We start from the raw sequence: 48321 nt of genomic DNA on the forward strand, positions 1-48321 counted from the left end.
CCCGCCGCCGATCGCGCCGTCGAACGTCGGTCATTCCCCCCCGGAACCGCTGCCGGGCGCGCCGGCCTCGAACGAACCCGCCGCGGCCGCCACGGCCGAATCGACCGTGATCCCGACGATCGAGTCCCGCCTCGCCCCGCCGAACCGTGAACCGGTGGAGCCGCCGGTTGATCAGACCTATGGTCAGCACCCCCCGGAGCCCCCGCGCACTGCTCCCCGGCCGACCTACCCGCCTCGCCGGCCGGTGCGGCCGGTGGCCGACGACGACGAGCTGGACGTGCCGGACTTCCTCAAGTAGCCGGTGCCAGGCAGACTTCCGGCATGCCGGTTCTCGTCACCTCGCGCTCGGGTGGGGTCAGCGACCCGCCGTTCGAGGGACTCAATCTGGGCGACCACGTCGGGGATGCCGACGAGGCCGTCGCCGTCAACCGACGCCGGCTCGTCGACCGGTTGCGGATGCCGGTCCAGTACATGCGGCAGGTGCATGGGAGGCAGGTCGCCGTGTTGCGCCGGCACGGGCCGCCTCCGCAGGCGGACGCGCTGGTGACCGATGTCCCCGGCCTCGCGCTCGCCGTGATGGTCGCCGACTGCGCACCGGTGCTGTTCGAGGCCCCCGCGGTGGTGGGAGTGGCGCACGCCGGCCGGGTTGGGATGGCCAATGGCGTGATACATGCCACTCTCGGGGCCCTCGAGCGGCTCGGCGCCGCCCGGGACGAGCTCCGTGTCACCATCGGTCCATGTATCTGTGCCGGCTGTTACGAGGTGTCGGAGGATCTTCGTTGCGAGGTGGAGACCCAGGTGCCGGGGAGTGCGGCCACCACCCGCGTCGGCACCGCGGCGATCGATCTGCGTGCCGGTATCCGTTGTCAACTCGCCGTCGCCGGTATGACTGATATAACAATTTCTGCTCGATGTACCACCGAGGATCCGGAGCTCTACTCCTACCGCCGGGAGGGTCGGACGGGACGCTTCGCCGGTCTGGCCTGGTTCCGGCCGACGCCATGATCCACCGGCCCGGCCCGATCGAGCTCGATCCGGCACGCCTGGACCGGTTGACGCAGCGGCTGGCCGAGGTTCGGGCTCGGATCGCGGGGGCGGCCCGGGCCGCGGGCCGTGATCCGGACCACCTCACCCTCATTGCGGTCAGTAAAACCTACCCACCCCAGGATGTTGTGATGATGCACACGCTCGGGGTGCGGCACTTCGCCGAGAACCGGGAGCAGGAGGCCGGGCCGAAGGTGGGTTTCGTCACCCGGCTGATCGGCGGGGAACGGAACGTCCCGACCAAGGGGACCGGTGACGGCCCGTCCTCCGGTTCCGACGATCCGATCTGGCATTTCGTGGGACAACTGCAGCGCAACAAGGCCAGATCCGTTCTTCGTTGGGCGGATTGGGTGCAGTCGGTGGATCGGGTGAGCCTGGTGCCGGTGCTCTCCCGACTGGCGATGGAACGCGGCCGCCCGCTGTCGGTCTGTCTCCAGGTCTCGTTGGACTTCCCTGGTGCTTCCGATGGGAAGATCGGTGCGTCGATCGCCGGCTCGAGGCGCGGAGGGGTCGATCCGGCCGGCCTTTCCGTCCTGGCCGATCTTGTTGAGGAGGCGCCGGGACTGGCTCTGCGAGGCGTGATGGCTGTCGCCCTCCGGGGAGGGAAGCCACGACCTGCATTCGCGCGACTGCGTGAGATGGCGGAACGCCTGAAGGTGGGGCATCCCCAGGCCACCGTCATCAGCGCCGGCATGTCGGGAGATCTTGAGGACGCGGTGGTCGAAGGCGCGACACACCTTCGGATCGGCACCGCTTTGTTCGGTGAACGGCCTGGTGTCCCTTAGAGTCGCGCCCATGGGGCTCGGGCGCAGGGCGATGGTCTACCTCGGTCTGGCCGAGGAGGATGAGGACTATCTCGACGACGACTATGACGACGGTCGTGACGATCGGCGTGCTATGCACGAACCGGTTCCGATGGACCGTACGGTCCATCGGATAGACGCACGTGAGGAGCCGGTCGCCATGCCGCGACGTCCACCGGTCGAACCGTTGCGTCCCGCCGGTCCCGTGCCGATGCGCAGGGTGGCCGCGGTGGAGGAGCCGCACCCCTACCGGATCACCACGCTTCAGCCACGCAGCTACAATGAGGCGCGTCAGATCGGCGAGGAGTTCAGGGACGGGACACCCGTTATCATGAACCTCACTGACATGGACGATGCCGACGCCAAGCGGCTGGTCGACTTCGCCGCGGGTCTGATCTTCGGCCTGCGGGGCGACCTCGAGAAGGTGACCAACAAGGTCTTCCTGCTCTCGCCGCACAATGTCGAGGTCACCGAGACGGACAAGCGACGCATCCGCGAGGGTGGGTTCTACAACCAGTCATAGCCAGGGAATGTGATCACGTTCCCCCCGTTCCTCAGGAGAGAGCGCCATCAGCACAGTAGGTAGCTTGATCTTTTGGGTGCTGACGGTCTATCTGTTGCTCCTGATAACGCGATGGATCATCGATCTGGTTCTTGCCCTCAGCCGATCGTTCCGCCCGACCGGCCCCCTGGTACTGGTCTTCGAGATTGTGTACACGGCAACTGATCCTCCGTTACGATTCATCCGGCGATTTCTTCCGCCGTTGCGAGTGGGTAGCGTTGCGCTTGACCTCGGGTTCCTGCTGCTCTTCCTGGTGATCATCGTGCTTCGAAGCTATGCGCAGAGGCTGTGACGGGGTTGTTGTGCACACCGCGAGCGCGGGCGCGGCAGATTGCCCGCAGACCGCCCTCTCTTCGGGGAGCGGCGATGCCGCACGAGGAGGCGACGTGGCTCTGACACCACAGGATGTTCAGAACAAGGTCTTCAGCCCGACGAGGTTTCGCACGGGCTACAACGAGGATGAGGTCGACACCTTCCTCGACGAGGTCGAGGCGGAGCTGACGCGGCTGCTGGACGAGAACAGCGACCTGCGCCGGCAGCTCGACGAGGCCCGGCGTTCCGGCGGTGGTGGTCCGGGCGTGCCCGCGCAGATCCTCGAGGAGAACCAGGGCCTGCGCCGCCAGCTCGACGAGGCGCGTCGCCAGATCGCCCAGGCGCAGGCCCAGGCCGCCCGGGAACGGGGCCAGCAGCCGCAGCCCACCGGGCCGCAGGGGCCGCAGCAGGGCGGCGCCCCCACAACGGTGATCTCAGCGGTGGGTACCTCCGGACCGCCCGCCCGGGCCGGCGGTAACCCGCAGGTGGAGGCCGACATCGAGCAGCGGGTCACCCGTACCCTCGTGCTGGCCCAGCGCACGGCGGACGAGGCGCTGCGCGAGGCGCGCGCGGAGTCTGAACGCGCCCGCCGCGAGGCGAGGGCGGACGCGGACCGCATCATTGGTGAGGCCCGGGCGCACGTGGCCGAGCAGCTCGGCGGCTTGGAGGACGACAAGCGTCGCCTCGAGGGCCAGGTCGAGCAGCTTCGGGCGTTCGAGCGGGAGTACCGTACTCGGCTGCGGGCCTACCTGGAGATGCAGCTGCGGGACCTGGACGGCATGCCGACTCAGCCGGCCGTCGGTGCCGGCGGGCCACCGCGACCGGGCCTCAACCCGGGTGGTGGACCCACGCCGCCCGCGGTGGGCATGGGGCCCAGTGGCGCCCCGCAGAACCCCGCCCACCAGCCGACCTTCCCGCCCGGTCCGCCCCTGCCCGCCGGCGCCGCCATGGCCCGCGACAACGGTCACGGCCGGCCGGACGTGGACGCCACCCGGCGGGACGCCCCGGGAATGCAGGAGTTCTGATCATCCGCTGCGCGGCCCTCGGCGAGTCTGGCGTGGCCCTCGGCACCGGCGCGGACGGGGCCGGAGCCGACGGGCGGTCTCGTGATGGGGTGATCGAGAGATGCTGACGCTTTGTGGAGCAGTTCTTGCTTTGTGTACGGTTCTTGCGGTGGTCGGTATCCTTGCCGGCAGCGGTTTCGTCTACGCGTCCCTGATCTTGACGCTGGTCGCCGCGGCGCTGCTCCCAGCGGGAGCAGTACGCCGGGCCTCTCGCTGACCTCGGGCCTCGGTCTCAGCCGCCGGTCGTCTCGTGCCGGGTGAGCGTGAACGCCAGGCCCAGCTCCTCGGCCGCCGAGCGGGCTTCCGCCTCCCGCGGCTGCGCCGCAGGCAGCTCCGTGCGGGCCACCTCGGTGAAGGAGACCGCCAGCACCTCCTCGGCCACCGTCTGACCGTGGGTACGCAGCGCGAGTGCGGTCTCCTCGCGCGTCGCCGCCCAGGAGACGTCCACCCGGTCGGTGATCTCCAGCCCTGCCGCCTTGCGCGTGTCCTGGAGCACCCGGACGACGTCGCGGGCGAGCCCGGCGCGGGCGAGCTCCGGGGAGATCTCCAGGTCGAGGGCGACGGAGAGCCCGGACTCGGCGGTGACCGCCCAGCCCTGCCGCGGCGTCTCTGTGATGATCAGCTCGTCCCCGGACAGCTCGGCCTCCTCCCCGTCGACGGTGACGGTGAGCCGTCCGTTGACGGGAGGACCGGCGGCCGCGATGGCCGCGGCGACCGCCTTGGTGTTCCTGCCGAAGCGCCGCCCCAGGGCCCGGAAGTTCGGCTTCACCGAGATGTCGACGACCTCCGAGGTCGCCGGCTCCACCGTGGTCACGTTGAGCTCCTCGGTGATCTGCGCGATCAGCTCGGGGGAGAGCTCGTCGAAGGCACTCGCGCCGATGACCGCCCGCGGCAACGGCTGGCGGGTGCGCATCCCGCTGGCGGCCCGGGCGGCACGGCCGAGTTCCACGATCCGCCGGACGAGATCCATCTGCTCCGAGAGCTCCGGCGTGTGCAGCCCCCCGGGGAGCTCGGGCCAGGCGGCAAGGTGCACCGAGTCGGGGGTCTGCGGGGAGGCGTCGGCGAACAGCCGTGACCACAGCCAGTCGGTGAGGAACGGTGTGAACGGCGCCATCACTCGGGTCAGTGCATCCAGGCAGGTGTGCAGGGTGTCCAGGGCATCGGCGTCGCCGGCCCAGAACCGGCGGCGGGACCGGCGGACGTACCAGTTGGACAGGTCGTCGACGAACCGGGCGATCCGCCGCCCGGCCCGCAGCGAATCGAAGTTCTCCAGCGCCTCGTCCACCTCGGCGACGGTGGCCGCGAGCTCGGACAGCGCCCAGCGGTCCAGCACGTGCCGCCGGGCCGGCGGTGTCGCGCCCGCGCCTGGGCTCGCGCCCGGCCGCCAGCCGGCCGCCCCGGCATAGAGGGCGAAGAACGACGCGGTGTTCCAGTAGGTGAGCAGGACCTTGCGGACGATGTCCTCGATCGCCTCGTGACTCATCCGGCGGTCCGCCCACGGCGAGCCGCCGGCGAGCATCAGCCAGCGGACCGCGTCCGCGCCGTGCCGCTCGAACAGCTCGAAGGGATCGAGCACGTTGCCGAGATGCTTGCTCATCTTGCGGCCGTCGGCGTCCAGGAGCAGGCCGAGGCAGAGCACCGTCTCATAGGAGGAGCGGCCGAACACCAGCGTGCCGACCGCCATCATCGTGTAGAACCAGCCGCGGGTCTGGTCGATCGCCTCGCAGATGTACTGCGCCGGGTACTGCCGGGTGAACTCCTCGAGGTTGTGGTGCGGGGCACCCCACTGGGCGAACGGCATCGCGCCGCTGTCGTACCAGACGTCGATCACCTCAGGCACCCGGTGCGAGACGCCGCCGCAGGTCGGGCAGGTCCCGGTGACCTCATCGACGAACGGGCGGTGCGGGTCGAGGTCGGCCAGGTTCCGCCCGGCGAGCTCGGAGAGCTCGGCGAGTGACCCGACGCACACCAGGTGGGTGGGGTCGCCGTCGCAGCGCCAGACCGGCAACGGTGTCCCCCAGTATCGGTTGCGGGACAGCGCCCAGTCGACGTTGCCGCGCAGCCACTCGCCGTACCGACCAGTCCTGATTCGCTCGGGGTGCCAGGTCGTCCGCTCGTTCTGCGCCAGCAGCTCGTCGCGGATGGCGGTGGTCCGGATGTACCAGGACGGCAGCGGATAGTAGATCAACGGTGTGTGGCAGCGCCAGCAGTGCGGGTAGCTGTGCGTATACGTCGACGCCCGCCACAGCCGGCCCCGTGCGCGCAGGTCGGCAGTCAGCGGCGCGTCGGCATCCTTGAAGAACATCCCGCCGACCAAGGGGACGTCGGCGAGGAAGCGGCCGCCCGTCCCGATCGGGTTCACCACCGGCAGCTCGCTCGCCCGGCAGACCGCCAGGTCCTCCGCGCCGAACGCCGGCGCCTGGTGGACCAGGCCCGTGCCGTCCGTGGTCGTCACGTAGTCGGCGAGCACGACCGAGTGCGGGACGCCGGTGCCGGCCGCGAACCGCTCCGCCGCCAGCAGTTCGAACGGGCGGGTGTAGCGGGCACCGGCCAGCTCCGCCCCGCGGAACCGCTCGACGATCTCGGCGTCCTCGCCGAGGGCCGCGGTGACCAGTGGTTCGGCGACGACGAACAACTCCCCATCCCCCGCGCGGGCCAGGACGTACTCCATCTCCGGGTGAACGGCCACCGCCGTGTTCGACACCAGTGTCCACGGGGTCGTCGTCCAGACCAGCAGCTGCGCGCCCTGCCCGGCGAGGCCGAGGGCGTCGGCGACGAGCGGGAAACGGACGTAGACCGAGGGGTCGTCGACGTCCGAGTAGCCCTGGGACACCTCGTGGTCACTAAGCGGGGTCTCGTCGCGCGGGCAGTACGGGGTGACCCGGAAGTCCTCGACCAGCAGGCCCTGGTCGAAGATCTGCTTGAGCGACCACCAGACGCTCTCGACGTAGCTGGTGTCCATGGTGCGGTAGGCGCCCTCGAGGTCGACCCAGTAGCCCATCCGCTCGGTCATCGCGGAGAAGTCCGCGACATGGCGCAGCACCGACTCGCGGCACCGGGCGTTGAACTCGGCGATGCCGAACGCCTCGATGTCGTTTTTGCTGGTGAAGCCGAGCTCCTTCTCGACCGCGAGCTCGACGGGCAGCCCGTGGCAGTCCCAGCCGGCCCGCCGGGGAACGTGGTAGCCCTTCATCGTCCGGTAGCGGGGGAACAGGTCCTTGAAGACCCTGGCCTCCACGTGATGCGCCCCCGGCCTGCCGTTGGCGGTGGGCGGGCCCTCGTAGAAAACCCACAGCGGGCGGTCCGCGGTGGCCTCCAACGAACGGTGGAACACCTTGGTGTCGCGCCAGCGGGCCAACGTCTCCCGCTCCAGGGCGGGCAGGTCCACCTGGGCGGGCAGCGGAGCGAAGGTGGGATGCCGCAGGGGGGTGCTCATCGTGGGGACCCGGTCTCCATAGTCGTGATCTCCGTCGGGCTGGCTCTCCAACGGAGGGACGACGCCTCACCGGCCCCGGGCGTGACCATCCGGCCGATGCGCCGGCCGCCTGTCCTGCCCGGACCGGGGGTACCGCGGTACCACCCTCCTTGCACACCCGCTCGGCCGGATCGGGCCGAGGGATGGCCCCTCGTTGTCCTCGCGGTGGCCGGATCTACTGGGGACCCGATGGTCGACCGGATCCCGTTCTTCCGGCGACTCAGGGGTGATCTTCGCGACGCGCTGGCCACCGGGCTTCCACCGACCCCGGCTCGCTCGGGCTGCGCCCGCCGCTACTCGTCCCCGTCCACGCCGTACCGCTGCCCATGAGCGTAGCTCAACGGGACGAGTGGTCCCGTCCCCGGCTCGGCCCTTCGCCGCGCGGCCGGTTCATCGTCTGGACCCGGGGTCGTAGAGTGGTCCGGTAGGAGAGATGCCGACCATCGGGAGCGGTGTGTCCGAAGATCCCGCCGATCACGCAGCGGCCGCGCCGGGGGGCGTCGCCCCGGGCGCGGGGCCCGTCGCGTCGGCGATGCCCACGAAGCCCTCGGCCCCGCCCGGGGGGTCGGCGCCGGTACCGCGCGGGCGGGACGAGGCTCGCCCGACCGCCGGTTCCCGCCGGGCGGTGGCCACGCTGACGGTCGCGGCGGCGATCGTCCTGCTGTCGGACATCATCACCAAGCACGTCGCGGTGGCCACCCTGTCCGACCGGGGGCCTGTCGAGGTCATCCCCGGCCTGCTCGACCTGGAGCTCACCCGCAACTCCGGAGCGGCCTTCAGCCTCGCGGGCGGCGCGACGGCGCTGCTCAGCCTGGTCGCCCTGGCCGTGGTCGCGGTGGTGGTGTTCACCGCCCGCCGGCTGCGGTCGGTGGGGTGGGCTCTCGTGCTCGGCGCCCTACTCGGCGGGGCGCTGGGCAACCTCGCCGACCGCATCTTCCGCGCGCCGGGTCCCCTGCGCGGTCACGTCGTGGACTTCGTTCACCTCCACTACTGGCCCATCTTCAACGTGGCCGACTCCGCGATCGTCTGCGGCGGCGTGCTCGCGGTCATCCTGTCCCTGCGCGGCGTGGGTCTGGACGGCACGCGCTACGCCGAGCATCAGCCCGTCGGCGGGGGCAGTGACCATCACGGGCGGTGACCTGCGGTCCCTACCGGTCCCGGACGGGCTCGACGGCGTCCGTCTCGACGCGGCGATCGCGAGGATGTTCGGGCTGTCGCGGACCGTGGCCGCCGCGCTCGTCGACGACGGCCAGGCGAGCCTTGACGGGAAGGTCCGGGGCCGGTCCGACCGGGTCAGCGGCGGTGCCTGGTTGGAGGTCCGGCTGCCCGCCCCGCCGCGTCCGGTGGCGGTGGAACCCACGCCGGTCGAGGGTCTCGGCATCCTCTACGACGACGACGACATCATCGTCGTGGACAAGCCGGTCGGGGTCGCCGCCCATCCGGCGCCCGGCTTCACCGGACCGACCGTGATCGGGGCGTTGGCGGCCGCGGGATACCGCATCTCCACCTCGGGCGCGGCCGAGCGTCAGGGGGTGGTGCACCGTCTCGACGTCGGTACCACCGGGGTGATGGCGGTCGCCAAGAGCGAGCGTGCGTACACCCTGCTGAAACGGGCGTTCCGTGACCGTGCGGTGGACAAACGCTACCGGGCCGTGGTGCAGGGCCATCCCGATCCGCTGCGGGGCACCGTGGACGCCCCGATCGACCGGCATCCGCGCCGGCCGGGGCTGTTCGCCGTCGTCGCGGACGGCAAGCCGAGTATCACCCACTACGATCTCCAGGAGGCGTTCCGGGCCGCCTCCCTGCTGTCCGTGCGGTTGGAGACCGGGCGCACCCACCAGATCCGGGTGCACATGTCCGCCCTGCGGCACCCGTGCGTCGGGGACCTCGCCTACGGGGCCGACCCCACGCTCGCCGAGCGGCTCGGCCTGACCCGCCAGTGGCTGCACGCGGCGCAGCTGTCCTTCGATCATCCCGGTCACGGCGGACGGGTCGAGTTCACCAGCCCGGACCCGGCTGACCTGGCCGAGGCGGTGGAACGACTGCGGGACCAGCCATGACGGAGCCGGTGACGTTCGGGGAGGCGACCTCGGCGCCGGTGCCCGCTCCCGCGGCACCTGGGGGAGCGGTGCCGGCCCAGGCCCCCGCCGGCCGGGGGTGGCCCACCGTGTGTCCACCGGTCCACGAGCTGGGGGCGCTGCTCGATCGGGTCGACGCCCGCACGCTGCCGGCGATCTCTCGCGCGATCGCGATCGTCCGGGCGCGGATGGTGGGCCTGGCGGCGCGGGAGATCGGTCGGGTCCGCCGGACCCGGGACCGGGCCCGTCCCTCGCCTGCCGGCTCCGACGACGATGACGGTCCGCCGGCCCTGCTCGACGTGGCAGGAGTCACGCCCGGCGGGGTGGTGGAATGGGGCGTCCGGATGCTTGTCCTCGGACTCGTCGTGTTGATCGTGGTGAGCGCGACGGCCGCGATCCTGCAGGGCGTCGATCATGCTCCGTCGTCCGGACGGTCCTCCCCGGCGACCGGGGAGGCGCCGACGTCCGCGAACCAGCCGGCGGCGCCCGACCAGCCGGCGGCGTCCGTGTTGCCCGTGGTGACGATCGGCCCCGGGCCGAACGATCCGGTCGCCGACTACCTCGGCGCCAGCCGGCAGAACCTCGCGTCGCTGACCTCGGCCGCCCCCGGCGCCGATCTTTACGCCGTGGCCAGTCTCACCGCGCCCCGCACCCCCGCCGACCTGCTCGAGGTGTTCGGCGACTTCCGGACCGTGCAGGTGTTCTTCACCGCCGGTATCGGGGGTGAACAGGAGCAGGCCCTCGTGCGCGATCCGGTGGCCGACGTCCGGGCCGCCTTCGGGTCGGCGGCGGCCCAGGCGGACGCCCGAGCCGCTGCCGACACGCAGGTCGGCGACACTGCCGCCGCCGACCGCGAGCGGCGAGCGGCGAGCGATCTGCGGGCCGGGTGTGGATGTCTGTTCGCCGCGGTGGTCCGCGCCCCGGCCGGCCGGCTCTCGCAGCTCGAGACCGATCCTCGGGTGCGGGTGGTGGACCCGGCCCCACCGGGAAGCGGGCCGCCGGGTATGAGATTCATCCCACTGTCCCCGGACCGTCGCTGACCCGGTCGAGACCGTCCGCATGATCGGACGGTGTGCCGGGCACGGGTGGCGGACGGTGACCGTTCTGGCGTGGCACCCGACCCCTGCGCCATCGTCGACCGGGACAGGAGAAGATGAGGGAGGAGACCGGCTTCGTCACCTGGGGTTGCGACCGGCCGGGGAGTTCACGGATCATGATGAGGAGACCCAGGTTGAAGCTGGCGAAAGGCACCCGGGAGGTCTTCGACGCGGAGAGCCTGCTCGAGGAGTACCTGGGGCCGCGCAAGCGAGGTCTGCGCTACGCCTACCCGTACTACGACGGCCTGGTCACCAATAGTGATCCGGATCTGCTGTGCACCGGGGATCTCCTGGCCCCGTGCCTGCTCGGCGTGCACGTGGACGTGGATCGGATGCACACGCTCACCGCACTGATGCCGTTGCTACAGCGGGCGTTGGACAGGCTTCCTCCCGGCATCGAGCTCATCGAGGCCGACGAGGTCACCCTCGATCTGGTCGCTGCGCTCTACGACCCCCTCGACGACCCGGACGTCTCCGACCGGGACGTCAAGGGCTCCCTCATCGCCAAGGTGCTGCACCGCAAGCGGCCCGCCCTGGTCCCGTTGTTCGACTCCAAGGTGAGGATCTTCTACCAGCACGAGGACTGCGTCCCGCCGTCGCCGCGGGACGGGCGGTCCTGGCGGCAGTACATGGGCCTGCTCATCCGCGCGATGCAGTACGACCTGCGGGAGAACGCCGAGGAGTTCCGCCGGCTCGGGGCGCTGGTACCCGTCGCGGGTCCCCCGATCACCCCGCTGCGGATGCTCGATGTCGTGGTGTGGATGAGCAGCGCGGTGTGATCAGCGCCAGTCGCCGGCCCGGGACCATCGACCGGATCCGACTGCGACAATGGTCGATGTGTTGAGCTACGCGGTCCGCGGGCTCACCCGGCGGCACGGGACGGGTGAGCATGCCGTTCTCGCCAATGATCGGATCGATCTCGACGTCCGGCAGGGCGAGGTATTCGGGGTGCTCGGGCCGAACGGCGCCGGGAAGACCACGCTGGTCCGCCAGTTGATGGGTCTGCTGCGGCCGGACGCGGGCACGATTACCCTTTTTGGCCGCGACGTGCTGGCCGCCCGCGGTCTGCCGGCCCGGCTCGCCGCCTACCTGGGTCAGGATGATCTCGCGCTGGCCGAGCTGCCGGTCGCCACGGCCGTGGCGACCACCGCCCGCATGCGCGGCGTCCCCCGCTCCGCCGTGCGGGCGGTCCGTGACGCCGTGCTCGGCGAGCTTGGTCTGGAGGCGGTGGCGCATCGCCCGCTGTCGAAGCTGTCCGGTGGGCAACGCCGGCTGGCGTGTGTCGCCACCACCCTGGTGGGGGACCGGCCGATGCTCGTCCTCGACGAGCCAACCACCGGCCTCGACCCCGTCGCCCGGCGGGCCGTGTGGTCGGCGCTGCAACGTCGCCGGGACACCGTCGGTGTCACCGTCGTGCTGATCACGCACAACGTCCTCGAGGCGGAGTCGGTGCTCGACCGGGTCGCCGTCCTGGACACCGGGCGGGTGATCGCCTGCGACACTCCGGGCCAGCTCAAGGCATCGTTGTCCGGTGACGTCCGGCTCGACCTCGCGTGGCGCCACGACCCGCCCGCGGACGATCCCACCGTCGCGACGTTGGCCGCGCTCGCCGTGGTCAACGGACGGCGGTGGACCATCCGGTTGGCTCCGGCCGCGGCCCGTGACGCCCTCGGCCGGTTGACCGCCGGCCCGGCGTTCGCCGCGCTGGACGATTTCAGTCTCGCCACTCCCTCGCTGGAGGACGTGTACCTCACCCTCGGCGGCGGGTCGCGGGACCTGGAGCGCGCATGATCGTGATTTTCCGGTGACCGTCGTTCCGGACGCGCTCGGGGCATCCGGTGGCGGGGCATCCGGGGTGCCGGCGCCATCGGTCGTGGATGGCCGCCTGCTTCCCGCCACGCGGCCGGCGCCGGCCTCCGCCCCGCCGAGCAGCGCCCCGCTGGGCCCGCCGCAGCTGCCGCCGTTGACGTCGTTCCGCACCGCGTTCGGTGCGGTCTACCGCGGGCAGCTCGCCCGCTCCAAGGTGGGACGGATCCCGCTGCTGTTCGTCGCGTCGTTCCAGTCGGTCGGGATCCTCGTGCTGCTGCGCGGGATTCTCGACGTCGGCGACACCACGGCCGCCGGGCAGGTCGTGGCGGGTTCCACGGTGCTCGTGGTCGCCTTCGTCGCGTTGAACCTGCTGGCCCAGCGGTTCGGGGCGCTGCGGGCGTCCGGTGCCCTGGACTACTACCTCACGTTGCCGGTGCCCGGCGTCGCGGTGGTGCTGGGCACGGCGGCCTCATATGCGACCTTCGCGGCGCCCGGCACCGTCGTCACCGCGGTGCTGGGGGCGCTGCTCTACGGGCTGCCGCTGTCTGGCCTGTGGCTGCTGCTGCCTGTCGTGGCCCTCGCCGGGATCTGCCTGTCCGGGCTCGGGGCGGCGGTCGGCCTGCTCGCTCCTCGGTCGGAGCTCGCGACCGTCGCCGGCCAGCTCGGAATGAGCATCGTGCTGTTTTTCGGTGTGATCCCCTCCGGCCGGCTGCCCGAGGTCGGCCGCTGGGCGCGGGACGCGTTGCCCAGCAGCTACGCGGTGGACGCCCTCGCGGCCGCCTTCCAACCCGGCGTCGACTGGGCGAAGGTGGTCCTCGACCTCGGGATCTGCGCCGCCGTCGGGGTGGTGGCGCTGTCTGTCGCGGCGGTGGCGCTGCGCCGTGTCGGCACATCCTGAGGGCGTCATAGTTAGCAGGACCAGCGTAGTAGCAGGACCACTGCGGGGCCGCCCGGCGCGGTAGGGTCAACGGCCTGCGGCCGGTCGGCGACGATGCGCTGGTAGGCCGGGGACGCTGGTAGGCCGGGGACGAGGAGACAGACAGCCAGTGGCAGGAAGCGCGTCATGACGGAGCGGTCGTCGGACATCCGCGGAGTCGAGCCGGCCGCGCTGTCCGTCCCACCCGGGGACAGGCCGCACCACCCTGGTCAGCCGACCCTCGATCCGGCGATTGCCGTCCCCGCGGCCGGTGAGCCGGCGCCGCCCGGGCGGAGCCTGGGCCGGGCGTTCGGTGCTCGTCCGGCAGCCGTCGCTGGCCTGATCTGCGCGGCGGCGATGGCGCTCGCCGGCTTCCCGCTCGGCCTGCTCTGGGCCGCGACCGCGCCGCACCTGGATCTCGCCGCGGCGTTGGGCGGGCATGAATCGGCGTTCACAGTCCAGAGCGACATCGACGTCCGGTTCGCCCAGATCTGCGCGGTCGCCGGTGTGATCGGCGGTGCCGTGGCGTGCTGGCGGGTCCGGGACGCGGGATGGCCGGTCCCGGTCGGGCTCGCCGCGGGCGGCATCGGCGGCTCGCTGATCGCCGGCTGGATCGGCCACCTGCGGCGCTCGCCCCAGCTGCTGCACGCGCTGCCGAAGGACGCCTCTCCGCTGCTCACCGATCTGGTGGACATGAAGGTCCGCGCGGGCGGGCTCTACTTCGTCATGCCGGTGACCGCCCTGGTCATGCTCCTCGTCGGGCTGTGGGTGACCTCGCGGGCCCGGTCGGACGCCGCCGAGGACAGGCGGGGTCCGACCGCGCCCGGCTACGGGGCTGGGGCTGGGGACTGAGCGTCGATCCCCCGGACGGGGCGAACGTCCCACGGTTCGGCCCGGGGCCAGTTCGGGTAACGGTCAGTTCGGGCTGGGATCGACTCGGCGCAACTCGCTCGATCCGATAGTGGTGATCTTTTCCAGGAGGCCGATCTCCCGGCGGAGCAGCGCCCGTTCGGCCCGCAGTCGGCTGGCCGCGTCCGGCGCGGCGAGCAGCCCCTGACATTCGGTGACGTCGGTGACGGCGGCGGCGGCGATCACGTACGAAAGGGCGATCGGGTCGTCGGGGAGGTCCGGCAGCGAGATCTGCACGGTGCCGGTGGCGGCGAGCCGGTCGGCGTAGGTTCGGAGCAGACGCTGGACCGCCGGAACGGTGCCGTCGGTGTCGCCGACGTCCTCCGGCAGGTAATCGACGTCCCCGACGAGGTAGGGCTCGCTGTGCCGGTCCACCGTGCGGATCCGGAACCGGTCACCGCCCACCGTGATGAGCGAGAACCGCCCGTCGGAGTGCTCCTGGACGCGCCGCAGCACGGCGGTGCAGCCCACGTCGTGGATCGCCGGCAGGGCCGGACCCACCTCCCGGCCTCGCCGGATGGCGATCACTCCGAACCGTCGGACCTGGTCAGCGGGCTGCTCGAGCAGTTCCCGCACCAAGATTCGGTACCGTTCCTCGAAGATCTCCAGGGGTAGGACCAGCCCGGGGAGCAGGACCGTCCCGAGCGGGAACAGAGGAAGCCGCTCGCTCAACTGCGGTGCCTTCTTCCTGCCCTGCCCTCTCCGGCCCCGGACGGGACCGGAAGCGGCCGGTGGCGGTCGGGCGAGGACCGCCCGGGGCGGGTCCACGACCAGGAGTCGGACGTTTGTCCCAACCCTGTCCCCCGGTAGCCACGGTGTCCATCCAGAAAGGACTGTGATTCTCACCGGGCGCGGGTTCGGGCGGTGGGCTGGGAGCCCGGACGGTGGGCCGCCGGTGCCTGGGGGCCTTCCATCCGGGTTCGTTCGCGGGAGAATGGCCCGGTGTGGGAAACCGAGCCGGAGCTGCTGGTCGTCTTCCACCGGCCGGACCGGGGCTTCTCGACCGGCACGGGTGCCGATCCACTGGCCGAACTGGCCGTCCTCGGCACCGTGACCTCGGCCCTGCGCCCCCGGCTGGCTCTCGTGGCGCTGCCCCCCTCGCGGGCGCCGGAGGTGGCTGCCCTGCCCGGGGTGTGCGGGGTCTTCGTCGATCAGGTTCCCCCGGCGCTGCGGGAGTCCCTCACCGCCGCCGAGAGCCTGTTCGTCGACGGCTGGCTGGCGCGGAGGGGTGCCAAGCACCGCGATCCCGCGGGTGGTGAGCCCTGGGACACGCCGGGGTACCTCCCGCCTGACCGGCCACCCGGGGCGCCGCCGGCCGGATGACCCCGCGCGGCGGCTCAGAACACGCGCGGCGGCTCAGAACACGCGCCGGGGGACCGACCATCTCGCACCGGGGCCCGACGAACGCCAGACCATGTGGAGCCGGTCGCCGACGCGGGCGAGCACCTCCAGATGCCCGTCGAAGTTGCTCTGGATCATCGAGACGGCGTCCACCCGGCCCAGCTCCGGCGCGAACGGCCGCGGTCCGCTCCAGACCGGGGATGGCGCGCCGTTGTTCCGGTAGAAGTGGATGAGTCCCCGGCCCGCGGCGGGGACGACCACCTCGAAGTTGCGGGAGCCGTCGGGGAAGGCGCTCTGGATGAGCACCGGATTGCCCGTCACGCCCTCGGCGAAGACGGGGCCGGTGCGCCAGACCGCCCTGTTATCGCGGGTGAGGTGCACGAGCCGGTTGCCGACCCGGGCGACCGCTTCCAACATCCCGTTGCCGCCGCCCAGGGTGCCGTGGATGAGGCTGACGGCGTCGACGCGCCCGAGGTTCGCGCCGAACAGCTTCGGAGTGCTCCACGGAAATCCGTGGATGTCATGGTTGCGCCACAGGTGCAGGATGCCGACGTCCGCGGCGGGCACGAGTAGTTCGAAGTTGCCCTTGCTGCCCAGCCGGCTCTGCACCAGCGACGGAACGCCCCCCACGCCCTGGGCGAGGCGGGTCGGCGGGTGCCAGGCGAAGGCACCGGTGGAGTCCCGCCACAGGAAGTACAGCGCCGAGCCGGCCCGGACGGCGACCTCGAGGGGTCCCGGCCTGGCCAGGGTGCTCTGGATCATGGTGACGGCATCGATCCGGCCGAGCTCCTGGGCCGTCTGCCACGGGGCCATCCAGGGGAAGCCGGCCGCGTCGTTGTCCCGCCAGACGTGGGTCAGCCCGGCGAAGGCCGAGGGGACGACGGCGTCGAAGTTGCCGATCCGGCCGAGCCCCCTGGTCTGGACGAGCGCCGGGTTGCCGCTCACTCCGTGGCCCCAGCCGAGGTGGCTGGGGGTGTAGCGGCACAGTGCGAAACTGTTCGAGCGCATCACAGGCAGTCGACGGGCGCGGGCGCGCAGGCGTCGCAGTTGCCGTTTGGGGCGTGGAACGCCCCCCACCGACCGCCGCAGTCGCACTGGGCGCCCGCGTACTCGTCCGGAGCGCCGAAGATGTGGCCGGTCTCGTGGGTGAAGACCCGGTCGATATTGTCCGGTCCCCAGCCGTCGTTGTCGCAGGACATCACGAGCCGGGAACCACCCACCGAGGAGTACGCGAAGTATCCCAGCGGATACTTGGTGAAGAACGCGCAGTAGGCGGACCGGGTGCCGAGCCGGGCCCGGAGCGCGTCGACGTAGTCGTAGACGCCGTCGAAGCTGGCCGCGTGGCCGAGCCGGCTCATGGTGGGGTCACGCCACAGCGCCTCGAGGTCGGGCGCGTTCGGGTCCGCTGGGACGGGCAGCCGCACGATCTGGATGTCGTAGTGGAAGGTCAGGTCGGCCGCCGGGTTCGTGGTCGCGTACCAGGACAACCCGTTCTGCACCTCGGCCACGATCTTGGTGCGTTCCGCGGCGGTCAGTTGCAGTGCGGTGGTCGGCCCTTCCACGAGGATCAGCCCGACGGCCACCGATCCCTCCAGCGTCGCGCTGGTGGGGGAGGGCGCCTGGGTGGTCTGCGCGGCGGTCCGGGTGTCCGCGGGCGCGGCGGTCGGGCTCTGGGCCTCGGCCCGCCCGTTCGCCTGGGCATGCGGTGTCGTCTGGGCATGCGGGGACGGCCGGTCCGGATCAGGCGAGCTGCCCCGGGGCGGCGGGATGTCGGTGCAGGGCCGGTCCATGTCCCACGGCCGGCCGTCGCGGGGACGTTCCTGCTTGAGATGCCGGTAGGCGGCGCTGGCCCGCAGACGGAAGGCGTCTAGCCCGAGCGTCTCGGCGCGGCTCAGACCGGGCGACACCCCGGTGGTCGACACGACGCTGCCGTCCGCGGGGGGGGGAAGGACCGTCGCTGCCAGCCGGGCGGCGGCGCGTTCCGCCGTCGCCGTCGCCGTGGAGATGTCCCGAGGCTGGCCCAGCACGTGGACCCTGCCGTAGCGGTGCAGCGGCTGTCGTTCGTTGGCCAGGGTGGGATCGGTTGGCGAGCCGTCGCTCTCGGCGGTCTGGTCGACCCCGTCATCCGAGGATGCGCCGGTGGCTGCGATCGCCGCGAACGCCGCACGGAGTGCTCGGCCCGTCTCCCCTCCGGCCGAGATGATGAGCGCGTGTTCGTCGGCCGGTACGTCCCCCGCCATACTTGATCATTTTCCTTTCGGTGGGGATGGCTGTGCGGAGTTGTATCGTGTTGCGGCTTTGCTGCGCCGGCTTTTGCGAAAACAAGCGCGCAGAGTGCCGATCTGGTACCTTTGCCTGCTTTGTCCGAAGGGATTGCGCCAACATAGCCGGCGGCGGGCGTCCATCGGCCGGACAGTGGCGCCACGGATCCACCGACTGGGCGGCGCCCAGTCGGGCAGCCGCCCGCGTGGCTCGGTGGCTCAGCGGCTCAGCGCCGGTCCGGAGCGAACGGTGCCTGCGCCGATGGCACGTCGGGCCACATGGCCCCGACGGCGGGCCGTTCCGGCACGCCCATGGCCTCGGCCACCTTGCGCATGATGGCTTCCACCAGCCGGACAGCCTGCGGGGTCGCGAGGTTCAGCACGATCTCGGCATCCCCCGCCACCTGGAATCGCACTGAAACGTCCGCCATGACGACTGCCCTTTCCTCGCGGCTCGCCAGCACATTGCGGGCGTGTTGCCACCGGTGACGTTACGGGGCTGGGGCGACCGCCCGCGCGGCGCTCGGGCGCGGCACCGGGCAGTGTGACCGGCTGGCAGGTTGCTGCGACGAAGCGGGTAGGGTCACGGTGGTGACCTTTCCGTCGGCGACAGTGCGTGACTGTGTGGCCGTGCTTGAGCGTTTCTTCCCCCCGTCCTGGGCCGAGTCCTGGGACGCGGTGGGACTGGCGGTGGGTGATCCGGACGCGCCGGTCTCGGCCGTCCTGTTTGCGGTGGATCCGGCCCCAGAGGTGGCGGCCGAGGCCGCCACGGTGGGAGCTCAGCTGCTCGTCACCCACCACCCGCTGTTCCTGCGGGGAGTGCACGGCGTCGCCGAGACCGGTCCGGGCGGGCGGGTCGTGGCCACCCTGATCCGGGCCGGCGTCGCCCTGTACACCGTGCACACGAACGCCGATGTCGCCGCGCCGGGCGTGAGTGACGCGCTTGCCGACGCCCTGGGGTTGCGCGACGTCGCCCCGCTGCTCGGCCCGGGACTGCTGCCCGGCCCGGCCCCGCTGCCCGCTCCGGCGGACGCCGGGGCCGACGAGGGCGGTGTCGGTGATGAGGGCGGTGCCGGCGGGGCGAGCGTGTGCCGGGGCCTCGGCCGGATCGGTGACCTGCCCGCGGCCGAGTCCCTGGAACGGTTCTGTGCCCGGGTCGTCCGGGCGCTGCCGGCGACGGCGGGCGGGGTCCGGGCGACGGGTACCGCGGACCGGCTCGTCCGGCGGATCGCGGTGTGCGGCGGCTCGGGGGGAGAACTGGTCGCCGCCGCCGAGGCCGCGGGAGCGGACGTCCTCGTCACCGCGGACGGCCGGCATCACCACGTCCTCGACGCCGTCGGTGCGCACGGGGTCGTGGTGGTCGACGTCGCCCACTGGGCGAGTGAATGGCCGTGGCTGAGCCAGGCCGCCACCCGCCTGCGCGTCGGTCTGCGGGCGGGGGGACGTACGGTGAGCACGTCGGTATCCGCTATCGTGACCGATCCCTGGCGGGTGCACGTTCCGTCCCGGTAGGCGGTGCCGGCGGCGCGCAGGCCCGGGTCACGCGAGGCTCGGGTCACGCGAGGCCCGGGTCACGGAGGTCGCCGCGTCGGGTCGGGCCTGGTCGCCCCGGCCTGGTCGGCCAGGTGTAGTCGTTCAGGCGTACCAGTGAGGAATCGATGAAGGCCGACCCAGCAGTTCAGCTCCGCCTGCTCGATCTGCAGGCGCTCGACACCGGTATCGACCGGTCGGTGGCCCGCCGACGCGGTCTGCCGGAGCACGCCGTCATCACCGAGCGCACCGCCGCGCTGACCTCGTTGGACGGTGAGGTCGTCGGGGTGCAGACCGAGCTGAGCGACGTCGCGCGTGCCCAGCGCAAGCTGGAGAATGAGATCGACCTCGTGCGGACCCGTTCGGCCCGTGACTCCCAGCGGCTTGATTCCGGCGCCGTCTCGACGCCGCGTGAGCTGGAGAACCTGCAAGCGGAGCTCGCCTCGCTGACCCGCCGTCAGGGCGTGCTCGAGGACGACGCGCTCGAGAAGATGGAGATCGTCGAGGGCTTGGAGAGCCGGCTCTCCGCGTTGTCCCAGCAGCGATCGGCCCTGCAGGCCGAGCTCGACGCGGCGGTGGCCGCGCGGGACAAGGCTTACGCCGAGATCGACGCCGAGGTGGCGCGGCTGCGCCACGACCGCGACGCTCTCGTCCCGGAGCTGCCCGAGGCGCTGGTCGCGCTGTACGAGCAGATCCGGGCGTCCTCCAGCGGAGTGGGCGCCGCGGCCCTGCTGCGCCGCCGCTGCCAGGGTTGTCATCTCGAGCTGTCGGGCGGCGACCTGCGCGCCGTGGCGGCGGCGCCGGCAGATGAGGTGGTGCGCTGCGAGGAGTGCCGGCGCATCCTGGTCCGTACCCCCGAATCGGGGCTGTAGCACCGTCGGCGGGACCGCCCGCCTCGGGGTCAGACGAGGGGAGCATGTAGATGGGCACCGTGCGCAGGCTGGTCATCGAGGCCGACGGCGGGTCGCGGGGCAACCCGGGCCCGGCGGGCTACGGAGCCGTGGTCCGCGACGCCGGCTCGGGGAAGCTGCTGGCCGAGCGCGCGGACTCGATCGGGCGCGCCACGAACAACGTCGCCGAGTACTCCGGGCTGATCGCCGGGCTGCGGGCCGCCGCTGAGATCGCCCCGGACGCCGAGGTGGAGGTTCGGATGGACTCCAAGCTCGTTGTCGAGCAGATGAGCGGCCGGTGGAAGGTCAAGCATCCGGCGATGCGGCCGCTGGTGGTTGAGGCGACGGAACTCGCCGCCCGGTTCCCCGCGGTCCGTTTCCAGTGGGTGCCCCGCGCGCGCAACGCCGACGCCGATCGGCTCGCGAACGAGGCGATGGACGCCGCCGCCGCCGGGCGGGCCTGGGAACCCGCGGTCCCGCAGTCCCCGGACCCGGTCCCGCACCGCGCGCCGACGACAAACCGGCTCTCCGGCTGGATGGCGCCGCCCGCACCACCGACGACGACCGTGTTGCTGCGTCACGGGCAGACCCCGCTCTCGGTGGAGAAGCGGTTCAGTGGGACGGTCGAGGCGGCCCTGACCGACGTCGGGCTCGGCCAGGCCGCGGCCGTGGCGAACCGGCTGCGCGACGAGCCGTTCGATCTCGTCGTCAGTTCGCCGCTGAAGCGGGCCCGGCAGACCGCCGAGGCCCTCGGCCGCGACTATGTCGTCGTCGACGATCTGCGGGAGACCGACTTCGGCGCCTGGGAGGGGCTGACCTTCGCCGAGGTGCGTGAGAAGTTCCCCGACGAGCTCAATGCCTGGCTCGCCGACCCGCACGTCCCGCCGCTCGGCGGGGAGAGCCTGATCGCCACCGTGGCCCGGGTGGCGCGGGTGCGTGACCGGCTGCTCGCCGAGCAGCCGGGCGGGCGGGTCCTCGTCGTCTCACACGTCACGCCGATCAAGGGGTTGGCCCAGCTGGCGCTGGCGGCGGAACCGGCCGTGCTCTACCGCCTCCACCTGGATCTGGTGTCGATGACGACCATCGACTGGTACTCCGACGGCCCGGCGGTGCTACGCGGGTTCAACGACACCCATCACATGACGGGCCAGACGATCTACGGCGAATAGGGGCAGCTCAGGCGGGTTGAGGCGGGGCCGGCTCCGGCGGAAGATCGTGCTCCTCGAGATAGTAGGCGATGGATGCGTCCCAGACCCATTCCCCCAGGCGCCGTCGTATGGAATGGTCTCCTCCAGGACGCCGAACTCGTCACGGCGTCTCGAGGTCGTCCACACGTTACCGCGGTCGTCGGCCCAGGCCAGCTCGGTCGGTGCCGTCACCGCGACCCCGAGTTCGTCCGCGACCTTCTGGGCCACGGGGTTGTCGCCCTGCCCGGTCTCGCAGGACAGCAGCCGCACCGGTCGGCCGCGCCAGTTCTCGTCGGCGCGGATGAGCGCGCTGAGCTGCCGGGCGTCGAGCGCGACCTTGCCGACCCGGAATCCCGACGGGTCGCCATGCAGGTCGGCTGTGTAGGTTCCCGGGACCGGCTCGGCGGCCATCGCGGTCCTCCGCATGTCCGTGTCGGACTTCTCGAAGAAGGCGCGTCCATCTCGAGTCGGGAGGCTTTCCCGCCAGATCCTCGTGAGCCGCCACCCCAGCTTCTCCGGTCCGGCTGGCCGATCCTGCTTCCTGGCCGCGTCCATCTCACCGCCGGGCCTGCGGTCGAGCAGCGCGAGCTTGCGTTCCACCGGCGAAGGATCGGTGGACCGCGGGTCCTCTGCCGACCGACGGTCGGCCGGCCACGGGGCACGATCACCCGAGGTGTTCCGTCGATCGAGCGCGTCCAGCTTGGCGTCGATCCTGGAACGTTCCGTCTCCGGCCGCGCCGAGCCTTCAGGGGCCGAGCCTGCGGATGCCAAGCCATCGGATTCGGTGTCGTCGGCGGAAACGGGGGAGTCTGCCTCCGATGATGTGAGCCGGTCGAGCAGCCGCGCCTTCACATCGGCCTGGCTCGGCCCGGCCCCCGGTCTCCCGGGAGCGGCCGGTGCATCGATGCTCGCATCCGGCCGTTCGATCGACATTGCCACCTACCGTAGCAGTGTCACCACATCATGGCTAGAAACGACCAGTAAGAAGACTTGTCCCCTGATGGATGATATGTACGTTATGGTAGGCGGTTGGCCTCGTTCCGGAGCCGGTTTCGCGACTCGGACGCGTGGGGGGGCGTGGTGGACGGCGCGTTGCGCGCACAGATTGTGAGGTTGGCGCGGGCGTCGCGGAACTTCGGCTTCCTGCTCGACCACGAGCCGCTGCTCGTCCTGTTCGGGGCGAGCGCCGAGTCGTACATCTACCCCGATCCGAACACGTCCCTGATGAAGGCGCGCCAGTTCGGCGAGGCGCTGGCCGAGCGGATGGTTGCCGAGACCGGAACGCGGGCCCGTGGAAACCACCAGGTGGACCGGGTCAACGCGTTGGCCAGGGCCGGTCTGCTGGAGCCTCGCATCAAGCGGGCGTTCGACGCTGTTCGCCGCACGGGCAACGAGGCGGTGCACGGCCATTTCGGTGAGGTCCGGGTGGCGCTCACGATGGTGGGTCACTGCTTCGAGCTGGGGGTGTGGTTCCACCGCTTTCTCACCGGCGACCGGACGGTGTTCGCCTTCGTCCCGCCGGCCGCCCCGGACCCGTCGGCGGCGTCGGCGGCGCCGTCTGCCGCGGAGGCGACCGAGCTACGCCGGCTGCGCGAGGAGCTCGCCGCCTACCGGGATCGCCTGGCTGAGACGGGGCTCCGCCTCGACGGCAGCCATGACCGGCTGGCGGCGGAGCGGACCGCCCGGGCGGAGGCCGAGCAGGCACTCGCCCACGCTCAGGCGGAGATGCAGGCGCTGCATTCCACCGGTGTGGATCTCCATGGGCTGATCTCGACGCTCACGGTGGTCTCTTCCGCGGACCGGTCCGATGCGCAGGTCGGTGGTGCGGTCGAGGGGATGGTGTTCGACGCCGACGCCGACGCCGACGCCGACGCCGACGCGATGTCGGTGCGTGAGGTGCTGTCCCCGCAGACCGGCGTGCGGGTATCCGGGGTGGGCGGCCGTGAGCGGCGGACGACGGCGGACGAGCGTGAGGCGTTCATCCAACGGGCCAGGGTGGCGGCCCGCGAGCCGCGCACGGAGGTCCAGGTCCGGGCCGAGGTCGACCGGATGCTGTGGGCGGCCGGATGGGTCGTGCAGGACGTCTCCGCGCTGAACCTGTTCGCCGCCGACGGGGTGGCGGTGCGTGAGGGGCGCACGGCCTCCGGTCCGGCCGACTACTTGCTGTACGTCAACCAGGCGTTGGTCGGTGTGATCGAGGCGAAGCGGGAGGGGACGCCGCTCACCCAGGTGGAGAGCCAGTCCGCCCGATACGCGGAGACGTTGACGAAGGAGCAGCGGATGGCCGCCTGGCGTGCCCCACTGCCGTTCCGGTACGAGACAACGGCGGTGGAGACCCAGTTCACCAACGACTTCGACCCCGCACCGAGAGCCCGGCGGGTCTTCTCCTTCCACCAGCCGGAGACACTGGCCCGATGGATGCGGGAGGCCGACGAGGACCCGGCGTACCCGACCCTGCGGGCCAGGCTCGCCGCGATGCCGGCGGCGTTTCCGCTGGCCACCGGGTCGCTGCGGCCGGCGCAGGTCGACGCGGTGACCGGGCTGGAACGTTCGCTCGCCGCCGGCCGGCCGCGGGCGCTGATCCAGATGGCGACCGGCGCGGGAAAGACGTACGCGGCCGTAACCGCGAGCTGCCGGCTACTGCGCCACGCGCGGGCCCGCCGCGTCCTGTTCCTGGTGGACCGCAACAACCTGGGCCGGCAGGCGCGCACCGAGTTCTCCGGCTACCCGATCCCGGATGACGGCCGCCGGTTCACCGACCTGTACAACGCCGAGATCCTCGCCGGCTCGGGGATGGCCGACTCCTGGCAGGTGGTTATCTCGACGGTCCAGCGGCTGTACGCGGTGCTGTCGGGCCGCAGCGTGCCGGATGCCGACACCGACGACCCGGACCTTGACGACGGCCCGGCGGAGATGGGCGACGAGGACGCCGAGCCGGCCGCCGTGTCCTACAACGCCGACCTGCCGCCGGAGAGTTTCGACCTCATCATCATCGACGAGTGTCACCGTTCCATCTACGGGAAATGGCGGGCGGTGCTGGAGTACTTCGAGGCCTTCCAGGTCGGGCTCACCGTGACTCCGACGAAGCAGACGCTGGGGTACTTCCAGCGGAACCTGGTAAGCGAGTACACCAACCAGCAGGCGGTGGCGGACAAGGTCAACGTCGACTTCGACGTCTACCGCATCCGCACGAAGCATGGCGAGCGGGGCGACACCATCGAGGCCGGCATCACCGTGCCGCGCCGTGACCGGCGGACCCGGGCGCAGCGGTACGAGGAGCTGGACGACGACTTCAGCTACGGCCCGGACCAGCTCGGCCGATCCGTCATCAGCGAGGGAAACCTCGACCTGGTGCTCACGACGTTCCGGGACAGGCTGTTCACCGGGATCTTCCCGGGCCGCACCGAGGTGCCGAAGACGCTGGTGTTCGCCCGCGACGACAACCACGCTGACGAGATCGTCTGCAGGATCCGGGAGGTCTTCAACCGGGGCAACGACTTCGCCGCGAAGATCACCTGCTCGGTACGGAACACCGAGGAGCTGCTGGCCTCGTTCCGGAACTCGGCGGAGCTCCGCGTCGTCGTCACCGTCGACATGATCTCCACCGGGACGGATGTGCGTCCGCTGGAATGCCTGCTGTTCCTGCGCAACCCGAAGAGCCCGGTCGCCTTCGAGCAGATGAAGGGGCGCGGCGCGCGGACGATCGACCCGACCGAGTTCCAGAGCGTCACCCCGGACGCGCGCACCAAGGACCGGTTCGTACTGGTCGACGCGGTCGGCGTCGTCGACACGAAGCGGGTGGACGCGGCCCCACTGACCCGGCATACCGAACGGCAGATCAGCCTGGAGGCGTTGTTGCGTAAGGCCGGCAGCCTGGAGATCACCGCAGCGGAAACGGCGACACTCGCTTCCCGGCTCGCCCGGCTCAACCAGCAGCTCACCGCCGAGGAACGCACCGAGTTGGAGGCCCTCGCGCAGACGCCGCTGACGTCCGTGATCGGCAGCCTGATCCAGGCCGCCGACCCGGACCGGCTGGCCGACGCCGAGGCCGCCGGCCCGGCCGGGCCGCTATCCGCGAGCTGGTGAAGGCGGCGGTGCGCCCGCTGGCGGCCAATCCCGCCCTACGCGCCCGCATGCTGGAGATCCGCCGCGCCCACGAGATCACCATCGACGAGGTGAACGCGGACGTCCTGCTCTCCGCCGGGGGCGTCGACCGGACCGAGCTGGCGCGCGATCAGGTCACCTCCTGGCGGGCGTTCCTCCGCGAGCACCACGACGAGATCGCTCTGATCGAGGCGTCCTACGAGCACGGCGGCGGGCCGCGGCCGGTGTACGCCCAGGTGATCGAGCTGGCGGCGCGGATCGCCCGACCACCGTACCTGTGGTCGCCGACTACGCTGTGGCGGTCGTACCGGGTGCTGGGGCTGGCGCCGGAGGAGCCGGAGGTAAATTACGGACCATTGGATCTGATCGGGCTGATCCGCTATGAGCTGGGCGTTGACGTCCAGCCGCAACCCCACCGGACCGTCGTCGAGGAGCGGTTCACCGCCTGGCTCGCCGCGCAGCGGCACGCCGGCGTCACGTTCACCCGCGACCAGACGTGGTGGCTGGAGAAGATCAAGGAGATCGTGGTGAGTGCGGCGGGCTTCGCTGACGGCGACTTGGACGAGTGGCCGTTCACTCAACGCGGCGGAACGGACGGTTTCCTGGCCGCCTTCGGTAATGACCGCGCCAGCACCGTCCTCGACACCCTCCGCGCCGGCCTCACCGCATGACCGGACCTCCCCCCCCGGCTGGGAATGGGCCTGTCTGGAAGATCTGCTGGCGGTAGAACCCAGAGCCATCACCGACGGGCCTTTTGGGTCGAACCTGGCTTCGCGCCACTACACTTCGTCGGGTGCCAGAGTGATTCGCCTTCAGAACATTGGTGACGGTGCTTTCAACGACAGCGACAAGGCTTATATAGACCTCGATCATTTCGAGGAGTTGCGTGCGCACGAAGTGCACGCGGGTGACCTCGTTGCTGCCTCGCTGGGTGAGGAACTCCCTCGGGCATGTATTGTTCCGGATCTCGGAGTACCAGCTGTCGTGAAGGCCGATTGTATTCGGGTTCGGCCCCACCCTTCCATCGAACCGAGTTGGCTGCTTCATGCCCTGACCTCACCGCAGTCTCGAAGATATTCGGCGTCCAAGATCAGGGGAGTCGGTCGACCTCGTCTTGGCCTCGGGGAGCTGCGACGTGTACCTCTCCGGGTGCCTCCGTTGGTCGAGCAGCGTCGCATTGTCGCAGTCCTCGAAGGGTCGCTTGAGAGAATCAGGCAAGGCGTAGGCGGGTTGGAACGTACATTATTGCGAATTGATCATCTGCAAAGTTCGTTGCTGTCGGCGGTGTGCTTCGGCAGGGTTGGTCGGTGGGCCGACGCGCCACGTGTCACATTTCTTCATGATCGAGTGTCGGTAGACGGTGATGTTCCGGGGATTCCACTGGAGTGGCGCTGGTGCCGTCTTGGAGAGATCGTCGACGTGGTGGGTGGGGTGACCAAGGACGGCAAGAAGCAATCCGACCCGGACCTTCCTGAGGTTCCGTACCTGCGTGTGGCGAATGTGCAGCGAGGTTATCTGGATCTTGCGAAGATATCGACGATCCGGGTGCCCGCAGCCAAGGCTCGTGCGCTCACTCTATCAGCCGGGCGATGTTCTTCTGAACGAAAGTGGGGACCGCGATAAGCTCGGACGTGGGTGGGTGTGGGACGGGCAGATCGACGGGTGTATTCACCAGAACCATGTATTTCGAGTTCGTCTGTATGACGGAATTCTGCATCCGAAGCTGCTCGCTTGGCATGCCAACGAGTTCGGTCAGGGCTGGTGCGAGAAAAATGGTCGGCAGAGCGTCAACCTCGCCTCGATCAGCTTGTCCCAGATCAAGCGGCTTCCCGTTCCGATTCCCCCGGTAGAAGCACAGGCTGATCTGGTCAGCGCAGCCGAAGAATGGCTGAGTGTCCTGGACACCGGCGAGCGTCTGGTGCGTGGAGGTCTCGCGAAGGCTACCGTGCTACGGAAGGCGTTGTTAGCGGAGGCATTCACGGGGCGGCTGGTGGCGCAGGATCCGGCGGATGAGTCGGCGTCGGTGTTGTTGGAGCGGATCCGGGCGGAGCGGGCGGGTGCGGTGAAGGCGCCGAGGCGGCGGCCACGCAAGCTTCCGGCGCAGGAGGGGCAGTCTGCGGCGGCGGTGGGGACCGCGTCCCGGCCGATGGGAGAGTGGGCCTCCGTCGAGGCCGTCGTGTCCGCGCCGATGCTGCCGCTCGACGATGTTGCCATCGATAACGACAAGGATGTGCTGGGGTGAGCGCGAAGGCACGGCAGCTCATCGCGAAGCTGTGGAACTACTGCGACGTGCTGCGCGATGACGGCGTCTCCACCATCGACTACGTCGAGCAGTTGACCTACCTGCTGTTCCTGAAGATGGCGCACGAGCGGGCTTACCGGAGCTTCAACCCGGACGTAGCCCTGCGGCCAGTCGCGGACCCGGTGGCAGAAGCTGCTCGACTACGACGGCGACGACCTGGAGACCGCGTACCGACACACCTTGGAGGATCTCGCCAAGGAGGCGGGCATGCTCGGCGTGATCTTCCGCAAGGCGCAGAACCGCATCCAGGATCCGGCGAAGCTCAAGCGGCTTATCGTCGATCTGATTGAGAAGGAGGAGTGGTCGTCGACCGGTGTCGACGTGAAGGGTGACGCCTATGAGGAGCTGCTGGCCAAGAGCGCCGAGGATATCAAGTCCGGCGCCGGCCAGTACTTCACTCCCCGCGCGCTGACCGCGGCCATGGTCGACTGCCTCCAGCCGGGTCCGGACGACACGGTCTTCGATCCTGCCTGCGGCACCGGCGGCTTCCTGCTGGCCGCCGCCGACTACATCCAGCGCCATCATGGCGCCACGCTGTCGCCGGAGCAGCGCGCCGGCTTCAGCCGCGGAAAGATCCGGGGTATGGAGCTGGTAGACGGCACCGCCCGGCTCGCCGCGATGAACATGCTGCTGCACGGCATCGGCCACCCCAACGGCAACACCCTCATCGACGTCGGGGACGCGCTCGCCGGCCGGTACGGCGGGAATCCGACGATGATCCTCGCCAACCCGCCGTTCGGCAAGAAGTCCTCAATCACCGTGATCGGTGAGGACGGCCGCGCTGGCCGGGACGATATTGCGTACAGCCGGCAGGACTTCTGGACGACGACCACGAACAAGCAGCTCAACTTCGTCCAGCACATCGCGTCGTCGCTGGACGTGGACGGCCGGGCCGCCGTCGTCGTGCCCGACAACGTGCTGTTCGAGGGCGGGGCGGGGGAAACGGTCCGCCGCCGGCTGCTGGCGGAATACGACGTCCACACCCTGCCGCGGCTGCCCACCGGTATCTTCTACGCCGGCGGGGTCAAGGCGAACGTGCTGTTCTTCGACAGGCGCCGGGCTCGGCCGGGCACGCCGTGGACGGCGACCCTGTGGGTGTACGACCTGCGGGTCGGCCAGCACTTCACGTTGAAGCAGAATCCGCTGCGCCGCGAGCACCTCGGCGACTTCGTCGCCTGCTACCGGCCGGGGGAACCGCGCGGCACCCGCACCGAGTCCGAGCGGTTCCGCCCGTTCGACTACGATGAGCTGGCCGCTCGGGACAAGGCGAACCTCGACATCACCTGGCTGCGCGACCCCAGCCTTGACGACGCCGACAGCCTGCTACCTCCCGACGTCATCGCCCGTGAGATCGTTGAGATCTCCAGGCCGCCCTGGTCGAGTTCTCCGCCATCGCAGACGCCCTCGCGGCCAACCGCTCCGCCGACGCCACCGCTACACCGGACGATGCCGTCTCGTCCGACTGAGACCTTGCGGTGTGAAAGGGCCTGACGCGCCGCGACCCCATCCCGTGGTCCGCGTCGCGGGTTCGACACGGACGTTTAGTCCACCACGTCTGCTCGCAGCACGGCCTCGGCCAGCTCGACTAGTGAACCCTCATCGGGCAGCGACCATCGCAACGGTCCTTGGACGGAAACGGGTGCGCGCTTCCACCCCGCCCGCCGCCAGATCTCCATCACCAAGCCGGATGGGGCGTACTGGCGGCCGTCCACCGCCCAGACCAGGGGTTTCGAGCGGCTGTTCACCCAGGTGGCCTCCGCCCGCCGTGGATCCGCCGCCAACCATCCGCCGATCGCGCGTTCCTCGGGCTTCCCCGCGGTCGAGAACACCAACCGCGTACCCTCGCTGATTCTGCGCGCATCGACCAGAATGCCCACCGTGTTCGGACGTCGGCTGCGGCGGTCCGCCTTGGGCTTGTTGTAGTCCTCCGGCAGCACGGGCTCCGGGCGATCGGTCCTCATGTCCCATAGCACCTGCGCCACCAGTGGCTCGCAGCGCTCGGCACTGGTGAGGGTGCTACCGATGAAGGAATTCCGGCCGAAGGTCTCGTCGATGCGTAGCACCAGCCAGCCGACGGTCTGCCTGACGAGCGCCGGGACTCCATCGAGTCGCGTGGACCAGTCCTCGTCGGGATCGTCGATGCCATCCAGGGTGATGTGCGTGAAGATGATGTGCGCCACCAGCAGATCGCCGAGTTCGGCGACGGCCTCCGCGCGTCCGCGCCAATGATTGCGGGTGTCGTGCAGGTTCTGCTGGATGGCGCGGAAAGTCCGCACGCAGCGCCAGATCCGCAACGCCGACGGGCGGCGGTTTCCGAACAGCAGGGTGTAGGCGCCCTTTGCGCCCCGCTCCCACAACAGGGAGGAATCCTTCTTCGCGCGGACGACCAGCTCGACCGAGGAATGCGCACATGCCAGCGCGACGGCGGCGTGAACGACCGAGCACCCGCCCTCGGGAGATGGATCGATCTCCCCCCGCTTGAGGACATAGGTCTTGCCGAGAGTGAGAGCGAAATCGTCTTTGAATTCGTAATGAAGTAATTAATGCAAGCCAATATGCGTCTTCGCAGGTCACGGGCTCGCGAGGACTCCGAAGTGAACAAGTTATTTCATTCCGAATCCTTTGATGTCGGTCGGTACCTGGTCCAGGGCGACGAAGTCGCGCAGCTCCACGTCGTTCTGCGTGTTTGTCGTCTGGGTGGTGGTGGTCGCGAGGTCGGTGGGCGCCCGGCCCAGAACAATCACGCGGACTCCGACGAGAGCCCCGCCGGCCACGTCCGGGCTCTTCTTCACCCCGTCGCCGATAGCGACGACAGTCTGCGCGCCCTCGACGACGCTCGCGCCGTCGAGGGTCAACTCGGCTGGGCCGTTCGGCGTGCTACGGCTGAAGGGATTGAAGGTGAGACTGTCGCACAGTATGGTGATTCCGTTATTATAATACCAGAAGTTCTCGGGTGTCGTCGTCAATGTCTCGACGATATCGCTGTTAATCTTCGTGGTACCGAGACTGGTACGGATGTTCCTGCTGAACAACAGATTTCCGTGCTGGGTATACCAGTCGGCGATCTCGCTTGCCGCGACGATCCCGGAATACGCCGTAAGAGGATGGCGAAGGTCGAACCACTCCTGCATTTTGGCGACGAGCCTGATCGGCTGTGGGGCGTTGCGGCGCAGGAGCATCGCCCTGATGTCCGCCGCCAGACAGTACTCGATATCCAGGACGTCGCCGTGCTTGTTGAAAATTTTGACGGCGTCGTCGAATTTCTGCCGGACCTCGGCCGAGGGCGCCTGGCTTCCCATCAGGACGATCGTCATGGTGATACGCCGGCCGGCGTCGAGCAGTACTGTACGCACCCGTTCCGCGAGCACCTGAAGTCGCTCGTTGAAGGGGTCGAACTCGTGCTGGTCGATCAGGCGGAGTCCTTCGAGTGTCTTGAGCGCATCGCCGGTATTGAGGCCGGCCTCGCCGCGGTCGCTCCACTTCGACTGGATCAGCCAGAGTTGTGGCTCGCTCCTGGCCACGGTGATCGCGTCGATACCGAAATCGTTACGCCCATCGATGACCATCTCGGCGGCCTCGGCTGTGTCACAGTCGAGGCGGTCCCGTGCTACCAGTGCGGCCAGCGCACGGGAGAGGAACTTGCGGCGCCGCTCGGCCGGATCCGGATGGGTCACGTCGCTGGTGTCGATCAGGCCGTCGAACTCGCGTGCCAGTGCCTCCCTGACCGCTACAACGGTCCCGGGAACTGGTCTTCCCGCTCTTCCACTCACCTGATCCACCGCCCCTTCGCCGCACTGTGTATGCGATCTTACGGGGCGTCCCATTTGCGGGAGTAAAGTATCTCCTCTTGTCTGAGCAGCCGGCTGTGCCCCGGCTGCCGGACGTGAAGCCGGGCGGCCGAGACAGGGACGCGGACGAGATGGCCTGTAAGCCCCGGCTTGGCCAGCGCCCTGGCCACCATCATCAAACGACTCCGCGATGCCAACGGCGGCCCTATCCATCTGGTCGCCTGCTACGACCTGTACGAGCGCGTTCCCTATCTGCCGTCCGCCAGTCACAGGCGGGGCGGTGCTGTCTGCCTGGGGGCGGCTCGCAACGGGAGGGGTAGGGCCTGATGGGTAGCCCGGCCGTAACGGCCGACAGCACCTTGGAAGGTAACGCGCGGCCCACCGCCACCAGCCGGTCCCCGACCAGCCGGCCCATCACCGTCTTCGCCGGCGCCGAGACCACCCCACCCCGGCCGAGCAGCGTCCCCACCCTCGGTGAAGCTGAACTGTGGAGGGTTAGGCACGGTTCCGCGGTCCGCGACTTGTGACGGCCACGGGCCCTTGGACCTTGCTCCGGGGGTGCCGACTCCGGGGTGCCGAGCGGCGGCTCGGGTCAGAGGTGCCGGTACACCTCACGTCGATGGGCGACGTGGACGATCGTGACGAGAATGCGGGTGTGGTCGACCTGGTAGATCACCCGGTATTCACCAACTCTGATCCGCAGTATCCTGCTGGGTTGGCCGGTGATGGCCCGGGCCCCCGAGAGGCGGGGTTCCGCCGCGAGTCGTGTTATCGCGATCAGGATCCGTCGAGTGGTGGAGGCGTCGAGCTTGCGCAGCTCTCGCAGCGCCGCAGTCGTCCACTCGACGGTGTGCGCCACGTCAGTTCAGGCCGAACTCGGCGAGGACGTCGGCGTGGGGTACGCGAGGCTCCTCGGCGGCCAGCGCCTCTCGGGCGACGGCGAGATCCGCTTCGTCCTCCGCCGCTTCCAGCTCACGGAGATCTTCTATGGAGATCACTGCCGCGACCGCGCGGCCGTGACGGGTCAGGACGATCCGCTCATGGGCGTGCTCCGCCTTGGAGACGATCTCGCCGAGGTGGTCGCGTGCCTCGCTGATCGGCATCTCGCTCATCCCCAGATTGTACAAACCGGGGAGTGGTCGGGCCGCTGAGGCGGACGAGGTGGCCTGTAAGCCGGGTCCTGTACCGGCTAGCCTCACGGCTCGTCGGCGGCGACCATCTCTCTCGGGCTGCCGTTGCCGGCAGCCTCTAGCGGTCCACCCGCAGGCTCGGGCGGGCAGCCCTCGAACCTCGAACGCCTGCGCGGTCCGCGGCCTCGCGGCTACGGGCCTTCTGACCTTGCTCCGGGCGGGGTTTACCGAGCCGCCCAGGTCACCCTGGGCGCTGGTGCGCTCTTACCGCACCGTTTCACCCTTACCGGCGCCGGAACCGGCACCGGCGGTCTGTTTTCTGTGGCACTGTCCCGCGGGTCACCCCGGGTGGGTGTTACCCACCGCCCTGCCCTGTGGAGCCCGGACTTTCCTCGGCGACGCCGGACGAGCCGGCACCGACGCGGCCGCCCGGCCAACTCGTCCGCTTCCTTCAGTATAGAGTGCTTCCCGGTCTACGCTTCCTGGGCGTAGGGCTGATCGGGCTGTCGGTGCGCGGAGCCGGCCGATCGGGCGGTATGGCGGCGGATCGAGGAACAGGACGATCATGACGGGACCGAAGCAGCCGGGCCGAGGCTTCGGCAACGCGAGGCGTACGGCCTCTCCGCCCGCCGTTCCGCCCGCGCCCGCGGCGCCGGCGGCGGCCGGGCAGACCCCCGCGGCCTCGCCTTCCGGAACGCCTGCCGGCCAGGTTCCGGTTGGTCCGGGCGCCGTGGCGCCCGTTCCGCACCAGCCGGCCCACCCGGGCGGACCGGATTCTCCCGGCGTCCCGGGTGCGCCCACCGGCGGGGCCCGGCCGTCGCGTCGCGGGGTTGCCTACACCACCTATGCGATCACCGTGCTGGTGCTGCTCATCGCGATCGCCGTCGTGGTCTTCGTCGTGCAGAACGACGCGCGCGTGAGCATCTGGCTGTTCGGTTCGACCAGGCAGATGTCGGTCGCGGGTGCACTGGCCGCCTCGGCCGCCGCCGGTCTCGTCGTCGGCCTACTCATCGGTGTCATTCCTCAGATCAGGCTGCGCCGCGAGTTGCGCCACCTGCGTCGCGCGGCCGGCCACCGGTAGCTGAGCGGAGTCCTCGGCCGCGGGTCGGCCGGTAGCCGGTTGGTGGAAGGCACGTCGGCAAGATGCCAGGCGGATCTCACCGCGTCGGTACAGTCCGGGTCGTGACGTCGTTGCGAACAGATCTGCCACCGGGAGCACAACTCCCGCCACGCCCAGCGAACGCACCGGCGCCCGGCACCGTGCTGCCGTCCCACTACGTGCGGTGCTTCGCCTGCGGTGACCAGTCCGCCCACGGACTGCACCTACGGGTCGACGCCGATGCCGGCCTCGCGCTGTGCGCGACGTTCGAGGTGACCGAGCATCATCAGGGAGCGCCGGGCCTCGCCCATGGTGGCTTGCTCAGCTGCGCCCTCGACGAGGCGTTGGGTGCGCTCGGGCATCTGACCCGGACCAGCCTGGTGACCGGCCGGCTGGAGACGGACTTCCTGCGGCCGGTACCCGTGGGCACCGTCCTGCACCTGAGGGCGCGGGTCGAGGGCGTGCTCGGCCGGCGGGTCTACGCCAGTGGCGAGGGACGATTGAACAGCCCTACCGGACGGGTCGCGGTCCGGGCCCGAGGGCTGTTCGTCGAAGTGCCCCTGGAGCACTTTGTCACCCATGCCCGGGCCGAGGACATCCAGGCGATCGAGCAGGATCCGGACCTGATCCGGCTGCGCGAACATCAGACCATTTCCTGATCTTCGAATCTCCTGGTCTTCGAATCTCGGAATCTCGGAATCCGCTCACGGGCGGGACTCGTTTGCTCGCCGTGATTCGACCGCACGAACCGTCACATCTCCGTCACAGATCCGTCACAGATGTAGCTGGCACGGTGGGCGTGGCCTCCGGGTCTGTCGGGATGCTCCATCGACCGTTGCCTCGGCCACTGCGTCGGAACGTTCGGAGCGGCGGTCGGCCCCGGCGGCCAACCCTCGCCGGCTGTCGGTCGGCTCGCGGCGGAAAGCTCGGCGGAAAGGAGGGCGCGGTGCCGGCGATGTCGCTGCGCTCTGGCGATCCGGAGCGGATCGCCCGGTTCACGCTCACCGCGCGGCTCGGCTCCGGTGGTATGGGAGTCGTCTACCTCGGCATCGACGACGAGACCGGAGGGCCGGTCGCCCTCAAGGTGATCCGGTCGGACTTCACGGCCGATCCCGAGTTCCGCAGCCGGTTCCGTCGCGAGGTCGCGGCCGCCCGGGCGGTCGACGGTGCCTGCACCGCGAGGCTGGTCGATGCCGATCCCGACGCCGAGGATCCGTGGATGGCAACCGAGCACATCCACGGCCAAAGCCTCGCCGAGGCGATCGCCGACCGGGGCGCGCTGACCATGCCGGTCGTCATGGCGCTGGCGACCGGGCTCGCCGAGGCCCTGAAGGCCATCCACGACGCCGGCATCGTCCATCGGGACCTGAAACCGGGCAACGTGATCCTCAGCGAGGACGGCCCGAAAGTGATCGACTTCGGCATCGCGGCGGCGGTCGACGCGACGGCCGCGACCAGGACGGGGGTGTTGCTGGGCAGCCCGGGTTACATGGCCCCGGAGCAGGTCACCGGACGCGGCGAGATCGGCCCGCCGGCGGACGTCTTCGCCTGGGGCCTGACGGTACTGTTCGCCGCGTCGGGGCGACCCCCCTTCGGGACCGGCCGGCCCGACGCGCTGCTGTACCGGGTGGTCCACGACGAGGCCGACACCGGGGATGTTCCGCTGGCCCTGCGCCCAGCGGTCCGCGCGGCGTTGCTCAAGGAGCCTATGGCCCGGCCGAGCGCCCACGCGTTGCTGCGCGTGCTGATCGGGTCTACTGGCGACCCGGAGCGCGAGACACGCCGGATACTGCGGGACGCCTGGCTCGCCCCACCGGTGACGACCCGCATGAGGAGCCTTCTGCCGGCCGCGGAGGAGGATACCCATGACGCCAAGACGCAGATTCGCCTCGATGCGCCGGAGAGCGCCGGCGCGTGGGTGCGAGTGGGCGACGGTGCGGGGACAAACGGTGCGGGGACAGCGGGCCGGGCGCCACGCGGGACCGGTGATCCGGCGGGGGACCCCGGGCAGGCTGGCGAGCTTCGGCAGGTCGGCGAGTCCGGGCAGGTCGGCGGGTCCGCGCTCGGCGAGGATGACGATCAGGCCGGTGGCCGGCCGGCTGACGGTGATCATGATGCGGCCGCTTCCGCCGGGGCAGCTCCCGCCGGGGCGAAGCGGCCCCTGTCCGGCCGGCGGGCCCGTGCCCGGCGCCACCCGCGCCGGACCGCGGGTCTGGCTGCCCTGGCCGCGACACTCGCGGGCCTGGCCGCCCTGAGCGCCTCCGAGGCCGCCGGCGACCTCGGTCCGCAGGCCCCCGGGACGGCCGCCAGTTCCCAGGCGACGGCCGGGGAACCGGGGCCCGGCCCGCACGGCGTGCCACTCACCCCGTCGTCGCGTGACGACGTCCCGGCCCGATCGGGACATACTCCTGGGCCACCGGGGCTCCCCGCGCCCTCACCCTCTGTCATCGTTCCTCCTGCCGGCCTGTCGTCGGGGCGGCCGATCCCCGGATTCCGGGGCACGGTCGGCCAGCTCATGCAGGCCAAGGCGTTCACCGGCTTCGTCGCCGCCCACGACACCCAGATCGTCTTCCTCGACATCTCCACCCTCGCCGAGGGTAACGAAGGGGCCTTCTACCCCGGACCGGACTTTGGGGGGGACAACCGGCCCAACTTCACCCTCTTCGACGCGTGCGGGGCGCTCGGGCCGGGGGAGCCGCCCGGCTTCGAGCCGGGGAAGGAGTGCTTCGGGAGCACGTACCGCCTTGCCGAGATGGCGCACAGCGGTGCTTCCTTCGGCTACGTGCAGGGTTCCTACCGGCTGCGTGGTTATTTCTGGGTCGACCTGGTACCCGGAATGCACCAGGGATTCGTGAACATCAATCTGCGGGCCGTCGACGCCCGGGATCTTCCGCGTTGACGGACCGGTGGTGTTCCGCCGGGTTGGGCCTATTTTTCAGGAAAAAACTAAATAAGGAAGGTTTGTGCATCCGGTGCAGGTCGGGTGCCCGCGGTGTTTGTACGGCCGGGTTCATGGAGACGAAGAGGAGGCAGACTCACGCTCTGGGGGTGCCCGGTGTTCCAAATTCTCTGGATCGTTCTGGCCGGTCTGGTGATCGGTCTTCTGGCCCGTCTGATCGTCCGGGGTCGGCAGAACATCCCACTCTGGCTGACGGTCGGGTTCGGCATCATCGGCGCGCTGGTGGGTAACGTGATCGCGAGCGCGCTCGGCGTGCGCCACACCGGCGGCTTCGACTGGATCCGGCACATCCTGCAGGTTGGTGTCGCGGTCGCGCTGGTCGCGATCGTCTCCCCGATGTGGGCGGCGCGTCGTGGGCAGAGCACCGGCACCCGGCGCACCGCGGGCCGACCCTAGCCCGGTGTGCGTACCGGGCGGTGATGCGGGGAAGCGGCCGGTCAGCGGCCGCGGCTCACCCAGTCGTCGTAGTCGACACCCTCCTCACCGATGGTCGTGTCGTCGCCGTGACCGGTGTGCACGACGGTGTGCGCGGGCAGGGTGAGCAGCCTGGTACGGATCGAGGCCAGGATGGTCGGGAAGTCGGAGTAGGACCGCCCGGTCGCCCCGGGACCCCCGCGGAAGAGTGTGTCGCCGCTGAACAGGACCGGGTCGCCGTTGATCTCCCCGAACAGGCAGATCCCGCCGGGAGAGTGGCCCGGGGTGTGCAGGACGCGCAGCGCGCCACCTTCGGGCAGGCCGATGAGCTGTCCGTCCGCGAGCGCACGGTCGGGCGCCCGGTGCGGATAGATCGCCTTCCACAGCACCACGTCGGCGGGGTGCAGCGCGATGGGCGCCCGGACCAGGTCCGCGAGCTCCGCCGCCGCATTGATGTGGTCGTTATGACCGTGCGTAGTGATGATCGATGTGACCACGCGGGTGCCGATGGCCGCCGCGATCACCGACGGGTCGTGCGCGGCGTCGATGACCAGTACCTCGTCGTCGTTTCCCACGAGCCAGACGTTGTTGTCGACCGTGAACGACTGACCGTCGAGCGTGAAGTCGCCGCGCGTGATCACCCGATCCACCCGAAGCCCGGTATTGACGATCATTGCGTCCCCTCCTCGACCCGATCGGTCTGCCCGCTGCCCGCTGCGCGTGTCGCGGGTGCCGTCGGACGGCGGTGCACCCGGTGGGGTCGACCGTATCCGGCGGTTCCCGGCTCCGGGTGGGCCCGCCGCCGACGAACCTCGCCACTAAACAAAGGTTCAGTGAACGATGGTTCAGTAGATGGCGGCCCGGTGAACGACGACTCAGAGGATGACGACGCTGCGCAACACGTCGCCGCGCTGCATCCGGGTGAACGCCTCCTCGACGTCGCCGATCCCGATGGTCTCGGTGACGAAGGCGTCGAGGTCGAGCCGGCCCCGGCGATAGAGGTCGATGAGGATCGGGAAGTCGCGGCTCGGCAGGCTGTCGCCGTACCAGGACGACGACAGGTGACCGCCGCGGCCGAGGACCTCGGCGAGCGGCAGCTCCACGGTCATCGCCGGGTCGGGTACACCCACCAGGACCAGCCGTCCCGCCAGGTCGCGGGCGTCGAAGGCCTGGCGGTAGGTCTCCGGGCGGCCCACCGCCTCAATGACCACATCGGCGCCGAAGCCGTCGGTGAGCGCCCGGATGGCCGCCACCGGATCGCCTGCCGTGGCATTCACGACATCGGTGGCACCGAAGTGTCGGGCCCAGGTGAGCTTCCGGTCGTCGACATCGACCGCGATGATCTTCCGTGCTCCCGCGATCGAGGCGCCGGCGATCGCCGCGTCGCCGACCCCGCCGCAGCCGATCACTGCCACCGTCTCACCCCGGGTGACCCTGCCGGTGTTCACGGCGGCACCGAAACCGGCCATCACCCCGCAGCCGATCAGCCCGGCCGCCTCTGGCCGGGCCGCGGGGTCCACCAGCACGCACTGGCCCGCGGCGACCAGGGTCAGCGGCGTGAACGCACCGATGCCCAGCGCCGGCGCCAGCGGCGTCCCGTCCGCCAGGGTCATCGAATTTCGCGCGTTGCGGGAGTCGAAGCAATACCAGGCCATGCCGCGCCGACAGGCCCGGCAGGTTCCGCAGGGGGCCCGCCAGGCCAGCACCACGTAGTCACCGGGGGCCAGACCCACCACGCCCTCGCCCACCGATTCGACGGTGCCGGCCGCCTCGTGCCCCAACAGGAACGGATAGTCGTCGTTGATCGCGCCCTCGCGGTAGTGCAGGTCGGTATGGCATACGCCGCAGGCGCGCACCCGTACCCGTGCCTCGCCCGGACCCGGATCTGGAACAACGATCTGCTCCAGCGAGACCGCGGCGCCCTTCTCCCGGGCCACCACCGCTTCCACCGTCTGCGCGCTCATCCCGGATCCCTTCTCCTCGAGTCTCCTCGAGCACTGGTCGGAGAGATGAATCCCTCGTCGAACCGGAGCGGTCACCCCGATGTCTGACTTTCCTACCTCCGTTGGTGGGCTCCGTCCAACACAGGTGGGGTCCGTCCAACACAGGTGGGGTCCGTCCAACACAGGTGGGGTCCGTCCAACGTGGTCACGCCGCTCATGGCGCGACACGCCGCTTTACGGCCACCCGGCGCCACCGAGAACGGGTCGGTGTCGGTACGCTCCTACCGGTCCGTTTCTGCTCTTTGTAGAAGGAGCAACCCCTCAGTGGTCCGTTTCACCGACACGTCGTCCGTCGCCTCACCGACCCGCCGCTTCTACGGGGAGGTGACGGTCGGTGATCCTCGCCTGTCCGAGGACGGGCGGCTCGAGGCCGGCGGTGAGAGTGTCGATGCGGGGGTGGGCGAGCCCGGGCCCACCGGGCGGCCGCTGCCGTCGTTTCCCGTCCCGCCCCCGCTGGCGTCGCACGGTCCCGCCTGGATCGTCGCGATGTGCAACCAGAAGGGCGGGGTCGGCAAGACCACCAGCACGATCAACCTGGGTGCCGCGCTCGCGGAGTACGGCCGGCGGGTACTCCTCGTCGACTTCGATCCTCAGGGTGCGCTGTCGGTCGGGCTCGGCGTCAACCCGATGCAGTTCGACCTGACGGTGCACGACCTCCTGCTGGGCGGGGACGCCGACGTCCGCGAGGTGATCGTCGAGACCCAGGTCGACGGGCTCGACCTGCTGCCGAGCAACATCGACCTGTCCGCCGCGGAGGTGCTGCTGGTCACCGAGGTCGGCCGCGAGCACAGCCTCGCCCGCGCGCTGGCGCCGATCCTCGACGAGTACGACGTCATCCTCGTCGACTGCCAGCCCTCGCTCGGCCTGCTGACCGTGAACGCGCTGACGGCGGCGGACGCCGTCATCGTCCCGCTGGAATGCGAGTACTTCGCGCTGCGGGGAGTGGCGCTGCTGTTGCAGACCATTGACAAGGTGCGCGAGCGGCTCAACTCACGCCTGGAGCTCGCCGGTATTCTGGCGACCATGTACGACGCCCGCACCCTGCATGCCCGGGAGGTGCTGGCCCGGGTCGTCGAACGGTTCCCGGACGAGGTGTTCCACACTGTGATCAACAGGACGGTTCGGTTCCCGGAGACCACGGTGGCCGGCGAGCCGATCACCACCTACGCCCCGACGTCGGTGGGGGCTGCTGGCTACCGGCGACTCGCCCGGGAACTGATGGTCCGGCACGACACGCCGCCGGCCGTCGGCTGAACCGAGACAACGGGGCGATCGGGGCGAAAAGGTAGCGACGTGCTGTTCCACCTTGCCGAACCCGCGGCGCTTCTCGGGATCCTCCTCGCCTTCCTCATCGGGATCTTCGCCCACGACGCCGCCCAGGTGCTCGTGGCCCGGCTAGTCCGTGACCCGACCCCGATGCGCTCGGGGCGGCTGACGACGGGCCTGAAGGACCGGCTCAGCCCGTTCAGCGGAGTCGCTGTCTTCGTCGTCGGCTACGGCTGGGCCGAGTCGGTGCCCATGAACGACGTGTGGCGGCGGCGCCGGTTCCACGTGGCCGCCGCCGTCCTGGCCGGACCGCTGGCGTATCTCCTGCTCGCCCTGGCAACCCTGGCGGTGTTCCAGCCGCTCGGCGAGCCGGGGCTGGTGCGGCTCGGTGACCGCGTCACCGAGGTGACGGTGCCGAACAGCTTCGGTGCCGAGCTCGCGTTGTGGATGGCCGTCACGTTCGGGTCGATGTTCATCGTCAGCCTGATCCCGGTCCCCCCGACAGACGCCGGGCGGCTGCTGTTCCTGCTCGGCCCGACCACGGCAGGCTGGCGCAAAGCCCGGTACCAGTTAGCCGAGCGCAACATCGGGTTGGGCATCCTGCTGGCGTTGTTGCTGCTGCCGGTGCTGTTCGTCGGATTCCCCTCGGTCATCGGCCAGCTCATCGGCCCGTTGCTGCGGGGACTCGCCTCGCTGATAGGCCTCAATCTGGGGTGATGATGATCACGCCGACGGCCGGGGCGTAGCGTGGCGCCATGACCCGGTCTCGAGCCGCTCCGGCCGACCAGGCCGACGGGAGGGCCGCCCCGCGTACCGGCGTGCCGACGGGTCGTGGTGGGCGCACGGAGACCTTCGTCGTCGAACTCGACAACTTCACCGGCCCCTTCGACCTGCTGCTCTCGCTCATCGCCAAGCATCGCCTCGACGTGACCGAGGTCGCGCTCTCCCAGGTCACCGACGAGTTTGTCGCGCACATCCGGCGGCTGGGGGACCAGTTCGACCTCGGCCAGGCCACCGAGTTCCTGGTGATCGCGGCGACCCTGCTCGACCTGAAGGCGGCCCGGCTGCTGCCGGGTGCCCTGTCCGAGGACGAGTCGGCGGACCTGGCCCTGCTGGAGGCCCGCGACCTGCTTTTCGCCCGGCTACTGCAGTACAAGGCGTACAAGGAGGCTGCGGCGCTCTTCGCCGGCCTCATGGCCCTGGAGGCGCGCCATACCCCCCGGGCGGTACCCCTGGAGCCCCGTTACGCCGCCGCGCTGCCGGAGGTCCAGATTGGCATCGGCCCGACGGAGCTCGTGGCGCTCGCGGCCCGGCTGCGTGAGCCGCTGCCGCCGCCGCTGGTCGCGACCGATCACGTGCACCTGCCCCGGATCAGCGTGCGGGAGCATATGCTCGCCGTCATCGCGATGCTGCGTGAGGTGGGCACCGCGACCTTCGGGATGCTGTGCGTCGGCTGCCGGCAGACCATCGAGGTGGTGGCCCGGTTCCTGGCGCTGCTGGAGCTCTTCCGCGAGGGCCGGATCTCCTTCGACCAGCAGGTCCCGCTCGGTGAGCTGACGGTGCGCTGGATCGCCCTGGATCCGGCGGTCGAGGCCGACGCCCCGCCGATCGGCCACGGGCTGTTCGGATCTGATCGGTACGGTGGGGACGCGGAGGAGGAGTCGCGGGAGGTGGCGTCGTGACTGGGACTGCCGGGGAGGCCCGGCCGCCGCTGGGTGCGTTGCTTGAGGCGGTCCTCATGGTCGCGGAGAAGCCGGTCGGCGTCGCGGAGCTCGCGACCGGCCTCGGCGCCCCGGCGCTGGAGGTCGAGCGGCTGCTCGCGCAGCTCGCCGAGCAGTATGCCCGCGACGGCTGCGGCTTCCGGCTGCGGCACACCGGTGGCGGCTGGCGCTTCTACACTGCGGACGAGTGCGCCCCCTGGGTCGAGCGCTTCGTGCTCGCCGGCCAATCGGCCCGGCTGTCGCAGGCTGCGCTGGAGACCATGGCCGTCGTCGCCTACCAGCAGCCGGTGAGCCGGGGGCGGATCTCGGCGGTGCGGGGTGTCTCCGCCGACGGAGTCATCCGCACCCTCACCGCCCGCGGCCTGGTCGAGGAGGTAGGGCACGATCTGGAGACCGGCGCGATCCTCTACGGCACCACCGACTACTTTCTCGAACGGATGGGGCTGCGCGGGCTCGACGAACTGCCGCCGCTCGCCCCCCTGCTGCCCGGTCTCGATGAGATTGATGACATTGTTACGTCATGAGCACCAGGTTCCCGTCATGAGTACCGGTGACCGCCCGGACGAGCCCCAGGACCAGGGCATCCGGCTGCAGAAGGTGCTGGCTGCCGCCGGGGTGGGCTCCCGCCGGCACAGCGAGGAGTTGATCGCTGCCGGTCGGGTCCGGGTGGATGGCACCGTGGTGCGCGAGCAGGGCCGCCGGGTCGATCCCGAAACCGCCCTCATCGAGGTCGACGGTGAGCGGATCGTCACCAGGGCGGGCCTGGTCCACTTGGCGTTGAACAAGCCGCGCGGGGTGCTCTCGGCGATGTCGGACGAGCGGGGCCGGCCGACGATCGCGGATCTGCTCATGGAGTTCGGCGGCGGGCTGTTCCACGTCGGCCGGCTCGACGCCGACAGCGAGGGGCTGCTGCTCGTCACCAACGACGGGGAGCTCGCACACCGGCTCACCCATCCCTCGTTCGCCGTCCCCAAGACCTACCTCGTCGAGGTGTCCGGTCTGCTGCGCCGCGACGTCCTGCGCCAGCTGCGCGCGGAGGTCGAACTCGACGACGGCCCGGTGCGCGCGGACTCGGCGCGCGTCGTCGACAACGCGAACGGACGGGTGATGGTCGAGGTCGTTGTGCACGAAGGGCGCAAGCACGTCGTCCGCCGGATGATGGACGCCGTCGGCCACCCGGTACATCGGCTGGTGCGCACCCGGTTCGGGGCGGTGTCGCTGGGAACCCTGCGCGCTGGGCGGGCCCGTCACCTCACCCGTCACGAGATCGGCACCCTGTATCACCGCGTCGGTCTCTAGGCTCGAGGCTTTAGGCTCAAGGCCATGGTCGGGTCGGGATGGGATGTCGCATGCCTTCCGCGCCTGCGCCGGGTCGGGGTCGTCGGCACGGGCCTGATCGGGACCAGTATCGGTCTCGCGCTGTCGGCAAGGGGCATCGAGGTCCTGCTCCGCGACATGGACGAGGCACAGGTTGCGCTTGCCGAGAAGATGGGGGCCGGGCGGCCGTGGGCGGGGGAGCGGGTCGATCATGCGGTCGTCGCCACCCCGCTGCCGAGTGTCGCGGCCCAGGTACGCGCCCTGGCCCGCTCCGGCCTCGCGGACACGATCAGCGACGCCGGCAGCGTCAAGGTCCGACCGTTGGTCGAGGGAGTCCAGCTCGGCTGCGACCTCACGACGTGGTGCCCAGCCCACCCCATCGCCGGCCGGGAACGGCACGGGGCCGTCTCCGCCCGGGCGGACCTGTTCGCCGAGCGGGTCTGGGCGGTCTGTCCCGTCCCGCACACCGGGTCGGCCGCGGTGCACGCCACGGTGGCGCTGGCGTTCGCCTGCGGGGCCACGCCGGTGCGGACCACCCCGCAGCGTCACGACGCGGCGATGGCGTCGGTCTCCCACGTGCCCCAGATCGTCGCGAGCGCGCTCGCGGGGGTGCTCGTCGGGCTGCCGGAACGGGACGTGCCCTTCGTCGGGCAGGGGTTCCGCGACACCACCCGGCTCGCCGACAGCGACGCCGAGCTGTGGTCGGGGATCATCGAGGGTAACCGCGGCCCGATCGCCGAGCGGGTACGTTCCCTCGGCGCCCAGCTCACCGCGCTCGCCGGCGTCCTCGACACCGGTTCCGGTGACGAGGTCACCGCCGCGGTCTCCCGGCTCATGCGGTGCGGCCAGGCCGGCCGTGCGCTGCTTCCGCGCAAGCCCGGCGCCCCGGCGCAGTCCTGGGGCTGGGTGGGGGTCGTGCTCGATGACCGACCTGGCCAGCTCGCCGCGCTCGTCGGCTTCATCAGCCAGTGGCAGATCAACATCGAGGATGTCGGGCCCTTCGAGCACAGCCTCGACGCACCCGCCGGCATCGTCGAGCTCGCGGTGGACCCGACGGCCGCGGACGAGCTCGTCGACCGGTTGACGCTCAACGGCTGGACGACATACCGGCGATCCTGATGCGGTACCGAGTAGCCTGATCCGGGTTGCACATGTCGGCATCCGCGGGGGCGCGATCCGACAACTTCATTATGTGACCGGGACGGAGGAATCGGGTGAAGCCCGACCACGGGTCTGCGCTGTCGGCAGGAAGCATGGTCACCGACAGCCGGGAGGGAACGTCTGCGCCGCTCGGGTCCGAGGGAGATGGTCCCGCGGTCCACGAAGGCGGGGCCGAGGGTCTGATCGTGGCGGTCGACGGTCCCGGAGGGTCGGGGAAGAGCACCGTGGCCCGCGAGATCGCCCGCCGTCTCGGCCTGCGGTACCTCGACACCGGGGCGATGTACCGCGCAGTCACCCAGCTCGCGCTGGAACGGCGGATCGACATCGAGGACCCGGCGGCGGTCGCGGAGCTGGCCGAGCGGGCGGTGATCTCGGTCGGTACGGACCCGGACGAGCCCTCGATCGCCATCGACGGTGTCGGGGTGGACGCCCAGATCCGCACCCGCGCGGTGACTAACGCGGTCAGTGCGATCGCGGCGGTGCCGGCGGTGCGGGCGTTGCTCGTCACTCAACAGCGTCAGGTGATTGCCGCCGCGTTGCCGGCCGGCGGCATCGTCGTGGAGGGTCGCGACATCGGCTCGGTCGTGGCGCCGGGCGCCCAGATCAAGGTCTTCCTCACCGCCTCGACCGAGGTCCGTGCGCTGCGTCGCTCCCGCCAGCTCGGGGAGAAGGGCGTTGACGACGTCGCCCGGACCCTCGCCGAACTCGACCGGCGCGACGCGCTCGACAGCAACCGGGCAGCGGACCCGCTGGCCATCCCGCCCGACGCGATGGTTCTGGACTCGACGGCCCGGTCGGTGCCCGAAGTCGTCGACGAGGTGCTTCGGCGTTGCGAGCAGCTGCCGAATCGGACGAGATGACCACGTCGAACCCCCGCGCTGAGGCTCCCCGCGCTGAGGCCGCTCGGCCGGGCGACGGTGCCGGCGAACGTGCCGCGGAGGCGGCCGGGCGGGCCGCCCGGGTCGCGCGTGGACCGGTCCACCGGGGTGCCGCGTCACCGGTCTACAACGACCTCCCGCACCGCGTCCTCAAGCCCGGGGTCCGCTGGTTCCTCAACCGGGTGGTCATGCAGATCAGCCTGGAGGGGCTCGAGAACGTCCCCTTCGACGAACCGTTGATCTTCGCTGGGAACCACAGCAGTTGGCTGGATGGCCCGTTGGTGGTGATCGAGTCCCCGCGGACCGTGCGCTGCCTGAGCAAGATCGAGATGTACCGGGGGGTGCTCGGCCGGGCGCTGCTGTTCAGCGGTCAGATTCCGATCGATCGTGATCGGGCCGACCGGGAGGCCCTGCACACCGCACTGGACGAGCTCTCCCGCGGCGGGGCGATCGGGTTGTTCCCCGAGGGCACCCGGGGCAGCGGGGAGATGGCGGCGGTCCAGCACGGTATCGCCTACCTCGCGGTGCACGGCCGCTGCCGCGTCCTACCGGTGGCCTGCATCAACACCGGTGCCGCCCTGCCCCGGGGGGCGCGCTGGCCGCGCCGGTCGGTGCCGATCCGGGTAGTCTTCGGTGCGCCGTTCGCGGTGGAGGTGCCGGCGAACCCACGTTCGCGCAAGGCGCTGGCCGCCGTCGCGGAGGACATCCGGATGCGCCTGCTCGACCATCTGGCGACCGTCCGGGCCGGAAAGGCCGGCGGGACCGGCGAGGCCGACCGGGCCGGCTCCGGGTAACCTGAGCAAGATTGCTGCTCGCTCCGGACGGGCGGGTGAGAGCCCCCGGCGATCCGGCCACGCTCGAGTGCCCGGCGCCGAGCCCGGGAATCACAGGCGATCCCGTCCCACGATGACAGTTGGCAGTGACAGTGATGAGCGGACAAGACCTATCAACGGACCTCGGCGCGGCCGGGTTCGACCGGTTCGCCGACGGTGGCCTCGGCGATGACGTCGGTGGCCCCGACGGGTTCGTCGGCGAGTTCGACGGCGAGTTCGCGAGCCCCGGGGCCGGTCAACCGGTGGTGGCCGTCGTGGGGCGACCCAACGTGGGCAAGTCGACGTTGGTCAACCGCATCCTCGGCCGGCGCGCCGCGGTCGTCGAGGACGTCCCCGGGGTGACCCGTGATCGCGTCGCCTACGACGCGGTCTGGAGCGGGCGGCGGTTCACCCTCGTCGACACCGGCGGCTGGGAACCCGACGCGACGGGGCTGGCCGCCCAGGTCTCCGAGCAGGCCCGCGCGGCGCTCGACACCGCCGATGCGGTGCTGTTCATCGTGGACGTCGTCACCGGCGCCACCGACGCCGACGAGGCGGTCGCCCGGGTGCTGCACCGCTGCGGGCTGCCAGTGATCCTGGTGGCGAACAAGGTCGACGACGTACGATTCGAGGCTGATGCGGCGGCGCTGTGGAGCCTCGGGCTCGGCGAGCCGCACCCGGTCTCGGCCCTGCACGGCCGGGGCAGCGGAGACCTGCTCGACGCCGTGCTCGCCGCGTTGCCCGAGGCGCCGCGCGAGATCCTCACCGAGTCCGACGGCCCCCGGCGGGTCGCACTGATCGGCCGGCCCAACGTCGGCAAGTCGAGTCTGCTGAACAAGCTCGCCGGCAGCCGGCGGTCGTTGGTGCACGACGTCGCCGGCACCACCCGGGACCCGGTCGACGAGCTGGTGACGGTCGGCGGCGAGGAGTGGATGTTCATCGACACCGCCGGGCTGCGCCGTCGCGTCCGGGAGGCCTCCGGCGCCGAGTACTATTCGTTGCTGCGCACCGCCTCGGCCCTGGAAGCCGCCGAGGTCGCCATCGTCCTGCTCGCCGCGGACGAGCCGGTGACCGAGCAGGACCAGCGGGTCATCTCGATGGTCGTCGACGCGGGACGGGCCCTCGTCCTCGCCTTCAACAAGTGGGACTTGGTGGACACCGACCGCCGGCTCACCCTGGAACGGGAGATCGTCCGCGACCTCGGCCGGGTCGCGTGGGCGCCGCGGGTGAACGTCTCGGCCCGTACCGGGCGTGCGACCGACCGGCTCGCCCCCGCGCTGCGCACCGCGCTGGAATCCTGGGGTACCCGGATCCCGACCGGCAGGCTGAACACCTGGCTGGGTGAGGTCGTCGCCGCGACCCCGCCGCCAGCGCGTGGAGGGCGGGTTCCGAAGGTTCTGTTCGCGACCCAGGCCGGAGTGCGCCCGCCGCGGTTCGTGGTGTTCACGACGGGTTTTCTGGAGTCGTCCTACCGCCGGTTCCTGGAACGCCGGCTCCGGGAGGACTTCGGCTTCGCCGGTTCGCCCATCTCGATCTCGGTGCGGGTGCGTGAACGCGGCGACCGCAGGGGCGGCGGCTGACGGTTGGACCGGGTTCCGGCCGCCAGCCGGGCGGGTTTTCCGGACCGGCCGGACGGCCGGGACGGCGTGACGGCGGCTTACGACGAAAAAACCCGTTGAGCAGGCTCACAAGCCTGACCAACGGGTTTTACCACCTCTGTCGGGACGACAGGATTTGAACCTGCGACCCCCAGACCCCCAGTCTGGTGCGCTACCAAGCTGCGCCACGTCCCGTACGGCAGCAACGTTACCGTACCGGCGACCACTACGGTGACCGGGGGTCGCGTCGTCAACGGCGCGACCCCCGGTCACCGTGCGTGGGCTCCGCGTGGGACCAGGCCGAGGCCGTCACCCACGAGGTGTCTGCACGCCGCATGGCCGCCGAACAGCAGGGTCAGCTCGCGCCCTGGGCACGCCGTCGGGCAACCCCGGCGCCGATCAGCAGGGCGCCTACTGCCGCACCGGCCAGTGGGAGCAGGGGTGAGGACCCGGGGTCGGCCATCCCGCCGCCACCTGCGGCGACACCGCCC

General features: G+C 70.6%; 44 protein-coding genes, 1 tRNA gene, 1 other RNA gene and 2 pseudogenes. 35 read left to right on the top strand and 13 right to left on the bottom strand.

Annotation, left to right across the window (positions count from 1 at the left end; all coding sequences use genetic code 11):
- From AC08OJ_RS02560 to AC08OJ_RS02585, 6 genes and pseudogenes are all read left to right on the top strand, one after another.
- Positions 1 to 298, top strand: a pseudogene (locus tag AC08OJ_RS02560) (cell division protein FtsZ); the annotation flags it as partial.
- Between the two features lie 23 nt (positions 299 to 321).
- Entirely contained in the window at positions 322 to 1005 is a 684-nt protein-coding gene (gene pgeF / locus AC08OJ_RS02565) for a peptidoglycan editing factor PgeF (RefSeq protein WP_476594974.1), read from the top strand.
- Positions 1002 to 1829 (top strand): YggS family pyridoxal phosphate enzyme, encoded by an 828-nt coding sequence (locus AC08OJ_RS02570; RefSeq protein WP_476594975.1) that lies wholly within the window; start codon positions 1002 to 1004, stop codon positions 1827 to 1829. The genes pgeF and AC08OJ_RS02570 overlap by 4 nt, the downstream gene beginning before the upstream one ends.
- A 10-nt stretch (positions 1830 to 1839) precedes the next feature.
- Positions 1840 to 2370 (top strand): cell division protein SepF, encoded by a 531-nt coding sequence (locus AC08OJ_RS02575; protein WP_476592818.1) that lies wholly within the window; start codon positions 1840 to 1842, stop codon positions 2368 to 2370.
- 76 nt (positions 2371 to 2446) lie between these two features.
- Positions 2447 to 2701 (top strand): YggT family protein, encoded by a 255-nt coding sequence (locus AC08OJ_RS02580; RefSeq protein WP_476592819.1) that lies wholly within the window; start codon positions 2447 to 2449, stop codon positions 2699 to 2701.
- 94 nt (positions 2702 to 2795) lie between these two features.
- Positions 2796 to 3746 carry a DivIVA domain-containing protein gene (locus tag AC08OJ_RS02585; protein WP_476592820.1) on the top strand — a complete coding sequence of 317 codons (951 nt, stop codon included), beginning with the start codon at positions 2796 to 2798 and terminating at the stop codon, positions 3744 to 3746.
- Positions 3747 to 4017: 271 nt separating this feature from the next.
- Here AC08OJ_RS02585 and ileS read toward each other — a convergent pair whose 3' ends face one another.
- Complete coding sequence (ileS, locus tag AC08OJ_RS02590; RefSeq protein ID WP_476594976.1) at positions 4018 to 7221, bottom strand: isoleucine--tRNA ligase; 3204 nt, start codon at positions 7219 to 7221, stop codon at positions 4018 to 4020.
- A gap of 472 nt (positions 7222 to 7693) precedes the next feature.
- Here ileS and AC08OJ_RS02595 point away from each other — a divergent pair, with 472 nt between their 5' ends.
- The 7 genes from AC08OJ_RS02595 to AC08OJ_RS02625 all read left to right on the top strand — a co-directional run bounded on the left by AC08OJ_RS02595 (position 7694) and on the right by AC08OJ_RS02625 (position 14012).
- The gene (locus AC08OJ_RS02595) at positions 7694 to 8398 is read left to right on the top strand and encodes a signal peptidase II (RefSeq protein WP_476592822.1); all 705 of its coding nucleotides are present in this window, start codon (positions 7694 to 7696) and stop codon (positions 8396 to 8398) included.
- Positions 8379 to 9320 carry an RluA family pseudouridine synthase gene (locus AC08OJ_RS02600; RefSeq protein WP_462203493.1) on the top strand — a complete coding sequence of 314 codons (942 nt, stop codon included), beginning with the start codon at positions 8379 to 8381 and terminating at the stop codon, positions 9318 to 9320. Before AC08OJ_RS02595 ends, AC08OJ_RS02600 begins: the two co-directional genes overlap by 20 nt.
- The gene (locus tag AC08OJ_RS02605) at positions 9317 to 10378 is read left to right on the top strand and encodes a hypothetical protein (RefSeq protein WP_476592823.1); all 1062 of its coding nucleotides are present in this window, start codon (positions 9317 to 9319) and stop codon (positions 10376 to 10378) included. Before AC08OJ_RS02600 ends, AC08OJ_RS02605 begins: the two co-directional genes overlap by 4 nt.
- 191 nt (positions 10379 to 10569) lie before the next feature.
- Positions 10570 to 11214: a DUF6308 family protein gene (locus tag AC08OJ_RS02610; RefSeq protein ID WP_462188889.1), complete on the top strand. Its 645-nt coding sequence runs from the start codon at positions 10570 to 10572 to the stop codon at positions 11212 to 11214.
- A 49-nt stretch (positions 11215 to 11263) separates the two neighbouring features.
- Entirely contained in the window at positions 11264 to 12226 is a 963-nt protein-coding gene (locus tag AC08OJ_RS02615; protein ID WP_476594977.1) for an ABC transporter ATP-binding protein, read from the top strand.
- 13 nt (positions 12227 to 12239) lie between these two features.
- Positions 12240 to 13142: an ABC transporter permease gene (locus tag AC08OJ_RS02620; RefSeq protein ID WP_476594978.1), complete on the top strand. Its 903-nt coding sequence runs from the start codon at positions 12240 to 12242 to the stop codon at positions 13140 to 13142.
- A 165-nt stretch (positions 13143 to 13307) separates the two neighbouring features.
- Positions 13308 to 14012 carry a hypothetical protein gene (locus tag AC08OJ_RS02625; RefSeq protein ID WP_476592825.1) on the top strand — a complete coding sequence of 235 codons (705 nt, stop codon included), beginning with the start codon at positions 13308 to 13310 and terminating at the stop codon, positions 14010 to 14012.
- Between the two features lie 63 nt (positions 14013 to 14075).
- Here AC08OJ_RS02625 and AC08OJ_RS02630 read toward each other — a convergent pair whose 3' ends face one another.
- Complete coding sequence (locus AC08OJ_RS02630; RefSeq protein ID WP_476592826.1) at positions 14076 to 14741, bottom strand: LON peptidase substrate-binding domain-containing protein; 666 nt, start codon at positions 14739 to 14741, stop codon at positions 14076 to 14078.
- 270 nt (positions 14742 to 15011) lie between these two features.
- Here AC08OJ_RS02630 and AC08OJ_RS02635 point away from each other — a divergent pair, with 270 nt between their 5' ends.
- Complete coding sequence (locus tag AC08OJ_RS02635; protein WP_476594979.1) at positions 15012 to 15392, top strand: hypothetical protein; 381 nt, start codon at positions 15012 to 15014, stop codon at positions 15390 to 15392.
- Positions 15393 to 15425: 33 nt separating this feature from the next.
- Here the strand turns inward: AC08OJ_RS02635 and AC08OJ_RS02640 are convergent.
- Positions 15426 to 17650: pseudogene (locus tag AC08OJ_RS02640) on the bottom strand (DUF8189 domain-containing protein).
- A 248-nt stretch (positions 17651 to 17898) separates the two neighbouring features.
- A complete protein-coding gene (locus AC08OJ_RS02645; RefSeq protein ID WP_462187649.1) occupies positions 17899 to 18102 on the bottom strand; it encodes a hypothetical protein in 204 nt (67 codons plus the stop codon).
- A gap of 160 nt (positions 18103 to 18262) precedes the next feature.
- On the opposite strand from AC08OJ_RS02645, the gene AC08OJ_RS02650 reads away from it, so the two are divergent.
- The 3 genes from AC08OJ_RS02650 to AC08OJ_RS02660 all read left to right on the top strand — a co-directional run bounded on the left by AC08OJ_RS02650 (position 18263) and on the right by AC08OJ_RS02660 (position 21260).
- Positions 18263 to 19183 carry a Nif3-like dinuclear metal center hexameric protein gene (locus AC08OJ_RS02650; RefSeq protein ID WP_476593812.1) on the top strand — a complete coding sequence of 307 codons (921 nt, stop codon included), beginning with the start codon at positions 18263 to 18265 and terminating at the stop codon, positions 19181 to 19183.
- Between the two features lie 146 nt (positions 19184 to 19329).
- On the top strand, positions 19330 to 20073 hold the full coding sequence (locus AC08OJ_RS02655) for a zinc ribbon domain-containing protein (protein WP_476593811.1): 744 nt from the start codon (positions 19330 to 19332) through the stop codon (positions 20071 to 20073).
- Between the two features lie 50 nt (positions 20074 to 20123).
- A complete protein-coding gene (locus AC08OJ_RS02660) occupies positions 20124 to 21260 on the top strand; it encodes a bifunctional RNase H/acid phosphatase (protein WP_476593810.1) in 1137 nt (378 codons plus the stop codon).
- Here the strand turns inward: AC08OJ_RS02660 and AC08OJ_RS02665 are convergent.
- Entirely contained in the window at positions 21204 to 21878 is a 675-nt protein-coding gene (locus tag AC08OJ_RS02665; protein WP_476594980.1) for a hypothetical protein, read from the bottom strand. The two genes, AC08OJ_RS02660 and AC08OJ_RS02665, sit on opposite strands and share 57 nt — an antisense overlap.
- A gap of 429 nt (positions 21879 to 22307) precedes the next feature.
- Between AC08OJ_RS02665 and AC08OJ_RS02670 the strand changes: the two genes are divergently transcribed.
- The 5 genes from AC08OJ_RS02670 to AC08OJ_RS02690 all read left to right on the top strand — a co-directional run bounded on the left by AC08OJ_RS02670 (position 22308) and on the right by AC08OJ_RS02690 (position 29175).
- On the top strand, positions 22308 to 25364 hold the full coding sequence (locus AC08OJ_RS02670) for a DEAD/DEAH box helicase family protein (protein WP_476594981.1): 3057 nt from the start codon (positions 22308 to 22310) through the stop codon (positions 25362 to 25364).
- A complete protein-coding gene (locus AC08OJ_RS02675; protein ID WP_476594982.1) occupies positions 25361 to 26053 on the top strand; it encodes a type I restriction-modification enzyme R subunit C-terminal domain-containing protein in 693 nt (230 codons plus the stop codon). The genes AC08OJ_RS02670 and AC08OJ_RS02675 overlap by 4 nt, the downstream gene beginning before the upstream one ends.
- 968 nt (positions 26054 to 27021) lie before the next feature.
- Positions 27022 to 27624, top strand: coding sequence for a restriction endonuclease subunit S domain-containing protein (locus AC08OJ_RS02680; RefSeq protein ID WP_476594983.1), 603 nt, complete (start codon positions 27022 to 27024; stop codon positions 27622 to 27624).
- Entirely contained in the window at positions 27621 to 27974 is a 354-nt protein-coding gene (locus tag AC08OJ_RS02685; protein ID WP_476594984.1) for a type I restriction-modification system subunit M N-terminal domain-containing protein, read from the top strand. The genes AC08OJ_RS02680 and AC08OJ_RS02685 overlap by 4 nt, the downstream gene beginning before the upstream one ends.
- Positions 27892 to 29175, top strand: coding sequence for an HsdM family class I SAM-dependent methyltransferase (locus AC08OJ_RS02690; protein WP_476594985.1), 1284 nt, complete (start codon positions 27892 to 27894; stop codon positions 29173 to 29175). Before AC08OJ_RS02685 ends, AC08OJ_RS02690 begins: the two co-directional genes overlap by 83 nt.
- Before the next feature lie 50 nt (positions 29176 to 29225).
- Here the strand turns inward: AC08OJ_RS02690 and AC08OJ_RS02695 are convergent, their stop codons facing one another.
- The 5 genes from AC08OJ_RS02695 to rnpB form a co-directional block, all read right to left on the bottom strand.
- On the bottom strand, positions 29226 to 29978 hold the full coding sequence (locus AC08OJ_RS02695; RefSeq protein WP_476592399.1) for a hypothetical protein: 753 nt from the start codon (positions 29976 to 29978) through the stop codon (positions 29226 to 29228).
- A 309-nt stretch (positions 29979 to 30287) separates the two neighbouring features.
- Positions 30288 to 31454, bottom strand: coding sequence for an AIPR family protein (locus tag AC08OJ_RS02700; RefSeq protein WP_476594986.1), 1167 nt, complete (start codon positions 31452 to 31454; stop codon positions 30288 to 30290).
- A gap of 610 nt (positions 31455 to 32064) precedes the next feature.
- The gene (locus AC08OJ_RS02705; protein ID WP_476594987.1) at positions 32065 to 32331 is read right to left on the bottom strand and encodes a type II toxin-antitoxin system RelE family toxin; all 267 of its coding nucleotides are present in this window, start codon (positions 32329 to 32331) and stop codon (positions 32065 to 32067) included.
- A gap of 1 nt (position 32332) precedes the next feature.
- Entirely contained in the window at positions 32333 to 32584 is a 252-nt protein-coding gene (locus AC08OJ_RS02710; protein WP_462189044.1) for a type II toxin-antitoxin system Phd/YefM family antitoxin, read from the bottom strand.
- A gap of 41 nt (positions 32585 to 32625) precedes the next feature.
- Positions 32626 to 33043, bottom strand: an RNA gene (gene rnpB / locus AC08OJ_RS02715) — RNase P RNA component class A.
- Between the two features lie 124 nt (positions 33044 to 33167).
- Here rnpB and AC08OJ_RS02720 point away from each other — a divergent pair.
- From AC08OJ_RS02720 to AC08OJ_RS02735, 4 genes are all read left to right on the top strand, one after another.
- On the top strand, positions 33168 to 33683 hold the full coding sequence (locus AC08OJ_RS02720; RefSeq protein WP_476592403.1) for a lipopolysaccharide assembly protein LapA domain-containing protein: 516 nt from the start codon (positions 33168 to 33170) through the stop codon (positions 33681 to 33683).
- A 101-nt stretch (positions 33684 to 33784) separates the two neighbouring features.
- Positions 33785 to 34360 carry a PaaI family thioesterase gene (locus AC08OJ_RS02725; protein ID WP_476594988.1) on the top strand — a complete coding sequence of 192 codons (576 nt, stop codon included), beginning with the start codon at positions 33785 to 33787 and terminating at the stop codon, positions 34358 to 34360.
- A 296-nt stretch (positions 34361 to 34656) separates the two neighbouring features.
- Positions 34657 to 36600, top strand: a complete 1944-nt coding sequence (locus AC08OJ_RS02730) for a serine/threonine protein kinase (RefSeq protein ID WP_476592415.1) — start codon at positions 34657 to 34659, stop codon at positions 36598 to 36600.
- Between the two features lie 156 nt (positions 36601 to 36756).
- The gene (locus tag AC08OJ_RS02735) at positions 36757 to 37056 is read left to right on the top strand and encodes a GlsB/YeaQ/YmgE family stress response membrane protein (RefSeq protein WP_462186285.1); all 300 of its coding nucleotides are present in this window, start codon (positions 36757 to 36759) and stop codon (positions 37054 to 37056) included.
- Between the two features lie 41 nt (positions 37057 to 37097).
- Here AC08OJ_RS02735 and AC08OJ_RS02740 read toward each other — a convergent pair whose 3' ends face one another.
- Together AC08OJ_RS02740 and AC08OJ_RS02745 are read right to left on the bottom strand one after the other, a co-directional pair.
- The gene (locus tag AC08OJ_RS02740; protein ID WP_476594989.1) at positions 37098 to 37748 is read right to left on the bottom strand and encodes an MBL fold metallo-hydrolase; all 651 of its coding nucleotides are present in this window, start codon (positions 37746 to 37748) and stop codon (positions 37098 to 37100) included.
- A 201-nt stretch (positions 37749 to 37949) separates the two neighbouring features.
- Entirely contained in the window at positions 37950 to 39038 is a 1089-nt protein-coding gene (locus tag AC08OJ_RS02745) for an S-(hydroxymethyl)mycothiol dehydrogenase (protein ID WP_462186283.1), read from the bottom strand.
- Positions 39039 to 39341: 303 nt separating this feature from the next.
- Here AC08OJ_RS02745 and AC08OJ_RS02750 point away from each other — a divergent pair, with 303 nt between their 5' ends.
- The 9 genes from AC08OJ_RS02750 (at position 39342) to der (ending at position 47812) form a co-directional block, all read left to right on the top strand.
- Entirely contained in the window at positions 39342 to 40331 is a 990-nt protein-coding gene (locus tag AC08OJ_RS02750) for a ParA family protein (RefSeq protein WP_476592406.1), read from the top strand.
- Positions 40332 to 40370: 39 nt separating this feature from the next.
- Positions 40371 to 41060: a zinc metalloprotease gene (locus tag AC08OJ_RS02755; RefSeq protein WP_476592407.1), complete on the top strand. Its 690-nt coding sequence runs from the start codon at positions 40371 to 40373 to the stop codon at positions 41058 to 41060.
- A gap of 38 nt (positions 41061 to 41098) precedes the next feature.
- On the top strand, positions 41099 to 42025 hold the full coding sequence (locus tag AC08OJ_RS02760; protein ID WP_476592408.1) for a segregation and condensation protein A: 927 nt from the start codon (positions 41099 to 41101) through the stop codon (positions 42023 to 42025).
- A complete protein-coding gene (scpB, locus tag AC08OJ_RS02765; protein ID WP_476592409.1) occupies positions 42022 to 42588 on the top strand; it encodes an SMC-Scp complex subunit ScpB in 567 nt (188 codons plus the stop codon). The genes AC08OJ_RS02760 and scpB overlap by 4 nt, the downstream gene beginning before the upstream one ends.
- Positions 42589 to 42604: 16 nt before the next feature.
- The gene (locus AC08OJ_RS02770; RefSeq protein ID WP_476594990.1) at positions 42605 to 43363 is read left to right on the top strand and encodes a pseudouridine synthase; all 759 of its coding nucleotides are present in this window, start codon (positions 42605 to 42607) and stop codon (positions 43361 to 43363) included.
- 24 nt (positions 43364 to 43387) lie between these two features.
- Positions 43388 to 44500 (top strand): prephenate dehydrogenase, encoded by a 1113-nt coding sequence (locus AC08OJ_RS02775; RefSeq protein WP_476592411.1) that lies wholly within the window; start codon positions 43388 to 43390, stop codon positions 44498 to 44500.
- A 95-nt stretch (positions 44501 to 44595) separates the two neighbouring features.
- Positions 44596 to 45402, top strand: coding sequence for a (d)CMP kinase (gene cmk, locus AC08OJ_RS02780; protein ID WP_476594991.1), 807 nt, complete (start codon positions 44596 to 44598; stop codon positions 45400 to 45402).
- On the top strand, positions 45399 to 46214 hold the full coding sequence (locus AC08OJ_RS02785; protein ID WP_476594992.1) for a lysophospholipid acyltransferase family protein: 816 nt from the start codon (positions 45399 to 45401) through the stop codon (positions 46212 to 46214). Before cmk ends, AC08OJ_RS02785 begins: the two co-directional genes overlap by 4 nt.
- Before the next feature lie 134 nt (positions 46215 to 46348).
- Complete coding sequence (gene der / locus AC08OJ_RS02790; RefSeq protein ID WP_476592414.1) at positions 46349 to 47812, top strand: ribosome biogenesis GTPase Der; 1464 nt, start codon at positions 46349 to 46351, stop codon at positions 47810 to 47812.
- Positions 47813 to 47951: 139 nt separating this feature from the next.
- Here der and AC08OJ_RS02795 read toward each other — a convergent pair.
- Positions 47952 to 48025: transfer RNA gene (locus AC08OJ_RS02795), tRNA-Pro, on the bottom strand.
- Between the last annotated feature and the right edge of the window lie 296 nt (positions 48026 to 48321).

The sequence above is a fragment of the Frankia sp. CgKIO3 genome (assembly GCF_977946435.1).

Coding starts and splice junctions, on each gene's coding strand:
- AC08OJ_RS02660 (WP_476593810.1), top strand. CDS start 20,124: ATGGGCACCGTGCGCAGGCTGGTCATCGAGGCCGACGGCGGGTCGCGG.
- AC08OJ_RS02760 (WP_476592408.1), top strand. CDS start 41,099: ATGACCCGGTCTCGAGCCGCTCCGGCCGACCAGGCCGACGGGAGGGCC.
- AC08OJ_RS02690 (WP_476594985.1), top strand. CDS start 27,892: ATGCTCGGCGTGATCTTCCGCAAGGCGCAGAACCGCATCCAGGATCCG.
- der (WP_476592414.1), top strand. CDS start 46,349: ATGAGCGGACAAGACCTATCAACGGACCTCGGCGCGGCCGGGTTCGAC.
- AC08OJ_RS02745 (WP_462186283.1), bottom strand. CDS start 39,038: ATGAGCGCGCAGACGGTGGAAGCGGTGGTGGCCCGGGAGAAGGGCGCC.
- AC08OJ_RS02720 (WP_476592403.1), top strand. CDS start 33,168: ATGACGGGACCGAAGCAGCCGGGCCGAGGCTTCGGCAACGCGAGGCGT.
- AC08OJ_RS02605 (WP_476592823.1), top strand. CDS start 9,317: ATGACGGAGCCGGTGACGTTCGGGGAGGCGACCTCGGCGCCGGTGCCC.
- AC08OJ_RS02730 (WP_476592415.1), top strand. CDS start 34,657: ATGTCGCTGCGCTCTGGCGATCCGGAGCGGATCGCCCGGTTCACGCTC.
- AC08OJ_RS02710 (WP_462189044.1), bottom strand. CDS start 32,584: ATGAGCGAGATGCCGATCAGCGAGGCACGCGACCACCTCGGCGAGATC.
- AC08OJ_RS02655 (WP_476593811.1), top strand. CDS start 19,330: ATGAAGGCCGACCCAGCAGTTCAGCTCCGCCTGCTCGATCTGCAGGCG.
- pgeF (WP_476594974.1), top strand. CDS start 322: ATGCCGGTTCTCGTCACCTCGCGCTCGGGTGGGGTCAGCGACCCGCCG.
- AC08OJ_RS02770 (WP_476594990.1), top strand. CDS start 42,605: ATGAGTACCGGTGACCGCCCGGACGAGCCCCAGGACCAGGGCATCCGG.
- AC08OJ_RS02625 (WP_476592825.1), top strand. CDS start 13,308: ATGACGGAGCGGTCGTCGGACATCCGCGGAGTCGAGCCGGCCGCGCTG.
- AC08OJ_RS02645 (WP_462187649.1), bottom strand. CDS start 18,102: ATGGCGGACGTTTCAGTGCGATTCCAGGTGGCGGGGGATGCCGAGATC.
- AC08OJ_RS02595 (WP_476592822.1), top strand. CDS start 7,694: ATGCCGACCATCGGGAGCGGTGTGTCCGAAGATCCCGCCGATCACGCA.
- ileS (WP_476594976.1), bottom strand. CDS start 7,221: ATGAGCACCCCCCTGCGGCATCCCACCTTCGCTCCGCTGCCCGCCCAG.
- AC08OJ_RS02575 (WP_476592818.1), top strand. CDS start 1,840: ATGGGGCTCGGGCGCAGGGCGATGGTCTACCTCGGTCTGGCCGAGGAG.
- AC08OJ_RS02615 (WP_476594977.1), top strand. CDS start 11,264: ATGGTCGATGTGTTGAGCTACGCGGTCCGCGGGCTCACCCGGCGGCAC.
- AC08OJ_RS02785 (WP_476594992.1), top strand. CDS start 45,399: ATGACCACGTCGAACCCCCGCGCTGAGGCTCCCCGCGCTGAGGCCGCT.
- AC08OJ_RS02740 (WP_476594989.1), bottom strand. CDS start 37,748: ATGATCGTCAATACCGGGCTTCGGGTGGATCGGGTGATCACGCGCGGC.
- AC08OJ_RS02570 (WP_476594975.1), top strand. CDS start 1,002: ATGATCCACCGGCCCGGCCCGATCGAGCTCGATCCGGCACGCCTGGAC.
- AC08OJ_RS02775 (WP_476592411.1), top strand. CDS start 43,388: ATGGTCGGGTCGGGATGGGATGTCGCATGCCTTCCGCGCCTGCGCCGG.